At 54.2% G+C, this 57,671-nt stretch carries 53 protein-coding genes, 3 tRNA genes and 1 riboswitch (2 of these 57 running past the window's edge); of the genes, 19 read left to right on the plus strand and 37 right to left on the minus strand.

What is annotated here, in order from left to right; all coding sequences use genetic code 11:
* Positions 1-138, plus strand: the final stretch of a protein-coding gene (aroF, locus tag QYC28_RS00275; protein WP_286649754.1) for a 3-deoxy-7-phosphoheptulonate synthase. 894 nt of this gene lie to the left of the window's left edge; 138 of the gene's 1,032 nt are visible here — the last part of the coding sequence; its start codon lies beyond the left edge, outside the window; the stop codon is at positions 136-138.
* Positions 139-147: 9 nt separating this feature from the next.
* Positions 148-648 (plus strand): GNAT family N-acetyltransferase, encoded by a 501-nt coding sequence (locus tag QYC28_RS00280; protein WP_302679657.1) that lies wholly within the window; start codon positions 148-150, stop codon positions 646-648.
* On the opposite strand, the gene QYC28_RS00285 is transcribed toward QYC28_RS00280, so the two are convergent.
* Together QYC28_RS00285 and QYC28_RS00290 are read right to left on the minus strand one after the other, a co-directional pair.
* Positions 629-955, minus strand: coding sequence for a hypothetical protein (locus QYC28_RS00285; protein ID WP_149817088.1), 327 nt, complete (start codon positions 953-955; stop codon positions 629-631). The genes QYC28_RS00280 and QYC28_RS00285 overlap by 20 nt on opposite strands.
* A 3-nt stretch (positions 956-958) precedes the next feature.
* Positions 959-1,507 (minus strand): thioredoxin family protein, encoded by a 549-nt coding sequence (locus QYC28_RS00290; RefSeq protein ID WP_149817090.1) that lies wholly within the window; start codon positions 1,505-1,507, stop codon positions 959-961.
* Between the two features lie 203 nt (positions 1,508-1,710).
* On the opposite strand from QYC28_RS00290, the gene QYC28_RS00295 reads away from it, so the two are divergent.
* Positions 1,711-1,783 (plus strand) — tRNA-Val (locus tag QYC28_RS00295).
* 11 nt (positions 1,784-1,794) lie between these two features.
* On the opposite strand, the gene QYC28_RS00300 is transcribed toward QYC28_RS00295, so the two are convergent.
* Genes QYC28_RS00300 through QYC28_RS00315 form a run of 4 tightly spaced genes read right to left on the minus strand, consistent with a single transcriptional unit; the run spans position 1,795 to position 4,184 of the window.
* Positions 1,795-2,493, minus strand: a complete 699-nt coding sequence (locus QYC28_RS00300) for an OB-fold-containig protein (RefSeq protein ID WP_302679658.1) — start codon at positions 2,491-2,493, stop codon at positions 1,795-1,797.
* Between the two features lie 4 nt (positions 2,494-2,497).
* Positions 2,498-3,286, minus strand: coding sequence for a TIGR03943 family putative permease subunit (locus tag QYC28_RS00305; protein WP_149817094.1), 789 nt, complete (start codon positions 3,284-3,286; stop codon positions 2,498-2,500).
* 33 nt (positions 3,287-3,319) lie between these two features.
* Entirely contained in the window at positions 3,320-3,772 is a 453-nt protein-coding gene (locus QYC28_RS00310; protein WP_226971977.1) for a diheme cytochrome c, read from the minus strand.
* A gap of 37 nt (positions 3,773-3,809) precedes the next feature.
* Positions 3,810-4,184, minus strand: a complete 375-nt coding sequence (locus QYC28_RS00315; protein WP_149817099.1) for a DUF4346 domain-containing protein — start codon at positions 4,182-4,184, stop codon at positions 3,810-3,812.
* A gap of 119 nt (positions 4,185-4,303) precedes the next feature.
* Between QYC28_RS00315 and QYC28_RS00320 the strand changes: the two genes are divergently transcribed.
* Positions 4,304-4,376 (plus strand) — tRNA-Met (locus tag QYC28_RS00320).
* Between the two features lie 19 nt (positions 4,377-4,395).
* On the opposite strand, the gene QYC28_RS00325 is transcribed toward QYC28_RS00320, so the two are convergent.
* From QYC28_RS00325 to QYC28_RS00370, 10 genes are all read right to left on the minus strand, one after another.
* Positions 4,396-7,065: an RNA helicase gene (locus tag QYC28_RS00325; RefSeq protein WP_149817101.1), complete on the minus strand. Its 2,670-nt coding sequence runs from the start codon at positions 7,063-7,065 to the stop codon at positions 4,396-4,398.
* Positions 7,062-11,354: a response regulator gene (locus tag QYC28_RS00330; RefSeq protein WP_302679659.1), complete on the minus strand. Its 4,293-nt coding sequence runs from the start codon at positions 11,352-11,354 to the stop codon at positions 7,062-7,064. The genes QYC28_RS00325 and QYC28_RS00330 overlap by 4 nt, the downstream gene beginning before the upstream one ends.
* 18 nt (positions 11,355-11,372) lie before the next feature.
* On the minus strand, positions 11,373-14,543 hold the full coding sequence (locus QYC28_RS00335) for a methyl-accepting chemotaxis protein (protein ID WP_302679660.1): 3,171 nt from the start codon (positions 14,541-14,543) through the stop codon (positions 11,373-11,375).
* Positions 14,544-14,742: 199 nt separating this feature from the next.
* Positions 14,743-15,273, minus strand: a complete 531-nt coding sequence (locus QYC28_RS00340) for a chemotaxis protein CheW (protein ID WP_149817107.1) — start codon at positions 15,271-15,273, stop codon at positions 14,743-14,745.
* 4 nt (positions 15,274-15,277) lie between these two features.
* Positions 15,278-15,643, minus strand: coding sequence for a response regulator transcription factor (locus tag QYC28_RS00345; protein ID WP_149817109.1), 366 nt, complete (start codon positions 15,641-15,643; stop codon positions 15,278-15,280).
* An 80-nt stretch (positions 15,644-15,723) separates the two neighbouring features.
* Positions 15,724-16,914, minus strand: a complete 1,191-nt coding sequence (locus QYC28_RS00350) for a response regulator (RefSeq protein ID WP_149817111.1) — start codon at positions 16,912-16,914, stop codon at positions 15,724-15,726.
* 57 nt (positions 16,915-16,971) lie between these two features.
* Positions 16,972-17,607 (minus strand): MerR family transcriptional regulator, encoded by a 636-nt coding sequence (locus QYC28_RS00355; RefSeq protein ID WP_149817113.1) that lies wholly within the window; start codon positions 17,605-17,607, stop codon positions 16,972-16,974.
* A gap of 321 nt (positions 17,608-17,928) precedes the next feature.
* Positions 17,929-19,251 (minus strand): 3-phosphoshikimate 1-carboxyvinyltransferase, encoded by a 1,323-nt coding sequence (gene aroA / locus QYC28_RS00360; RefSeq protein WP_149817115.1) that lies wholly within the window; start codon positions 19,249-19,251, stop codon positions 17,929-17,931.
* Positions 19,252-19,299: 48 nt separating this feature from the next.
* Positions 19,300-19,842 (minus strand): TIGR04376 family protein, encoded by a 543-nt coding sequence (locus tag QYC28_RS00365; protein ID WP_149817117.1) that lies wholly within the window; start codon positions 19,840-19,842, stop codon positions 19,300-19,302.
* A gap of 14 nt (positions 19,843-19,856) precedes the next feature.
* Positions 19,857-20,708, minus strand: a complete 852-nt coding sequence (locus tag QYC28_RS00370; RefSeq protein WP_149817119.1) for a hypothetical protein — start codon at positions 20,706-20,708, stop codon at positions 19,857-19,859.
* 73 nt (positions 20,709-20,781) lie between these two features.
* Between QYC28_RS00370 and QYC28_RS00375 the strand changes: the two genes are divergently transcribed.
* Positions 20,782-21,798: a YheT family hydrolase gene (locus QYC28_RS00375; protein ID WP_302679661.1), complete on the plus strand. Its 1,017-nt coding sequence runs from the start codon at positions 20,782-20,784 to the stop codon at positions 21,796-21,798.
* A 15-nt stretch (positions 21,799-21,813) separates the two neighbouring features.
* Here QYC28_RS00375 and QYC28_RS00380 read toward each other — a convergent pair.
* The 3 genes from QYC28_RS00380 to QYC28_RS00390 all read right to left on the minus strand — a co-directional run bounded on the left by QYC28_RS00380 (position 21,814) and on the right by QYC28_RS00390 (position 24,128).
* Positions 21,814-21,885, minus strand: a tRNA-Cys gene (locus QYC28_RS00380).
* A 59-nt stretch (positions 21,886-21,944) separates the two neighbouring features.
* Positions 21,945-23,849: a sulfite reductase, ferredoxin dependent gene (gene sir, locus QYC28_RS00385; RefSeq protein ID WP_149817123.1), complete on the minus strand. Its 1,905-nt coding sequence runs from the start codon at positions 23,847-23,849 to the stop codon at positions 21,945-21,947.
* 108 nt (positions 23,850-23,957) lie between these two features.
* Positions 23,958-24,128: a hypothetical protein gene (locus QYC28_RS00390; RefSeq protein WP_190278128.1), complete on the minus strand. Its 171-nt coding sequence runs from the start codon at positions 24,126-24,128 to the stop codon at positions 23,958-23,960.
* Positions 24,129-24,286: 158 nt separating this feature from the next.
* Between QYC28_RS00390 and zds the strand changes: the two genes are divergently transcribed.
* Positions 24,287-25,726, plus strand: a complete 1,440-nt coding sequence (zds, locus tag QYC28_RS00395; RefSeq protein WP_149817127.1) for a 9,9'-di-cis-zeta-carotene desaturase — start codon at positions 24,287-24,289, stop codon at positions 25,724-25,726.
* Positions 25,723-26,172 carry an SRPBCC family protein gene (locus tag QYC28_RS00400; protein ID WP_149817129.1) on the plus strand — a complete coding sequence of 150 codons (450 nt, stop codon included), beginning with the start codon at positions 25,723-25,725 and terminating at the stop codon, positions 26,170-26,172. Before zds ends, QYC28_RS00400 begins: the two co-directional genes overlap by 4 nt.
* A 7-nt stretch (positions 26,173-26,179) precedes the next feature.
* Here QYC28_RS00400 and QYC28_RS00405 read toward each other — a convergent pair whose 3' ends face one another.
* The 3 genes from QYC28_RS00405 to QYC28_RS00415 form a co-directional block, all read right to left on the minus strand.
* Positions 26,180-27,169, minus strand: coding sequence for an inorganic phosphate transporter (locus tag QYC28_RS00405; RefSeq protein ID WP_149817131.1), 990 nt, complete (start codon positions 27,167-27,169; stop codon positions 26,180-26,182).
* A 3-nt stretch (positions 27,170-27,172) separates the two neighbouring features.
* Positions 27,173-28,555, minus strand: a complete 1,383-nt coding sequence (thiC, locus tag QYC28_RS00410) for a phosphomethylpyrimidine synthase (protein ID WP_190278284.1) — start codon at positions 28,553-28,555, stop codon at positions 27,173-27,175.
* A 10-nt stretch (positions 28,556-28,565) separates the two neighbouring features.
* Positions 28,566-28,664: riboswitch (TPP riboswitch) on the minus strand.
* A gap of 34 nt (positions 28,665-28,698) precedes the next feature.
* Positions 28,699-29,634, minus strand: a complete 936-nt coding sequence (locus QYC28_RS00415; protein WP_302679663.1) for a septal ring lytic transglycosylase RlpA family protein — start codon at positions 29,632-29,634, stop codon at positions 28,699-28,701.
* Between the two features lie 519 nt (positions 29,635-30,153).
* Between QYC28_RS00415 and QYC28_RS00420 the strand changes: the two genes are divergently transcribed.
* From QYC28_RS00420 to QYC28_RS00445, 6 genes are read left to right on the plus strand one after another with little or no spacing between them, the layout of a single operon-like run.
* A complete protein-coding gene (locus QYC28_RS00420; RefSeq protein WP_302679664.1) occupies positions 30,154-31,959 on the plus strand; it encodes a DUF2339 domain-containing protein in 1,806 nt (601 codons plus the stop codon).
* Entirely contained in the window at positions 31,956-32,591 is a 636-nt protein-coding gene (gene pdxH / locus QYC28_RS00425) for a pyridoxamine 5'-phosphate oxidase (RefSeq protein ID WP_149817140.1), read from the plus strand. The genes QYC28_RS00420 and pdxH overlap by 4 nt, the downstream gene beginning before the upstream one ends.
* Positions 32,592-32,627: 36 nt before the next feature.
* Positions 32,628-32,933 (plus strand): urease subunit beta, encoded by a 306-nt coding sequence (locus QYC28_RS00430; RefSeq protein ID WP_302680048.1) that lies wholly within the window; start codon positions 32,628-32,630, stop codon positions 32,931-32,933.
* 33 nt (positions 32,934-32,966) lie between these two features.
* Positions 32,967-33,722, plus strand: coding sequence for a HEAT repeat domain-containing protein (locus tag QYC28_RS00435; protein ID WP_149817142.1), 756 nt, complete (start codon positions 32,967-32,969; stop codon positions 33,720-33,722).
* A 12-nt stretch (positions 33,723-33,734) separates the two neighbouring features.
* On the plus strand, positions 33,735-34,532 hold the full coding sequence (locus tag QYC28_RS00440; RefSeq protein ID WP_190278129.1) for an ABC transporter ATP-binding protein: 798 nt from the start codon (positions 33,735-33,737) through the stop codon (positions 34,530-34,532).
* A gap of 29 nt (positions 34,533-34,561) precedes the next feature.
* The gene (locus tag QYC28_RS00445; protein WP_286649759.1) at positions 34,562-35,725 is read left to right on the plus strand and encodes a glycosyltransferase family 4 protein; all 1,164 of its coding nucleotides are present in this window, start codon (positions 34,562-34,564) and stop codon (positions 35,723-35,725) included.
* A gap of 6 nt (positions 35,726-35,731) precedes the next feature.
* Here QYC28_RS00445 and prmA read toward each other — a convergent pair whose 3' ends face one another.
* The 9 genes from prmA to QYC28_RS00490 form a co-directional block, all read right to left on the minus strand.
* Positions 35,732-36,631, minus strand: coding sequence for a 50S ribosomal protein L11 methyltransferase (prmA, locus tag QYC28_RS00450; RefSeq protein ID WP_302679665.1), 900 nt, complete (start codon positions 36,629-36,631; stop codon positions 35,732-35,734).
* Between the two features lie 8 nt (positions 36,632-36,639).
* Complete coding sequence (gene serA / locus QYC28_RS00455; protein ID WP_302679666.1) at positions 36,640-38,223, minus strand: phosphoglycerate dehydrogenase; 1,584 nt, start codon at positions 38,221-38,223, stop codon at positions 36,640-36,642.
* Positions 38,224-38,367: 144 nt separating this feature from the next.
* The gene (locus QYC28_RS00460; RefSeq protein WP_302679667.1) at positions 38,368-39,060 is read right to left on the minus strand and encodes a J domain-containing protein; all 693 of its coding nucleotides are present in this window, start codon (positions 39,058-39,060) and stop codon (positions 38,368-38,370) included.
* A gap of 18 nt (positions 39,061-39,078) precedes the next feature.
* Positions 39,079-40,983, minus strand: a complete 1,905-nt coding sequence (locus QYC28_RS00465) for an RAMP superfamily CRISPR-associated protein (RefSeq protein ID WP_302679668.1) — start codon at positions 40,981-40,983, stop codon at positions 39,079-39,081.
* A 12-nt stretch (positions 40,984-40,995) separates the two neighbouring features.
* A complete protein-coding gene (locus tag QYC28_RS00470; RefSeq protein WP_302679669.1) occupies positions 40,996-41,385 on the minus strand; it encodes a hypothetical protein in 390 nt (129 codons plus the stop codon).
* A 2-nt stretch (positions 41,386-41,387) separates the two neighbouring features.
* Positions 41,388-42,185: a type III-B CRISPR module RAMP protein Cmr4 gene (cmr4, locus tag QYC28_RS00475; RefSeq protein ID WP_302679670.1), complete on the minus strand. Its 798-nt coding sequence runs from the start codon at positions 42,183-42,185 to the stop codon at positions 41,388-41,390.
* A 72-nt stretch (positions 42,186-42,257) separates the two neighbouring features.
* Complete coding sequence (locus tag QYC28_RS00480) at positions 42,258-43,364, minus strand: type III-B CRISPR module-associated Cmr3 family protein (RefSeq protein WP_286626117.1); 1,107 nt, start codon at positions 43,362-43,364, stop codon at positions 42,258-42,260.
* Positions 43,365-43,426: 62 nt separating this feature from the next.
* Positions 43,427-46,477, minus strand: a complete 3,051-nt coding sequence (gene cas10 / locus QYC28_RS00485) for a type III-B CRISPR-associated protein Cas10/Cmr2 (protein WP_302679671.1) — start codon at positions 46,475-46,477, stop codon at positions 43,427-43,429.
* Between the two features lie 375 nt (positions 46,478-46,852).
* Positions 46,853-47,377, minus strand: coding sequence for a hypothetical protein (locus QYC28_RS00490; protein WP_286668830.1), 525 nt, complete (start codon positions 47,375-47,377; stop codon positions 46,853-46,855).
* A 110-nt stretch (positions 47,378-47,487) separates the two neighbouring features.
* Between QYC28_RS00490 and gshA the strand changes: the two genes are divergently transcribed.
* Positions 47,488-48,627, plus strand: a complete 1,140-nt coding sequence (gene gshA, locus QYC28_RS00495; protein WP_302680049.1) for a glutamate--cysteine ligase — start codon at positions 47,488-47,490, stop codon at positions 48,625-48,627.
* 2 nt (positions 48,628-48,629) lie between these two features.
* On the plus strand, positions 48,630-49,817 hold the full coding sequence (gene lpxB / locus QYC28_RS00500; RefSeq protein WP_302679673.1) for a lipid-A-disaccharide synthase: 1,188 nt from the start codon (positions 48,630-48,632) through the stop codon (positions 49,815-49,817).
* Positions 49,818-49,867: 50 nt separating this feature from the next.
* Here the strand turns inward: lpxB and QYC28_RS00505 are convergent, their stop codons facing one another.
* The 3 genes from QYC28_RS00505 to QYC28_RS00515 all read right to left on the minus strand — a co-directional run bounded on the left by QYC28_RS00505 (position 49,868) and on the right by QYC28_RS00515 (position 51,302).
* On the minus strand, positions 49,868-50,308 hold the full coding sequence (locus QYC28_RS00505; protein ID WP_149817170.1) for a Spy/CpxP family protein refolding chaperone: 441 nt from the start codon (positions 50,306-50,308) through the stop codon (positions 49,868-49,870).
* Positions 50,309-50,379: 71 nt separating this feature from the next.
* Positions 50,380-50,700, minus strand: coding sequence for a hypothetical protein (locus QYC28_RS00510; RefSeq protein WP_302679674.1), 321 nt, complete (start codon positions 50,698-50,700; stop codon positions 50,380-50,382).
* Complete coding sequence (locus tag QYC28_RS00515) at positions 50,697-51,302, minus strand: sigma-70 family RNA polymerase sigma factor (protein WP_149817174.1); 606 nt, start codon at positions 51,300-51,302, stop codon at positions 50,697-50,699. Before QYC28_RS00515 ends, QYC28_RS00510 begins: the two co-directional genes overlap by 4 nt.
* A gap of 158 nt (positions 51,303-51,460) precedes the next feature.
* On the opposite strand from QYC28_RS00515, the gene QYC28_RS00520 reads away from it, so the two are divergent.
* The 3 genes from QYC28_RS00520 (at position 51,461) to QYC28_RS00530 (ending at position 53,725) form a co-directional block, all read left to right on the plus strand.
* The gene (locus tag QYC28_RS00520) at positions 51,461-52,120 is read left to right on the plus strand and encodes a MotA/TolQ/ExbB proton channel family protein (protein WP_190278133.1); all 660 of its coding nucleotides are present in this window, start codon (positions 51,461-51,463) and stop codon (positions 52,118-52,120) included.
* 105 nt (positions 52,121-52,225) lie between these two features.
* Positions 52,226-52,627, plus strand: a complete 402-nt coding sequence (locus QYC28_RS00525; protein ID WP_149817176.1) for a DUF3110 domain-containing protein — start codon at positions 52,226-52,228, stop codon at positions 52,625-52,627.
* Positions 52,628-53,725 carry a glycosyltransferase family 2 protein gene (locus tag QYC28_RS00530; RefSeq protein ID WP_149817178.1) on the plus strand — a complete coding sequence of 366 codons (1,098 nt, stop codon included), beginning with the start codon at positions 52,628-52,630 and terminating at the stop codon, positions 53,723-53,725.
* 60 nt (positions 53,726-53,785) lie between these two features.
* Here the strand turns inward: QYC28_RS00530 and QYC28_RS00535 are convergent, their stop codons facing one another.
* Entirely contained in the window at positions 53,786-54,160 is a 375-nt protein-coding gene (locus tag QYC28_RS00535) for a DUF4278 domain-containing protein (RefSeq protein ID WP_302679675.1), read from the minus strand.
* Between the two features lie 173 nt (positions 54,161-54,333).
* On the opposite strand from QYC28_RS00535, the gene QYC28_RS00540 reads away from it, so the two are divergent.
* Positions 54,334-56,652: an ATP-dependent helicase gene (locus tag QYC28_RS00540; protein WP_302679676.1), complete on the plus strand. Its 2,319-nt coding sequence runs from the start codon at positions 54,334-54,336 to the stop codon at positions 56,650-56,652.
* Here the strand turns inward: QYC28_RS00540 and QYC28_RS00545 are convergent.
* On the minus strand, positions 56,633-57,271 hold the full coding sequence (locus tag QYC28_RS00545) for a hypothetical protein (RefSeq protein ID WP_149817184.1): 639 nt from the start codon (positions 57,269-57,271) through the stop codon (positions 56,633-56,635). The two genes, QYC28_RS00540 and QYC28_RS00545, sit on opposite strands and share 20 nt — an antisense overlap.
* 47 nt (positions 57,272-57,318) lie before the next feature.
* A protein-coding gene (locus tag QYC28_RS00550; protein WP_149817186.1) for an HAD family phosphatase crosses the window boundary here: on the minus strand, positions 57,319-57,671 show its 3' portion. The gene runs 340 nt beyond the window's last position; 353 of the gene's 693 nt are visible here — the last part of the coding sequence; its start codon lies off the right edge, out of view — the gene reads right to left on this strand; the stop codon is at positions 57,319-57,321.

Genomic DNA, 57,671 nt, shown 5'->3' on the forward strand with positions numbered 1-57,671 from the left:
GGCGCCGATGCCCTGATGATTGAAGTGCACCCCAACCCAGCAAAAGCCCTCTCCGATGGTGCCCAATCCCTCACGCCCGATCAGTTTGATGAGTTGATGCAGGCCCTGCAACGTCCCCTTGTGAGTCTCAGTCGATAGGCTGCCGAGATGACCGATATGCTGGTCAAGCTCTACGAGCTAGCGGTGGATTGGCCCGCCGTCATGGCGCATCAGCAGCAGGGAATTCACTACCGCCAGCCTTTGGGGTCAGAAGTAGACTGGATTGTCCAGTGGGTGGGCGATCGCTTTAGTGCCGGTTGGCGCAGTGAAGTGGCTCTTGCCTTGAGCCAGAGACCGCCCCGCGGACTGATTGCAGTTGAAAATGGCGAACTTCTAGGCTTTGCCTGCTACGATGCAGCCGCCCTGGGACTGTTTGGGCCAATGGCTGTGGCCGAACCCTATCGCGGGCGGGGGATTGGTCGCCTGCTGTTGCAGTTAACCTTGGCTCAGATGCAGGCAGCGGGCTATGCCTATGCCGTGATTGGCTGGGTTTCCTCAGAGGACTTTTACGCAAAGACCGTTGGTGCCATGCCGATTCCCAATTCGCGGCCCGGACTCTGGCAAACGGCCTTAAACCTTGGGCAGGGGTCTAACCCGTCAGGGTCTTAACCAAGATGCCAAGAACAAACCCCAAACCGGCAAAGCGCACAAACTGCCAAAAGTTTTCTTGAGCCAGAATGTCCTGCCAGCGTTCCCGTGCCGCCTCCCCCAGATGAAAAAGCAGTGTGAGGCCAAACTCCGCCTCTAGTTGCCGCAGCTCTTGGACGAGGCGATCGCGCTCTTGATCTAGGGCAGCCTGATTACGTCCTTTTAACCGTGCTTGGGTGGCTTTGATCTGCTCGTACTCACGGTAAAGCTCTGCCATCCGTGTTTGCGTCTCTTCATAAACCTGACGCACCTCATCTTGGGGTTCCACAACCTAGCCCCCATGACTGCGGGGATCATCACTGCGTTGGCGGGCGAGGGAACTCGTGAGTTGGGACATTTCACCCGTCAGTTGACCGTAGGGCAAGGGGAGGTTATTGCTGAGGGCTTCAAGATTTTTGGCCATCACTTCCTTGGGTTGGAGGCCGATCGCCACTGCTTGGGGTTCCAATTGCCGATTCAGAAAGACAAAATGGGGAATGCCATCCACATTAAATTGCTCAATTTCCGGTAGCCACTTAGTGTTGTCCACATTCAGCATGACGAAGTTCAGGCGATCGCGATATTGCGCCTTTAATTCCCCCAAATCCTTGGCCATCGAACGACAGGTGCTACACCAGTTGGCGTAAAACTCCAAAAGTGTCGGCTTGCCATTGACTTGAGCCTCCTCCCAAGGGGTGGCTTGGCGGGCTTGCTCGGCGAGGGTGAGGGGTTGATTGCTACTGCGCAGACCCGCCAATAGGGCAAGACTAATGAGAATGGCGACAACAGCAATCACAAAATTCCGTAACCGTTGACCACTGGCTGCCGTTGCTGCTCCCATAGGGCATTCCTTGCACGTCTCAACACGTTGATCCTAGCGGATTTTCTTCGCAAGAGTTGACCCATGTTGACGTACAGCGCTTTTCATGGAGATTGAAGGGGCTTGAAAGGTTCAAACTTCTGTAGCACAAGCTCCTATCCGCTTTGTGTACCGTTATTTTATAAATGGGCTATACCTTTGCTATGATAGATATTCTGGAACTTGGGCGGTTAACTCAGTTGGTAGAGTATCTCGTTTACACCGAGGCTGTCGGGGGTTCGAGTCCCTCACCGCCCATCAAGGATTCCCTAAGACTCTTCGCTATCTTTAATCTGAGATTGCCGCTGCTGGCGTAACCATGTGGCTTCATCCAAGCTGTCTTTGGCCACGACGATGTACTCATTCTCTTGGCGATCGATAATTAAAATCTCCTGACCATGCTGGGGGGTGACCGTTGCCCAAGGGGGGAGCACTGCCGGCAGAATCAGCCGATTGCGATTGGCATCCAAAACACTCACTTGGCCAATACCAGTACCACTGCGGGGAATATGGGCAGAACTGACGTGGCCACTGCACCCCAGCAGGCGATCGCGACTGGTATCTTCACTAAACTGCGCAAAAATTTGCCCCAAAGGCCGTGAACACAGCCCCCCAATTGTTAGCGCCAACAGCAGTGCCGCGATCGCAATCACCCCAGACCACACCACCCCCGGCCAACTGCCACTCAGGGTGTAAAAGAGAACATTAAAAAACCAGCCCAGCACGCCCAAAAGGCTAAAGTCTAAGGCGAGCAAGAGAATGAGGGACGCTCTCCCCACCCCCAACCAATGCAAAATTGTCAGAAATGAGATGCCCTCCTCTAGATCGACCTCCACTTCCAAGGGATCGGCATCTCCCTCTAGGTCGACCTCTTCAGCGCCCACATCGCCAAGGATCACCGTCAAAAAGAGCAAGACCCCCATGCCCAAGACAATCCAGTAGGGAGTGTGAATCAAGTGAAACAGCATTGCCTTAGTACATAAAGGGATTTTCAGGCTCAGGAATCGGCGTTATCGTCTCAGCAACCAATACCAATTGGCGGCGGTCGTTGAGGGTTTCTGTGGTCATCCGACCTTCAACGCGAAACCACTGATCCTGGGGATAGGCTTGGCGCGATCGCCCCAATTTCACGGGCAGTCCCACAGGATAGGCATCCGCTGCACAACAGGTAATGACAAAACGGGTGAGCGTGAGATAAGTCTCTGGCAGTTGGGGACTATGGACCGCAAATCCCTCAACGCGAGCGGGCAACCCCCTATAGGCATCGGGTTCGGGATAGACATCAAGGGTGCGAATCCAGTCAATGAGCGTGCGCTCCTCAGGCCGTTGATTGAGGCGAAAGGCCACTGGACTATTGCGGGTCACTGTCAAGCCATCCTCGAGACCGCGATGAATGGCCGTGGCACTATTGAAAGGACGAGGCGTAATCACCAACCCCACCACTGCCGCAACAATCAGAATACTGAGCGTCCAACGAGCCGGTAAGAGCGCAACATGCTGCACAGGTGTCACTCGCCCCCGCCACAACCGCCACCCTTGCCAACCACTCACAGTAACTAAAAGAAACCCAGCGGCGATCGCCAGTCCAAAGTAGTTGGGGTGAATCAGTAACCCCAGTCGCCCCTGCAACCAATATCGGAGAAACAACATTCCCCAGAGGAGGAGTGCCACAACCGTCCACCACTCTTGCTGTAGCCAGCGACGGCGCATCATCATGCGTTGGACACGCGGAGAATAGCGATTGGAGGCGCTAGAAAACATGGGGCGGTGGAAAATTCGCCATCCCTAAACATTCTAGGGGGAATCCTGCCACTGCGGACTTAGCTCACGAAAGTTAAAGAGGGTGGCCTTGGGATGACACTGGGCACAACCATCGAGGGTGACGGGCTGCGGCACCGCAACACGGGGATGGAGGATACGAAAGAAGGGCGATCGCCCGACGCGAAAGGGAATTTGGGCATCGTTGGGCAGGGGTCGAGAATAGGTGCGCAAATAGTTCCACAGGGGAACCAACTCTGGACGGGGAATGGGTTCGAGGGTTGCGCCGTAGTGATTGGTATCTTGAATCAGTACCTGCCATGCCTGAGTGGGCAATGTTTCCGGGGGGACTGCGAGATGACAACTGCCACAGCGCCGTAGATAGATTTGCGCTCCCAACTGGGCATTCAAGGGCAAAACATCGACGGTACCGCTCAAGTCTGGGGTGGCGATCGCTGCTAAGGCTGTACCCACTAGGGCACAGAGCATCAAAAGAACTGCCCCTACCCCCCAGCGCCAGTGTTGTCTAATCTTGGATATACTCAAGCCCTTCATCCAAACAAAACTGTGCCCGCATCAATTCACGACCGAGATAGGCCGCATGGTCAAACATCGTCACCAGTTGGCGATCCTTTTCAAAGAGTTCAATACACAACTCCTTGGCTGTTCGACCGCTGAGTACTAGATCGGGTTCCCGCGTTACTTTCCCTTTGGTGGGAATGGGTTCCCCCGTATCGGGATCCACCGCTAAGCCCTTCTCATTGATGTCATTGGGATAGTGTTTCATCCAGATCAGTTCTTGCGCAGGGTCAATGTAGATAATGAAATACCCTGCCGGATCGAGATGAATAAATCGCTGCGATAGCTTGTTGTCAAGCGCCGTGCGTTCTGCTTTGCTCAACGCCTATCTTTCCTCTAATGGATCCACCCTTTATTGTACGGCGAACTCGACTGGAATCTGCGGGCGGAGCCTTGAGTTTTGGGACATTCGCGTTATAATGAGAATTGTGCAAAAATTTCGGCTCAGTAGCTCAGTGGTTAGAGCAGGGGACTCATAAGCCCAAGGTCGCAGGTTCAAATCCCGCCTGAGCCACTCCCTATGACGATTCAAACTATACGGTTGCTGCCTCTAGCTCGACTTCTTCTAGCAAGTCATTCACGGGGAAGCGATCGAGGAGGTAGCGTGCCTGCTGGGCGCTTTGGCGGAGTTGGGGACTGGTGTGGGGCGCATGGGGAATCTGGGAAAGAAAATCGAGGGTGCGCCGCAGCAATCGCACAATATCGCCGGCATCGAGATTGGTTTCAGTGCACAATTCATTCCACGGCGTGCCCAAGGCCCACTGCTCTACCAAGCCAATGAGATCCCACTCGTACCAGAGGGGAAAGATGATGTGATGGCGACGCTGCACCTGAAACAGCCGACGGCGAATGGGGCTGAGGGCGGCCAAGCGTTCTTCCACCTCACTGGCAATGGGGTAGTTGCACCAACAGTCGGAACGGGGGGTTTCAGTCACTAGAGCTGCGATCGCTGCCGCCAAGAGATGGGGGGGCAAGTCATCGAATTCGCCAGAGGCTAAGGCTAGGGCCAACCACAGTTCATTTTCGCCCCGCAGGGCAGCGGCCATTTCCCCAAGGGGGGTGGGGGTTAGGTCGTTGAGGCCACCAAAGTCCTGCAGGGCAGCAATGAGGGCAAGAAATTGCTCCCAGTGGCGTTGGGACTGTTGCTGGAGCTTGTGCTGGCGATCGCGCAGTTCCGTTTGTAGCCGTTCTTCGCGACGAACTAAGCGCAGCAGCGAATGGACATTTTGCGGCAGACTGGCTTGGAGTTGCGTGAGTTTGGCCTCAAGGTCAGCGATTTTAGCGGCTTGGGCAGCCACTTCTGGCGCGGCTAAGACAGGTGGCAGATCCGGGAGGGTACCGAGGTAGTGATTCGCCTCATTGCAGGGATAACTTTCCCCTAGACGCAGTTTCATTGCCTCTGGGGGCGGGGGGAGATTGCTACAGGGGGGGCGATCGGGATAGACAGCCAAAATATCATCAATGTCAACGACCCGAAAGCGACCATCGGCCGCAAGACACAGCCAGTGGGGCAACTGCCCGGAACCAGCAACGGGCTGACAGAGGATGGCGGCTAAGGGGGGATGATCCCGCAGGGGGGATTTGATATGGAGCCACGTCCCCGGCGGCACTGCCATCATAAAGGGGAGGAGTTCTTGGGCACGTTCCTGCTCCGCCTGCTGTTCGAGGATTTTCAGGAGGCGTTGATCCTGCCGCAGCCGTTCCCGCAGCTTCTGATACTGTGCTAGTTGCTGCCGATCAATGCCTGTGAGGCGTTGTTGCACGGTTTGCAATTCCGTTTCCAGTTGGGCGATCGCCTGCCGCTGCGGGGTCAGTTGCAATGTGGCCAAATACTGCCCAAAACTGCACTCCACCAATTCCCGCGCTTCTTCGAGGGTGTGGCGTTGGAGCAGGTTCAAGACCATGCCATAGCTGGGGGTAAATTGGCTAATGAGGGGATCCGGGGCGGCGGTGGCCAAAAATGCCGCTTCATGGGCACCCTCAAAGGGGGTTTGCAAGGTGACCACATGACCCACCGTATCCATGCCGCGGCGGCCGGCTCGCCCTGCCATTTGCAAAAATTCCGAGGCCGTCAAGAGCCGATGACCGCTGTCGGTGCGCTTCGAGAGGGTAGAAATCACAGTGGTGCGCGCGGGCATATTGATCCCTGCGGCCAGCGTTTCCGTAGCAAAGACGAGTTTGATTAGGCCTTCTTGAAAGAGGGTTTCCACAAGGGTTTTCACCACGGGTAGCACCCCGGCATGGTGAGCGGCAATCCCTTGGTAGAGGGGGGCAATCATTTCCGGGGCAACAATGTCCTGATGTTGTGCCAAAAAGGCCTCGACCCGCGCCGCTAGTGCTTGCTGTTCTGCCTTGGTGAGGAGATTCATGCCCAGGACCTCTTGAACCGCTTGGTCACAGCCGCGCCGGCTAAAGATAAAGTAAATGGCCGGCAGCATCTCCCGCTGTTGCAGTTGGCTGACCACGTAGCGGATGTTCAAAAAGTCCCGCTTGCCGCCGCGTCGCCGCAGTTCGGGCTGGCCGTGGAGCTTCGGGTTGAGGCGTTTGCGTTGGCCGTCCAAGAGGGGGAAGAGTCCCTTGCCATTGCAAAAGTAAAAGTGCAGCGGTATCGGTCGCCAGTCGGAGTAGATCAGTTCAGCATCCCCATGGACGGATTGAATCCAGTCGGTGAGTTGCTCGCCGTTGGCGATCGTGGCGGAGAGGGCCACCAGTTGAATTTCCTTGGGGCAGTAGATGATCGATTCTTCCCAAACGGTGCCCCGCTGGCGATCGTTCATGTAGTGGCATTCATCGAGCACCACCACTTCAACCCCCGCAAGGGAGGTACCCACTTCGCCAATGGGGGTGCCGTAGAGCATATTGCGGAAAATTTCCGTCGTCATCACCAGAATCGGGGCATCGCGGTTAATCGAGACATCCCCGGTCAAGAGGCCGACCTGCTCCGCGCCAAACTGCTGCTGAAAGTCACGCCACTTCTGGTTTGAGAGTGCCTTGAGGGGGGTGGTGTAAAAAACCCGCTGCTGCCGCGTCAGGGCGCGATGAATTGCATACTCACCAATGAGGGTTTTACCTGACCCCGTAGGAGCACAGACCACCACAGAGCGACCGGCATCAAGGGCAGCGATCGCCGCTTCTTGAAAGGCATCCAGTTCAAAGGGGAGTTGGGCAAGGAAGTCTGCTAGGGCCGGCGATCGCTCACTCATGGGGTAGGTGTCGGCTCCTGCTGCACCAGAACTTCACCCCTGAGGAGCCGTGCCGCCGCATCCAGTAATTGCTCCTCGAGATAGGGCTTCGTAAAGTAGCCCCGTGCCCCCAGTTGTGCGGCCATCTTGCGGTGGCGATCGGCGCCCCGTGAGGTCAGCATGGCGATCGGCAGATGGTTGAGTTTGGGATCCTTTTGAATCCGCGAGAGCAACTCCAAGCCATCCATGCGTGGCATCTCAATGTCACAGAAGACCAAGTCACAGGGCAAGCCCGAGCGCAGTTTTTCCCACGCATCTTGACCATCCCGTGCCTGCTCGACGCGGTAGCCTGCCCGCGTAAAGGTCATTGAGAGCAACTCCCGCACCGTAATCGAGTCGTCGATAATCAGCACCAAGGGTTCGGAGGCTTCCTCGGGTTCCGCAACATCCATGGTGTGACCAAAGCCACGCCAGTCGCGATCCATGCGTCCTAGGGACAGGTCAATAATTTCCAGCACGTCGGCGATCGCCATCGCGCGACCATCCCCTTGAACTGTGACTCCCGCTACCCCCACCGGCTTCGGCACCGGTCCAGACAACTGCTTAATCACGATTTCCTGTTCGCCGATGACCTGATCCACCTCCATGGCCACGAGATCATCGCCGCTGCGCAGCACAACAATTGAGACCATGCCATCGTCTTGACTGCTCCCGCCATAGACATTGCTGCGGCTAATATTGCGGCTGTACTTGAGCAAGTCCCCAAGTTTACGCACCGGCAGCAGGCGATCGTGCCACGAGAGGACACGCTGACCATCTTCTAGATTTTGGATGCGCTCTTGGGGAATATCCAGCATATCCTCCACACCGTCAATGGGGAAGGCAATGCGGCAGTGGTTATCAATGCAGCAGAGGGCTTTGGTAATACTCAGCGTCAGCGGCAAGCGGATCGTAAAGGTGGTGCCTTTGCCCACCGTAGAGTCAATGTTAATCGTGCCGCGAATGTCCTCCAGATTTTTGCGCACCACATCCATCCCCACACCGCGACCGGCAAGGGCATCGGCTTGATCTTTGGTGCTAAATCCCGACTGGAAGAGGAAGGCATAGACCTCTTGGCGCGATAGGTTGGGGGCATCCGCCTCCTTCAGGAGACCCTTCTCGATCGCCTTGCGTTTTACCCGTTCTGGGTCAATCCCCGCCCCATCGTCACTGACGGAGATAATCGCTTGACTGCCTTGATAGAAGGCTCGCACGCGAATCAAGCCTTTTTCAGGTTTGCCCAATCGCCGCCGCTCTTCGGGGGGTTCAATACCGTGATAGACGGCGTTATTAATCAGGTGGGTCATCGGGTCAAAGAGCTTTTCGAGGATGCCCTTGTCAATGAGGGTATCTTCCCCTTCAATCTTCAGTTCCACCTGTTTGCCAATGGTACTGGCAACGCGGCGCACGGCACCCGGCAAGCGGACAGACATTTCACGGAAGGGCACCATTCGGGAGCGGCTCAACCCCTCTTGAACTTGGGTAGTGACTTGACGAAACTGCCGTGCCACCTGCTCCACTTCATCAACGACATATTGGATGTCATCGGCGGCCTCCCGCACCCGCACAATTCGCTCAATCACCTCCTGCGAGAGGGTGTGGAAGCCGGTAAAGCGATCCATTTCCAAGGCATCAAACTCGACCCCTGTGGCGTGGGTTCCCCGTTCCCCTTGGCCATTGGCTGCCCGTGCTGTCGTGACGCCCAACAGTGAACTCTCAAGGAGCGATCGCTCGTAGAGGTCTTGCATTTGTTGGCTGACATCCCCCAGTTGTTGGACTTGGTAGAGCAAGTTATCAAGAAACTGCCGCAGGCGTTCTTGGGTGTCTTCGAGGCTATTGCGGTTGACCACCAACTCCCCAACGAGGTTACTCAAGGTATCGAGGTGGCGTACAGGTACCCGCATGGTTTGCTCCACCAAGGAGCCACCTTTTGGCCCTGCCCCGGCTCGGCGAGGGGTGGCCGCCTTCGCACTACTCCCTGCGGGTTGGGGAATTAATTTCTCTAAATCGGCAAAACTATCATCAGCGGTGGCAGGGGCTGGGGTGGATTGCCCCAAGAGTTGCTCGAGATCCTCAAAGGCCGCTGTAGGTGGTGCCGCCGTCTCTAAAAGCTGATCCAATTCATTGAATGTGGCAGCCTCAGGTGGGGTTGTACTCGTTGCACTTTGCTCAATCAACCCCTCCAATTCCTCTAGGACGCTTTCGGGGCTAGCAGGCACAGTGGCATCATTCACCAGTGCTTCCAGTTCTGCCATGCTGGCTGCTTCAGGGGAGAGGATAGAGTCCTCCACCAACCCTTCAGGTTCCGTCATGCCCGCAGCTTCAGGAGAGGCGAGAGATTCCTCGGCCAAGGCTTCAGATTCAGCAACGGTCGCAGCCTCAGGAGAGGTTAGGGAGGCTTCCATGAGGGATTCTAGCTCGGCAAGGCTAGCAGTCTCAGGAGCGGGTACAATCTCCTCCACTAGTGCTTCGGGTTCAGCAATATTTGCCGCTGTGACTTCAGGCATACTTGGCTCAGCGATCGCCGGCGCCTCGGATGGCGTTTCTGCCCAAGGATCATCAGGGCTTGGCGGGGCAATAAATTCCGCGAGGGCTTCTTCCGCCGCATTATCTACGACCAAGTTTTCTAGGGCATCGTTGAGACCCGGCACCTCTTCGAGGAACTCAGCCACATCCTCAGCAACATCACTGAGAGCAGGGATCTCAAAGTCCTCTTCTAGGGGAAGCAGATCGGAAGCCTCAGTGGTTTCCACCTCACCCAAAAAGTCTTCTAGGGAAGCAACTGCCTCATCAAGAGCGGCCACCTCTGAGGGGGCTTCCTCGGTGAATTGTTCAAGGAATGCATCCAGACCAAGTTCGACGGGTTCTGTGGCTGCACTCTCCTCAAGAGGACGGTCAAGTGTCAAGGGCGCCTCAAGGGCCTCAGCCATACTTTCGGCGATCGCTGGCGGCGTGAGGTCATCGAGGGATGCTTCCTCCACCTCCGCAGAGACCAGCTCACCCGAGAGTTCTTCAATTTCATCGAGGATGGCATCAAGGCTGGGTTCTGCCTCAGGCAACTCCTCAGCAGCGGTCATGTTCAAAAAGTCGGAAATCTCCTCATCAAAGGCCGCTTCATCCCCCAGCCCTAAACTGGCCAAATCCTCCTCAAGGGTGTCCTCCAGCCAGTCCGTCGGCAGCGCTGTGGCATCACTAAAAATGTCACTCAATTCTTGGAAATCAGTCCCACTCTCCTCGCCAAAAACAGTGACACCATCGCCACCGCTGCTCATTGGCTCCATTGGCTCGGCAATCTCTTCTTCAGGCACCCTCACCTCTAGCGGAGCAACCTCAGAGGCCATTTCAAGGGGTTGCAGTGGTTCCTCAAGGGTGACGGGAGCTGATTCTAAGACCGCAGGCTCTGGCGCTTCTGGAACAACAGCCGGCGCTTCCTCAATCACAGGGGGCTGAAGCGCCACTAAACTGTCACTGGGACGAATCGCACTGCCTTGACCATTGAGCACCAAGTCGCGAGCCGCCATAATCTCTTTGATCACCACGGGTGCCAAGGCCGTGAGGGGCTGAGCTGTGTTACTCACCGCCTGTTGGGCGATCGCCAGCAATTCAACCCACTGGGGCAGCGCAAAGGTTTCCCCCAATTGACCCAAATTAGAACAGGCCGCCGCCAATTCTTGCCGCACTTGGGGCGAATCGGGCTGCTTAAAGAGTTGTAACATTGCCCGCAGGCGATCGGGCACCTCCGTTTGAAAGACTAAGCGGTAGCTGGAATCAACAACGGGTTGTACCGGCGGCTTAACGGGTTCGGCCACAGGGGGAGAAGGCGCAGCTACAGGGGGCGCCACCTCCGCTCCCTGGGTCAGGTGGCTCAAGTGGGCTTGCAGTTGATTGAAGACTGGCTCCACCCGATTCAGCGTTGCCGTTGCTGTCTCCTCCGTCAAACCAAAGGGGCCTTGCAATTCATCGAGGAGTTCCCGCAGCGCATCAAAGGCTTGCAAAAAGAGTTGCTCTAGGGTTTCATCCACCGTTACGGGGTGTTCCCGCAGAATTTTGAAGTAGTCCTCCAGCTTGTGGGCGGTGTGCTGAATGCTATGGAGTCCGAGCATAGCCGCTCCCCCTTTGACGGAGTGGGCTGCCCGAAACATTTCACTCATCGCCTCGGGGTCATTGACCACCTGCTGGAGATTCATCAAACTGTCTTCAATGGTGGTCAGGTGTTCCTGCGCCTCCTCAATGAAGTAGCCAAGAATGCGCTTTTGTTGATCGCTTTGCATAGCCCCCTCCCGGATTGCTTAGGCTTGATCTTCAGTATTTTCAACGCGGAACCGTTCCACCGATGCTTGCAAGTTGCGTGCCACACTCACTAGACCTTGCAACGAGTCAGACACCCGCTGTGCCTCCTGAGAGGTGGCCTGCGCTGTCAACTCAATGGATTGCATCACCTGAGCCATGGCTCGCGCCGATTCTGTTTGCTCGACCGTAGCGTTGGTAATCGAGCGCACAAGGGTATCAATTTGCGACGACACTTGGATGATGTCCTCAAGGGCATGCTTGGCCTGTTCTGCTCGCTTGGTGCCCTCAATCACCTGCTGTGTGCCCTCTTCCATGGCGGTCATCACCGCACCGGTCTCGCTTTGAATTTGCAACACAATCTGTTCAATTTCCTTTGAGGCCTTAGCTGACCGGTCTGCCAGTTGCCGCACCTCATCGGCGACCACCGCAAACCCCCGACCTGCTTCCCCAGCTCGTGCGGCCTCAATACTGGCGTTCAAGGCCAACAGGTTCGTGCGGTTGGCGATCGACGAGATCACACCGACAATCTTGGCAATCTCTTGGGAAGATTCCGCTAGGCGCTTCACCTTGCGGGTAGTCTCGGCCACCGTTTCCCGAATCTGCAAAATACCCGCCACTGTGCGTTCCACCGCCTCACCACCACGGAGGGCTGTTTCTGAAGCATTGCGTGCCACCTCATTAGCTTCTTGGGCACTTTCGGCCACCCGCTGAATGGCGTTGGTCATCATCTGCACCGAGTTCAGGGTGACCGCTAGCTCCTCCGCTTGCCGCAGAGCATCTGCTGAGAGACTACGGGCAAAGGTTTCGTTTTCTGCGGCACCGCGACTCACCTGCTGGGCGGCAATTTTCACCTGTTGCACAATCGTCCGCAGGTTGTGAATTGTCAGGTTAAAGGAGTCGGCCACTGCGCCGAGCACGTCCGCTGTCACTTCCGCTTGTACGGTCAGGTCACCGCGGGCGGCACCCTCCACATCATCGAGGAGTCGGATCACTTGGCGCTGTAAATCATCCCGCTGCCGTTCGTTTTCCTCTGCTTTTTTCTGGGCATCAGCAGTAATTTGCTGGATGGTATCCGTCATTTGGTTAAAGCTTTGTGCCAAGAGTCCCAGTTCATCGTTACTGGTGACCGGCACCCGCGCCGTCATATCACCAGCAATCACGGCATTACACTGTGCCTGCAAATCTGTACAGAAGCGCTTGATGCGGCTGACACTGCGCTGCCCCATGGCATAGACGGCCACCCCGGCGGTGAGACCAGCAGCAGTACCACTCACTAAAGGCGCAGGGCCGGAGGCACTAAAGCCTAAACTAACGGCACCCGCAGCCAAGGCGGAAAGGACACCGCTGGTTACGGCTGAGGTAATGTTTTGCTGGCCAAAGGAACTCGTGGCCGTTGAGGTTGCTGGGACTGTTCTAGCCACAGGACGAGGACTACGGGAAGGTGTTGGCGCAGTAGCCGCTGGTGCTGCAACGGGTACTTGCTCGGTAAAGGCTGACAGATCCTGACTTGCTGGAGGGGGTGGGGTTTCAGCGCGGCTAGCGGTGCTTTGGCTCAGGCTGAGGCTAAAATCGGCCAAGTCCTCAAGACTTTGCTGGCTGAGATCAAATTCATCCGGTAAAACTGCAAAGGTCTCGGTGCCGGCATCGGCCATCACGGTGGCATCTGAGCCAACAGCCCCCATGCCATGTACTTGAGGATTGGCAATGGTCATTTCATCATCAAATCCCGCACCGGAGAGATCTGCATTGCCAAAGGAGAGATCCTCTAGGTCAAAGTCGGCAATGGATTCAAAGGGTTCAGCACCACCAGAGCTCGCTTCCCCTTGCGCGATCGCTGGCGCCTCTGGCTCCCTAACGGTTTCACCTGCGGGAAACTCAGACATGGCGATCGTCTGCTCATCCTCAAAAGTAGCGGGGTCAAAGGCCTCAGGAGACAGGGGTTCTGCCACAATATCTGGGGCTTCAAAAGCCTCAGGGGAAGCTGAGAAGTCACCAAAGAGATCGTCTTCCTCCTCGGCCGCATCAGAAGAACTGAATTCGGGCTGCGGCAACAATTCAATGGCATCTGCCGCCTCATTGGTCAACAAATCACTGATACCAGCGGCAGAGGTAGAGACTTCAGGAACATTGGTCTCAATGGATGCCGTCAGATTTGGCAAGAGGCTCTCTTCAGGAATGCTGGCTGCTGGGGCTTCCTCAATATCGCCAAAGAGACTTTCTGCCGACATATTTGCCGCTGGGGATTCCTCAAGACCGGGAAAAAGGCTCTCTTCAGAAGCGTTGGCTTCTCCCGATTCTGTAAGCCCCCCAAAGAGACTCTCTTCAGATACGGCTACTTCAGCAGCAAAGGGATCATCAAATGTTTCAAGGGCGGGGGGCGTCATTTCTTGAAACGGAGCCGCAGTACTTTCTGATGTCTCACCATCAAAAACAGGGCTGGCGGGTTCGGACGGGGTCAAAGGAGAACTTCCCATGAGCATTGTGACATCATCATCACTGATGGACTCTGTACCTAGGGGCTGCACGGATTCGCCGATGGGAATTTCTGGAATGTCTGCGACTGGCTCCTCCAAAGAATTGGCCGAAAAGGCAAAGGGATCCTGAACCGCCGCATCTTCGTCGAAGGGATTAAAGGCACCCTGTTCTAAACTGGCGCCAAATTCTTCCTCAATGCCGCCCACCTCAAGATCGTCAAAGGGGTTACTTGTCCCTAAATCGCTACCAAAGTCATCAAAGTGATCAAGACTCAATTCCTCTGAAGGGCTTGCGGCTTGGGGTTCCACAATGGGTGGCGTGGTTTGCAAAAAGGTATTGTCCCCCTGAAGTTGGGTGTGATCTCCTTGCAGGGTGGTATGGTATTCTTCGCCCCCGTTCTTGGCAGGTTCAGCAGCGGGAATCAAATCTTTAATCTTGGCAAGGCTCTCGTTGGCCAGATTGATCAATTCTGGATCCGTTGTGGCATTGAGAACCGCATGGTACTGCTCTTGAGCCTCGCTGTAGCGTTGTTGACAGCAGTAAATGTGCCCCCGCAGCAGCCGTAGGTTGGGATCGCCCGGTCGGGTGCCCACCAATTGGTCAGTGATTTTGGCCGCCTCTTCATAGTTGCCTTGCACATAAGCGGCAACCGCTTTTTGATATTCTTGGGTGTGTTGGGTGCTGCTGGATGCCATGGGCTTACTCCCAGAATGGATGATGACAAGGGGCAAAGAATTCTCAAGGACTACATCAAGGAAGCTTTAATTACAAAGTATGCGCCAATCCTTGGGAAAGATATCACGGGGGTGTTAATTTTCCTAAAGTGACTGGTGTTGATGAGTTCCATGGTGACACTTGAGCACGAGTGTCCATTGAGATTCTACTTTTTCTAGTTTAGAGTCCCCAGCGAGCACTGCGTAAAATGGCGAGGGGATCCAAAAGCTTAACAATGTCCTGTTGCTCGGCATCAAAAACCCATTCGCCACGGACAAAGGGAGCCATCTGATCGCTGACATGGGTCGCGGGCTTAATGGTGTCATTGTTGAGCCACTCCATGCCTCGGACCTGATGAACTGCTAGCCCTACCATTAACTCATCATCTTCAATGGCAATAATCGATAGCTCAGAGCGATCGGTATTCAAGGGGGTGTCATCGCCAAGAAACTTACCGGTATCCGCGACCCAAATCACCTGCCCCCGCAAGTTCAAAATCCCCAGTAGCAGATTGGAGGTATTGGGCACTGGTGTAATGCGATCGGGAGTCACGGCCACAACTTCGCGTACCCCAATAGCCGGTAGGGCTAGGGTATCACCGCTAGGGATGGTAAAGAGGATATGCAAATCCCCCTCTGGGGTTCTGAGGTCATCGATATTGCCACTTTCGATGGGGGCATTGGTTGCGAGTAAGTCTGAGCTACTAAACATTTTTTTAGCCTCGCAAGAGTTGCTTGATGGTGCCAACCAGTTCTTTGGGGTCAAAGGGCTTCGTAATGTACGCATCAGCCCCCTGTTTCATGCCCCAATAGCGATCAAACTCCTCACCTTTGGAGCTACAGATCACCACGGGAATGGATTGGGTGCGGGGGTCGGACTTAATTTGGCGACAGACTTCATACCCATTCATGCGGGGCATGACAATGTCGAGGACAACCACATCGGGCGTGCTCTGCTGCAATTGCTCCATTGCCTCGACACCATCGGTGGCAACGGTTACTTCAAAGCCTGTTTTCGCCAGCAATTCGCTGATCATTTCCCGCTGGGGTGGACTATCTTCGACAACTAAGACTTTACTCATAGGGGGTTACACGTAGAATTAAGGGTTTGCTTTATATTGTAAAAGCCTAAGAGGTTGACAGGTTGATGATAGCTAACCTGCTAACGGGGCGTCTCAAGGCCTGATTTTGGTTCTAGCACGTCGCCAAAGGACTCGTCTGTTAAGGAGGTCACAGGTGGGGCTGCACCAATGTAATGGTGCGTAATTGTTAACAATTCTTGAGTTGAAAAGGGCTTGCTGAGGTAATCAGTGGCACCGGCCACTTTGGCGCGCAGGCGATCGCTCCAACCCACGAGGCTAGTCAGCATAATAATCGGCGTATAACGGAAGCGAGGGGTGTGCCGCAGAAGGGTGCAAAATTCGTAGCCATCCAATTCGGGCATGGCAATATCGAGGAAAATCAGGTCGGGGTTGAGTTGGAAAATGAGACTCAAGGCCGTTAAGGGGTGGGCGATCGCCGTCGCTTCATACCCTGCGGCTTGTAGGGTGGATTCAACCACTTGACGGACGGTGGCGGCATCATCCACACACACGACCCGGGGCGATCGCCGCCAAGAGAGGGGGGGAAAGGTACGGGTGTGGCCATTGGTTCCCCAAGAACTGACTTGTAAGTACCCTTGATGGAGATAGGGCAGCAGGAGTTTGCCCACCGTCACGCCATCTCGTCCCAGTTGCCGACTCAGACGGCGCAAGGTGATCCGCTCGCGCACGAAGGGTTCCAGTTGGCGAAACCACTGATCCGCTGGATCGTTGCCTGTGGGTTTAATATCCGTCAGTTCGAGGGATTGATCAAGGGAACGCAACTCTGGATGCAGTTTTTTCCATTCCCGCAGATGACTCAGGCTGTCATTGAGCAGCATTGTCAGGGAGAGATTGTGCCATTGGGGGGTGAGGGGACTCGCACTATAAAACTTGAACCAAGCGCGATTGAGGCTAACAACGTCAAAGAGACTTTCCCGCAGCAGCGCCCGCCACACGCTATGGATTTGATTGAGCTTGCAGTGATCGAGGAGCCACCACAGGCATTCGTATTCCACCCAACTGGCACCAGCTTTGCTTTCGATGAAGCTATCGGGACTCGGCCAAGGAATGCCCTGCCCATAGAGCAGATCCTGCAACCGCTCTAAACTGTGGCTGTGGCGATCGGCAATATACACTAAGTGGCCATGAGTCAAAAAGAGAAGCCACGTCTGACCGGCATCATCTTCGAGGTAGAGTTCCCCGGTGCGCTGGCCAAGGGCAAGGGTTTGGCACAGCGTGTAAATATCCGTATCGTTGAGGCATCCTTCCATGGCGCTATTATAGCGATCGCCAGCGGGCTGACCGCGACACCGGATAGTCAGTCTCAGTTAGCGCTGGGTATAGCTAGAGAGCAATTGCACCAGTTGCTTCACAAGGGCTTCCTGATCGCGATTGATCTGGGGAAAGTTAAAGTCATCGCGAATATGAACCTCAAAGCCCGGCACCACCTCAATGCGCTTCCAAGATTCCGGTTGCGGTGAATGGCTCGGGGGCGGTACCTCGCGGCGGCTGACACTGGGACTGACGCGCATGGGTTCCCCATAGCGATGCTCGGAGCGGTCTTGTACCTGTTGCAAAAAGGCCAAAGCTGGGTTGATCGGGGGTGGATTCAATTGCAGATGAACCCCTTGCTCAAGGAGTGCCCGCAGTTCTGGGGTGCTCATGCGGTACACCAGCTTGTAAATGGCACCTGCGGTATAGCCCTCCATCAACAGCCGCCGCACCACCAGCAATTGCACCAGGTGGCGATAGCCGTAGCGCCCTTCGCGGCCAATGCGAGCGGGACGGTCAATCAATTTGCAGGAGGTGTAATGGCGCACCAGACGCGGGTTGACCTCTTCCAAAACACGGTTTTTGGAATCCTCCTGGGGGAGGTGCTGGGGTAAGAGTTCGTTGGCGATTTCCACCAACTCATCTAATGACCATTGATCCTGAACGTGGATGAAATCTTGAATTGTTGCCATGATGAACAAACACAGCCTTTTTTGAACGAAAAAACAAAGAAGTCAGTTAGAGAGGAATTTCCCTGTCCCAGATAGAGCGCAAGGGCGCCCCTAGAGCAGGAGTGAAACTATATTATCGTATTTTTTTGGTTCTGTATCATTTTGGGTCTCATGTAGTCTTACAATTATCAAGGAAAGTAAACACCTGAATATTACAAGGCTACAGAGAATTCAACGCAACGCGAAGCTGCATTGTGACACCAAAACAATTTATTTGATGCTAGCATACAGCGTTTGGTGTTGAGGGAAGTTGTCCCAAAAATTACTGGGATTTTTGTGTTGTCAAGCAATTTGTTGCAGAATTGTTACAAATTCAGGATAGGAGACGGCTGCCGCACTGGCGTTGTGAATGTGGCTGGTTCCTGTGGCATTGAGGGCAGCGATCGCCAGACTCATGGCCATGCGATGATCGCCGTAGGTTTCCACATGGGTGCCTTGCAGGGGTACGCCCCCCTGAATATCGAGGCCATCACTGAGTTCAGTGACCTTAGCGCCCATTTTTTGCAATTCTGTGGCCACGGCCTTGAGGCGATCGCTCTCCTTCACCCGTAGTTCTGCTGCATCGCGAATTTCGGTGATCCCTTCAGCAAAGGCAGCAGCCACAGCCAAAATCGGAATCTCATCAATCAAGCGAGGAATCAATTCACCGCCAATACGGGTTCCCTGCAGCCTCGCCGATCGCACCCGCAGATCTGCCACTGGTTCGCCTGTGACGAGCCGCTCATTTTCAAGGGTAATCTCGGCTCCCATTGCCCAAAGCACATCGAGAATGCCGGTGCGGGTGGGGTTAACTCCCACATTGGTCAGCACTAATTCTGAATCAGGGGTAATGGAGGCTGCCACCAACCAAAAGGCGGCTGAACTGATGTCGCCGGGCACAATCACCTTCTGACCCTTTAAGACCGCAGGTCCTTCAAGACTCACCGTACAGGTGGCCTCATCCACGCTCAAACAGGCACCAAAGGCCTGAAGCATACGTTCACTGTGATCTCGTGAGCGGTGGGGTTCGCGAATAATGGTGGTGCCTTCGGTGTGGAGGGCGGCGAGCAATAGCGCTGATTTCACCTGAGCGGAGGCAATGGGACTGGAGTAGGTGATTGGCTCTAAGGGCTGCCCCAAAACGGCCAAGGGGGCACGGCTGTGGTGTTGACGCCCCCAAATCTGGGCACCCATCTGCATCAAGGGTGTGACGACCCGTGCCATGGGGCGCGATCGCAATGAGGCATCCCCAGTCATCGTAAAAAAGCGACCTGTTTGCGCTGCCAATACCCCCAACAACAACCGCATCGTTGTACCAGAATTGCCGGCATTCAGGACATCCACGGGTTCTTGGAGATGGCCAATTCCCAAGCCTTGAACCGTGACTGCTGTGGCATTGAGATCTGAAATCTCGGCACCAAGGGCACGAAAACAGGCGGCGGTACTACAGGTATCTTCACCCACGAGCAGGCCTTCAATATGGGTAGTGCCCTCTGCCATTGCCCCCAACATCAGGGCACGGTGGGAAATGGATTTATCTCCCGGTACCTGGAGGGTGCCCTGCAGGGGATGGCCATCGGCCTGAATTTGCCAAGTGTCGTCGGATGTAATCTGAATCACCGCCATGGGACATTTGGATAAAACCGCGTTCTCGATTGTCCCACGTCTGTTGCGCTATAGCTCCATTGAGCGCTTCAGTTCCTCAAGGGCAGTTTGCAGTTCCAAGCGGCGAAACTCAGCTTCAATTGGGTCATTCAGGTCACTGGTCATGCGTGGTGGCGGTGGGGGCGGTGGTGGGGGCGCACTGGCGGTAGGCACACGGTTCATGATTTCTCGCCGGCGATCGCGAATCTTTTGCAGCAGCTGCTGGGTAACGGGAATTTGATTGAGGGCATTGAGGCGCTGAGTCCACAGTTGCTCGCCGCGTCGGCGTAATTCGGCCTCCCGTTGCTGTGCCAATTCCACAAGGTCGGGGCGTTGAGCTGCCATCGCCGTTTGGATGCGATCGCGCCAGCGGCGAATCTCGGAAACAAGGCCTAAAATTTGCTGTTCGCAGGTATTGACTTCCTGTTGCAACCGCAGTAATCGCTCTTGGGTTTCCCGTTCTTGATCCTCTAGCTCAAGGAGCAGTAGATTGAGTTCAAGCTGCGGATTGGCACGAATAAAGTCCTCGAGTTTTTGCTCTAGGAATGCATTCAAGTCGCGGAAAAAGCTCATGAGTGCCCCTTTTTTTAAAAACTTTGGCCAACGGTGAGGGAGCGCACTTCCCCTTGACGCCGTAGCACCGCCCGCTGATTTTGAATCTGTACCAGTTGCCAGCCGTCGTTGCCAATTGTATCGCCCACACTCAAGCGCAGTGTTTGGCCATTGCTTTGAAAAAGAGCCACTGAGCGATCGCCCAGTTCTAAGATGCCCACCAAGGTATGCTGCGGCGGTGCGGGTGCAGGGGATGGCGGGGTGGGTGTGGGGGCAGGGCTAGGGGCTGTGACTGTAGGTAAATTGGGCAGGGTCACCGTTGGCGCGCTGGGGGCTTGGTAGACGGGAACGTAAATGCGTTCAACCGTCGGGGTGGGGGTTGAGGGGGTGGGAACCGAATTGCTGGCGATCGCCGGCGGCGAAGGGGTTGGGGTGGCGGCCTGTTGACTGAGGAGTTGAAGGGAGGTTTGCAGATACTCAGCGAAGGCCATATCGGCAGGGCTGGTGGTTGTGGTCACCGCACCCTCAGGGGCAACTGCGACCGGTTGGCGATTCAGGCTGATCCAGAGGCCAACCCCCAGTACAAAGGAGGCAATGCCAACCCCCATCAAAAAGCGATCGCCCCAAGAAAAGGCCTGCTGCGGTTGAGATCGGTGCAGCCAGCGAGAAGGTTCCGCCGGCGGTGGAGGGGGAGGAGGTGTCGTTGCTTCAAAAGGGACAAGGAGGGAAGGTTCCGGTTCTAAGACCGCTGCTAGGGATTCTGGCTCATTGAGGTCGGCCTCCACAGCGGCAAAGACTTCATCCAGCAAGCGATTGGCTTGGACATCTGTCAGACAGGTTTCCATGGTATAGGGGTCTGTCCTCTGCGGATCATCGCTCCGTGTCATCACCCATGCCTCACAATGATCACCAAAAACGCCCAACCTTGCCTATTTTGTTTACGATGGATGACTAAATTCTATGCAATCCCTATCCTATCGGCCACCACTGCCGCTGCACTCTGGCGTGATCCACACGGTCTTTACTGCCTATGTCCAACGCTGGGGGTGCCTCTACCCTTGGCAACCGCAAACCAGCCATGTTTTCCATGGGGCGGAGGGCGTGCCCCTGTACGGTGAGGGGTATCGGGTTGGCCAAGCACGCGGAACCATCATTGCCACCTACGGCATTACGGGTAATCTCAAGAATCAATGGTACTTGCATACCCTTGCCCATTGGGCGATCGCCCGCCGCTTTGATGTGGTGCTTTTCGACTGGCGTGCCCATGGCCGCAGTGCTGAACTTTCTCCGGCGTTGACCAGTGATGGGCTTTACGAAGGCCAAGACTTTGTGGCGATCGCCCAACAGTGCCAAGAACTGGGCTATACCCCTCCCTACTGGTTTGTTGGCTATTCCTTGGGGGGTCAGTTAGCCCTTTGGGGGGCGTGGTATGCCCAACAGCAAGGGACAAAAGAGATTGGGGGGGCGGCTGTGATTTGCCCCAACCTTGACTCCAACCGCTCCCTTGCCCACCTCGGCACGACTTTTTGGGGACAGCAATTTGAACGCGCCATCAGCCGTCAACTCCAACACTTGGCTCGCCACCTGCATCGTCTTCATCCTCAAATCTTTGATCTCAACACCGTTGCCCAGATTGACACCATTGCCGGTTTTGATGCCGCCCTCGTCATTGACCGCCTTGGCTTTGGCAGTGTGGCCGAGTATTACGCTGCCAGTAGTCCCTTGCCACTGTTGCCGCAACTGACAATACCCGTATGGATTCTCTATGCCGCCGATGATCCCCTATTTGATCCCTGTCTGGTGACGGAACTCCTAGCGATTGCCGAGAGCAATCCTGCCCTCACCCTGCTGATGACAGAGCAAGGGGGTCACGTGGGCTTTACCAGCGATCGCAAGTGTCAACGCCTCTGGGGCGATCCCGACTACTGCTGGGGGATTCATCGGCTCTTGGATTGGCTAGGGCAGCAACCTAGATAACCCACGAAAGTATAAAGGCGGCACCCGGATTCGAACCGGGGGATAAAGGTTTTGCAGACCTCTGCCTTACCACTTGGCTATGCCGCCCTATTTGGCGATTTCTCATTATAGCCGATAGCGCTCTTCCCATCCTTGATTGTTTTAGCTTACTGACCAGATTGCTCAAGGTAACGCTGAATCGCTTCCCGGGTCACTGCCGCCAGAGACATGCCCTTGGCTGCTGCTAATTCCTTGAGTTGCTGGTATTGATCAGCCCGCACATCCACACGATAGCGCTTCGTTGTGGCTGTGGGAACGTAATTCGCGGCAAATTCTCGCAAGGCCGCAAAACCAACCCGATGGCAAAAATCACCAAAGGATTCTCCCTGCTGTCGGCGATCGCGATAAAAAACTAGCAATGGCTCTAGGGCTGTTTCCAGTTCGGCAATCGGTAACCGCTCAATATAGACCTCCGCTAAGCGGGTTTGATCGGGACTCCCCCCCAACCAAGTCTGATAGGCGCCGGGGACAATGCCAACAAAGCCCAATTCCGCTAAGTAGGGGCGGGCACAGCCATTGGGGCACCCCGTCATCCGAATCACAAAGTGCTCCTCTTGGAGTCCCAGCCGATCCATGAGGCGACGAATCCGCTCCAGTACCCCCGGAATTGCCCGTTCCGATTCAGTAATGGCTAAGCCACAGGTAGGCAACGCCGGGCAGGCCATGCTATAGCGTTCGAGGGGATCAATGGCATTGACATCACGCACCCCGTGCTGCTCAAGGATGTGCTGAATTGCATCCTGTTGATCGGGAGAGACATCACACAGGAGCAGATTTTGGTGAGGCGTGACCCGCAGGGGGAGCTGAAAGTCCTTGACGATTTTCTTGAGGGCCGACTTGAGTTTGAAGTTCCCCTGATCAAGGATGCGGCCATTGGCAATGGAGAGGCCATAGAAGAATTTGCCATCTCCTTGGGGGTGCCAGCCCAAAAAGTCCTGATAGCGCCACGGCGGCAGCGGGCGAAAGGGTTCGAGGGGCTTGCCAAAGTATTCTTCCACCTTGGCCTTGAATTTTTCGACTCCCCAATCGTGGATCAGGTATTTCAAACGGGCGTGGCGCCGATTATAGCGATCGCCATAGTCCCGCTGGGTGGCCACGATCGCCTTCACCGCCTCATAGACATCTGCCGCGCGGACAAAGCCAATTTCATCAGCCATGCGGGCAAAGGTTTCTTCTTTGTTGTGGGTGCGCCCCAAACCACCACCAGCATAGATATTGAAGCCCTCAAGATGGCCTTGGGCATCTGTAATCACCACCAGTGTCAAATCTTGGGAGAAGAGATCTACGGAGTTATCCCCCGGCACCGTGACACAGCACTTAAATTTGCGGGGCATATAGTGATCGCCATAGATTGGCTCTTCGTTATTGGCGAAGATCGTGCCATTGCCATTGCGCTGCCGTGCCGCCTTTACATCGGGGTGCTCTTCGGCGGAGATCACCTTTTCACCATCGAGCCAAATCTCGTAGTAGGCACCGGTTTGTGGGGTCAGCAGATCGGCAATGCGGTGGGCATACTCATAGGCAAGGGCATATTCCGGGCGATCGCGAAAGGGGGCGGGTGGCGCCATGACATTGCGGTTCAAATCACCGCAGGCGCCCAATGTGGATCCCATGCTGCGGACAATGGCGGCGATCGCTGCTTTCAGATTCTTCTTGAGAATGCCGTGCAACTGGAATCCTTGCCGCGTTGTTGCCCGCAGGGTGTGGTTGCCATACTCATCCGCCAAGCGATCCAAGGTTAAATAGAGCTGCGGCGGAATATACCCTCCTGGACTGCGGGTGCGCAGCATGAACTGGTAGTCTTTTTCCTGCCCTTTGACGCGGTTATCGCGGTTGTCCTGCTGATAGGAGCCGTGGAACTTGAGGATCTGCACCCCCGCTTCGCTAAAATGATTGGTTGGTTCTAGCAGTTCTGTGGCTAGGGGTTCTCGCAGATGTTGGCTCCGTTCCTTGAGAGCCTCAATTTTTGAGCGTTTCAGGGCAGCATCAGCAGAGGGGGGCGAAGCAACCATAGTGTTCTTTTTTCCAGCAGGTGAAAGTAACTAAAATGACGACAGCCAAAAGTCCCTAATCTTGATCGGGAAAGTGAGCTATCTCATTTTAGCGAACCTGTGGAACGATTAACAGGAGGGTTCTTCCTTGGAGGCACAGTCCTTTTGCCAGCAGCGTTCGAGGTAAGCATCGTAATACTGCCGCCAGAACCGTTTGGGATTGAGGGTAAAGCCCGGACTAAATAGCCGTTGGTTCAAATACTGCCACAGGGGAAAGGCGAGGACACGACGCGTAGCCATAAGCACACCGTGAGCGTGAGCGATTCAAAAACTTCAACTTACCTTGATCATAGACGAGGGTTCTGGGGGGCAAGGGTCTCTGCCAAGTTTCTTAACGCGCGAGAAACCGTCCGAGGGGCGAAAAATGTTAAAATCTGTAAAGTTTTCTGGGATCACTGATGCGGGTTGTCATTGTTGGTGCAGGGTTAGCCGGCTTAGCCGCCGCAGTGGATTTGGTGGATGCCGGTCACAGTGTTGAAATCTATGAATCCCGTCCCTTTGTGGGGGGCAAAGTCAGCAGTTGGCAAGATGCCGATGGAAACCACATTGAGATGGGGCTGCATGTTTTCTTTTACAACTACGCCAATCTCTTTGAACTGATGACCAAGGTGGGGGCGATCGCCAACCTACTGCCCAAGGAACATACCCACACCTTTATTAATCGCGGTGGTCAGGTGGGAGAACTGGATTTTCGCTTTCCCTTGGGTGCCCCCTTCAACGGTCTCAAGGCCTTCTTCACCACCAGTCAACTCTCTGCTGCCGATAAATTCTTTAATGCCATTGCCCTTGGCACGAGTCCTGTGGTGCGGGGTCTGGTGGACTACGAGGGGGCAATGCGCCAAATCCGCGCCTTAGATCAGGTCAGTTTTGCGGAGTGGTTTCGGCGGCAGGGCGGTTCAGAAAATAGCCTCAAGCGCCTTTGGAATCCCATTTCCTACGCCTTGGGCTTTATTGATACCGAGCACATGTCCGCTCGCTGTATGCTGACGATCTTTATGATGTTTGCCGCCAAAACAACTGCCTCACGGCTCAATATGCTCAAGGGATCACCGGCAGAATACCTGCTCAAACCCTTGGTGAACTACATTGAAGCACGGGGGGCTAAGATTCATCTGCGGCGACGGGTGAAGGAAATTCTCTTTCGCGGCGAGGATCCTAGCACTTGGCAGGTGGAAGGGTTGGTGATTCCCCTAGGCGAAGAACTAGAAACAGTTACAGCGGATGCCTATCTATGTGCCTGTGATGTGCCGGGGATTCAACGCCTGATTCCAAAAGCATGGCGATCGCACCCGACCTTTGACAACATCTTTAAGCTCGAGGCCGTGCCTGTGGCCACGGTACAACTGCGATTTGATGGCTGGGTTACGGAACTGCAAGACCCCAGTAAGCAAAAACAGGTGGCGGCAACGGGTATTGATAACCTGCTCTACACTGCCGATGCTGACTTTTCCTGCTTTGCGGATCTGGCCCTCACTAGTCCAGCGGACTACTATCGCGAAGGTCAAGGCTCCTTACTGCAAGTGGTGCTTACTCCCGGTGATCCCTTCATCAAAGCCAGCAATGAAGAAATTGCCCAACATGTGCTGCGCCAAGTCCATGAACTTTTCCCCTCGTCGCGCCATCTGAACATGACATGGTACAGTGTCGTCAAATTAGCGCAGTCCCTCTATCGCGAAGCCCCCGGCATGGATCCCTATCGTCCGCCCCAAAAAACACCCGTTCCTAACTTTTACTTGGCGGGCAGCTATACGCAACAGGACTACATTGACAGCATGGAGGGCGCGACAATGTCCGGACGACAAGCCGCCCAAGCGATTTTGGCAGGAGGTCATGGATGAGTTGGTTAGAGCATACGGTTCAGATTGAAGTGGCAGCCGATGTCGATCGCGTCTGGGCACTGTGGTCGGATCTGGAGAAAATGCCCCTGTGGATGAAGTGGATTGAATCTGTGGTCATCACTGAAGAAGACCCTACCCTATCGCGCTGGACATTGGCCACGGGCAACTGGCACTTTAGCTGGCGATCGCGCATTTGCCGCCAAGTGAAGCACCAAATGATTCAGTGGGAGTCCGTGGATGGGCTGCCTAATCGGGGTGCAATTCGCTTTTACGATCGCCAAGACAGCACCATTGTCAAGCTGTCGGTCTCCTATGCCATTCCGGGAATTTTGGGACAAATGATGGATCGCCTTTTCCTTGGCCGCGTAGTTGAAAGTACATTGCAAGCAGATCTCGAACGCTTTCGTGAATATGCCCAACAGATGCAGCCCACACAGGTTTCCTGAGGTTGACTCAAAGTTGGGATAGACCAAAAGAGATCGCGATCGCCAGCAGGGCTGCACCGGGAAACGTGAGTACCCATGCCATGAAAATTTGCGCCCACACTTGCCAGTTCACTTCCCCTTGATGGCGATAGCCAGCACCCGTAATCGCACCCACCACGACTTGTGTCGTACTGACGGGAAAGCCCACCAGACTTGCGGCTCCCACGGTCAAGGCGGCACTGAGATTCGCTAAGCAGCCACTCACAGGGTCAAGGGGTGTAATTTTCTCCCCCGTGGTGCGGATAATGCGTTCGCCGCCGCCATAGGTACCGATCGCGATCGCCAGGGCACAGGCAGCCATCACCCAGAAGGGCACACCCGCATCCGGTGACAGTTGTCCCCAACTCACAAGGGCAAGGGTGATCACCCCCATTGTTTTCTGGGCATCGTTGGCACCGTGGGCAACGGCCATCAATGTTCCGGAGAGAATCTGCAACCGTTGCCAGTGCTCTGGGGGAATGTCTTGGGATTGCCGCCATTTCTCGACAAGCGTCATGAAACTCAGGCCAATGGCGATCGCCACCAAGGGGGACACGACCATGGGAATCACCACCGCCTCAACAATCCCCTGCCAATAGATGATTTGGGGTGACACTTGAAAGAGGGCTGCCCCCACCAAGCCACCAATGAGGGCATGGGAAGAACTACTGGGTAAACCCCAATACCAAGTGAGCAAATTCCAGCCCATCGCGCCGAGGAGTGCGGCACTAATGACGCCAAACCAATGGGCACCCAAGGCACTGCTGTTGAGAATGCCGGCTTCAATTGTTAGCGCCACCCGCGTACTCAAGAAGGCACCACCAAAATTAGCGACAGCAGCAAAGATGAGCGCCGAGCGCAGGGAAAGGGCACGGGTGGCCACCACCGTTGCAATGGCATTGGCGGCATCATGGAAGCCATTGGTGACATCAAAAAGGAGGGCGATCGCAATCAACCCCCCCTTGAAATCAATGGCCATGCCCTAGGCAGAGGCACTCACTTGATCTTTGTCCTTGGCGAGGAATTTCTCCAGTTCGGCAAGGGCGTCGGCATCGACCTTCGTTTGCATGGGGCAGAACTTCGGCCCGCACATGGAGCAAAACTCAGCCGTTTTATAGATATCTGCCGGTAGGGTTTCGTCGTGGTATTCCCGTGCCCGATCCGGATCGAGAGCCAGTTCAAATTGGCGGTTCCAGTCAAAGTTATACCGTGCCCGCGACAGTTCATCATCGCGATCGCGCGCCCCCGGACGATGACGGGCAATATCCGCTGCGTGAGCCGCAATTTTGTAGGCAATCAAGCCATTGCGCACATCTTCAGCATTGGGTAAGCCAAGGTGCTCTTTGGGGGTCACATAGCAAAGCATGGCCGTGCCATACCAACCCGCCATCGCCGCGCCAATGGCACTGGTAATGTGGTCATAGCCGGGGGCAATATCCGTGACCAAGGGCCCAAGGACATAGAAAGGAGCTTCAGAGCATTCTTCCATCTGCTTGCGCACATTGAATTCAATTTGATCCATGGGCACGTGGCCGGGGCCTTCCACCATCACTTGGACATCGTGTTCCCAAGCCTTGCGGGTGAGTTGACCGAGGGTTTTCAATTCCGCCAATTGAGCTTCATCAGAGGCATCATGGAGACACCCCGGCCGCAGCGAGTCCCCTAAGGAGAAGGAAACATCGTATTTTTTGAAGATCTCAATAATGTCGCGGAAGTGGGTGTAGAGGGGATTTTGCTTGTGGTGATACAGCATCCACTTGGCGAGAATGCCGCCGCCGCGCGACACAATTCCCGTGATGCGGTTTTTCACCAAGGGCAGATATTCAATGAGAATCCCCGCATGGATCGTCATGTAGTCCACCCCCTGCTGGGCGTGCTTTTCAATGACATGGAGAAAGTCATCGGGGGTAAGCCGCTCAACGCTACCGTGGACGCTTTCAAGGGCTTGATAGACGGGCACCGTTCCAATGGGCACGGGTGAGGCATTAATAATGGCAGTGCGAATGGCATCAAGGTCACCCCCCCCGGTGGAGAGATCCATCACCGTATCGGCACCATACTTCACTGCGAGACGCAGTTTGGCCAATTCTTCCTCGAGGTTTGAGGAGTTAGGAGAGGCACCAATGTTGGCATTGACTTTGCACTTGGCAGCAATCCCGATCGCCATCGGCTCGAGGTTGGGGTGATTGATATTGGCGGGAATAATCATCCGCCCACGGGCGACCTCATCGCGAATCAATTCCGCAGGTAGGTTTTCCCGCCGTGCCACATAGTGCATTTCTTCGGTGATAATCCCTTGGCGGGCATAATGCATTTGGGTGACATTGTCGTGCCCCTTACGGGCAGCAATCCATTCGCTACGCACCATTGATAGAATCCTCTCTAGACAGCTTCCCTGCGCCAGCATGATCTGGTTCAGGTTCTAAGGGTTTGCTCTCAGCCTGCTCTGACCGCAGACACCCCTAGCATGTCGTTCATTCTACCACTTTGCCCTTGGGGGGGTGGGGATCAGTCTAAAACGTCAATGCGTACAGGCCCGACACCGGCACCAATGAGGCCAATGGCAGCCGCAGCGCCCCGCGAGAGGTCAATTTCCCGTCCCCCCGTAAAAGGCCCGCGATCGTTAATGCGCACCACTACTGAGCGGCCATTCTGGAGATTTGTCACCCGTACCCGTGTCCCAAAGGGCAGTGTGCGATGAGCCGCCGTCAGGGCATCCTGATCAAATCGCTCGCCATTGGCAGTGCGGGCACCATGGAAGCCGGGGCCATACCACGAGGCAATACCCGTCAACTGCATCCGAATTGGTCCCATGGCCACAACGGTATTTGGGCTACCCTCTACGCTGGTTAGGGCAGGGGCATTCCCCAGTTGGCGGCGGATCAGGTTAGTAATGCGCAGGGCGTTTTCATCATTGCGTTGTGAACTATTGGGAAGCGTGACTTGATTGTTCAGAGTCAGGAGAGGTTCTTTGTCAGCGTAGATGCGATAGTTCTGTTGTTGGGCATCCCAACCCACGCGCACAAGGTTGGCATCAAAGCCCTGTTCGTGGAGCTGATTGAGGCGAGCGGTAAGAATGGTTGCCTGTTGGGCTGCTTCTGAGAGGGTGGTTTGCTCTGGCATTGCGGCGCCGTTGGCGGCAGCGACTTTGACGCCCTCTGTGGCTGCTACCCGTTGACCCAAGAAGGTGAGTACGGGAATCCCCCGCAAATAGACGGTTACGGCTTCGCGGCCTTGCTGTTGGTGACGATGGAGACTGGCGATCGCCCGTGTGGTGGTGGGGGCGGTGGATTGGCGTTCCCCAACTTTTGTGGCAACGACGGGGGAAGAGGGGGCTGAACCTGACTCTATGGCTGGTGTGGTTGTGGTTGCACGGCTACTGGAAAGGATTCCCAACACAGCCAAGGTGGTTGTTGTCAGACCCACATAAAGCGTTTTTTTCATAGGCGTCCGTTAAAAAGGGCATCCATACGGCTGGACAGTAGGGCACCAACATCACACAGGGGTTACCCCTACTGGTGCCGCGTTCGCTCTCATCGCGGAACTGTTTCAACCTACCACGAAGGCCTAGAATCAAGCATCAGGAGCATTTTGTTCATTACAAACATTTTGAAAAAGAATAAAAAAGCGCTGAAGGCGGTGAAACCTACGCAGACTGGCATATTAACGGAATTTACGGTTGGCGAAAGAAAATAAGAAGATTTTATAAACTTTTAACAAATCGTTTTTAATTTCTGAAGATTTCTGTGACTCAGATCACCGAAAATAAAAATTTATCTAAAAGAGAAAATTTGCTTTTTGCGACCTTTTCTGTGTGCCATAGGACGATTTCTCACCCAATTTTGTTTCCCGTTTTACCCCTGTTGGGATGCGCCTCTAGCCACTTCATAAAGTGCATTGCCCAAGGAATGGCTCTCTCCTCTAGCGCATAAAACGGGGATATAGTCCGTAGGGAGCCGAACCATGGAAGACAGGGATGACTTGCGGCGTCGTCTTGAAAACTTAGAAGCCGCTGTGGCTGCCCTGCAGCGATCGCTCGAGATTCTGCAAAGAGCCATTCTCCGTGAAGACCTCTCCTCTTCTGGCGTCCCAGAACCTGCAACACCATCAACGCCACCTGAGGAACCGACGGCGATCGCTCCTGCCCCTGCTGCTGAACCGCAACCCCCAGCGTCTGAATCTCCAGCGGTGCCACCGTTACGCCCAGTGAGGCCTTCCCAAGCTGACTGGCTACAAAATTGGGAACTGTGGCTCAACCGTCTCGGCATCGGCCTGCTGCTGTTGGGGATTGGCTTCCTCTTTCGGTACGCCGTTGAATTGGGCTGGATTACCGATGCAGTTCTTGTGGCCATGGGCTTTGTCATTGGTACGGGGCTGATGGGGTTGGGCTGGCGGTTGCAGCGGCGAGCCATCTTTAGCCAGTTTTTGCAGGGGGGCGGCCTTGCGACCTATTACCTGACGATCTTTGCGGCCTATCAGTTTTTGTCCGTCATGCCTTGGGGTGTGGCCTTCCCGGTGATGGTGTTAGTGACCCTAGGGGCATTTTTCATCTCGTTGCGCCAAAATCGAGCCATTTTTGCAGTGATTGGCGTGGTTGGCGGCTTAGCAACCCCTTTGCTGCTCTACAACACAGAGATGAGTCGTCCTTTGGCCTTGGCCAGTTATACCTTTTTAATTCTCTTGGGCAGTTGGGCAATTTACGCAGTGAAGGGCTGGCGATCGCTGCTGCTGTCAGCTTTTTGGTTGGGATGGCTGATGTTAACGGTGTCTATTACTGCTCAACGGCTTGATCGGGTCGTGGCATTACAGACCATTCTGGCGTTGACTTGGCTGGGCTTTACGGTATTACCCCCTTGGTATCAGGGGCGCAATCACGACAGGGCAGGGGAGCTGTATCGCCCTCAGGAGACTTCCCCACCGTCCTATGGTCAGACGATCGCCCTCTTTAATCCGCTGATTGCTTTGGGCTTAAGTGCCTTCCTCTGGGATTGGTCGGCAACGCTAACGGGTCGGGTCTTGATCCTATTTGGCGGCCTTTACCTAGTGACTAGTGTACTGTGGCGACGCATTCCCCAGCCTTGGCGTTGGGTCTATAGCTTGACGGGGTTAGTGCTAATTGCCTTTGGAATCGTTGTGCGTTACGACAGCAATCGCTTTATCCTCGCACCGCTGGCGATCGAGGGGTTGATTTTGCATTATCTGAGCCAACACTATGCCTCGCGTACCCTGCGGGTTATTGCCCATCTTTGGTGGGGACTACTCGGCCTTGGTTTTGTTGGGCAACTGCTCTTTACCGCTGCCGATCGCCCCCCGCTGTTGAATGTCGCTTTTTTCTCCCATTTGGTGGTGCTTGGCGCCGCAACAGTCAGTATCCGTTTTTTGCCCCCACCCACCCGCCCCCTTTACTGGATATTGGGCTATGGGGTGACGATGATCTGGATGCAGCACGAACTGGCGCCCTTTGGCACCGGGGCAGCCACCCTTGTCTGGGGACTCTTTGGCGTCGGACTGCTGATCTATGGGTTGCGACGGGACACCTCAGCGGTGCGCACGGTGGCTTTAATCACGTTGATCATTACTTTGGTGCGGCTTTTCTTCGTTGATCTCATCCATCTTGCGCCGGTGTGGCGAGTGCTCCTATTTATGGGGTTTGGTTTGATTTTTTTGCTGCTGAGCTATTTTTTCCGCGCCCTGTGGCGGCGATCGCCCGTGGAATCCTCTAGGATCAGTGAAGAAACCCCAAGCAACGAGTCCGAAGAAAACCCATGACCCGCATTGCTGATCTGCGCCGTGATTACCGTCGTCAACGTCTCCTCGAAAGTGAGGCGGCTGAGGATGCGATCGAACAGTTTCGCCTCTGGTTTACGGATGCGGTCAACGCTGAATTACCGGAACCCAATGCGATGACACTGGCCACCATTGGCTTAGATGGGATGCCCGCTGCGCGAGTGGTGTTGCTCAAAGATGTGGACGATCGCGGGTTTGTCTTTTTCACGAACTATCGCAGTCGCAAAGGTCTAGAATTAGCCGCCCATCCCAAGGCCGCCCTTGTCTTTTGGTGGGCAGAGCTAGAACGGCAGGTGCGCATTGAAGGCACTGTTGAGCAAATTAGTGCAGCGGAGTCCGATGCCTACTTCCAGAGTCGTCCTTTGGGTAGCCGTTGGGGGGCATGGGCATCCCAGCAGAGTGAGGTTTTAGAATCCTACGCCGATTTGGAAGCCCGCCTTGCCGAAGTGGAAGCCCGCTACGGTGAAAATGTTCCCCGGCCAGAGCATTGGGGGGGCTATCGTGTCCTGCCGACGCTGATTGAATTTTGGCAAGGGCGACCCAATCGCCTCCACGATCGCCTGTGCTATCGGCGCCAAGGAGACCACTGGCAGCGGGTGCGCCTCTACCCCTAGGATTAGGGATACCTTTAGAGATTGGCTGAGATGCCCATGATTCCCGGTGAACTTATCCCCGCAGAGGGAACCATTGAACTCAATGCTGGCCGGCCAACGGTGACGTTAACGGTGGCCAATACGGGCGATCGCCCAATTCAGGTGGGATCTCACTACCACTTTTACGAAGTCAATCCAGCCCTCCAATTTGATCATGAACAGGCACGAGGAATGCGCTTAGATATTCCCGCTGGCACCGCCATTCGTTTTGAGCCGGGGGATGAGCGGGTGGTGCAACTGGTGGCCTTTGGTGGCAGTCGCCAAATCTATGGCTTTCGCGGCGAAGTCAACGGTGCGCTCTAGTCGGGATTCCAAGCATCCTGTAGATTAAACAGTATGGATGACAATGATTTCCCCCTTCTCGACACTTCAGAAGATGCACTAGCGGCGCTGCCGAGTGAGGAGAGCGATCGCCCCGATCCCGAAGCCATGTTGCCCCTGCTGACCTCCGCCGATGTGACGGAGCGGATGTTGGCGGCTCGCGCCTTTTGCGAATTGCAGGATGAACGCGCCACACCCTATCTCATCAATCTCCTGCAAGAACCCTGTCCCCTTGTCCGTGTCAGTGCCGCCTATGCCCTTGGCCGTAACCCCAGTTTGGCAGCGGTGGATGCCCTCATTCAGCAATTGGAGCAGGACTGGAATGGCTATGTCCGCAAAGGCATTGTTTGGGCCTTGGGTAACTGTGGCGTCCGCTTTCCCTTGCCAGAAATTTATCGGCGCACCCTTGATCCCTTGATTCGTGCCCTGCAAACGGATATTTCTGCCGTGCGTCTATGGGCAGCGAGTTCCTTGGGTCAGGTGGCAGAAGCTAGTGAAGAGGCGGCGACGGTTGCCATTCCTGCCCTTGCCCTTGCCTTGGCTCAGGACGCGATCGCCGCTGTGCGTAGTAACTGTGCTTGGGCCTTAGGTCATGCCTGTCGCAAAATTCCCCTTGGGCCTCTTTACACCCAAGCCATTGATCAACTCATTGCTGCCCTGCGGGACAGTGATATGGGTGTCCAAGAAGATGCCAAAGCAGCGCTGTTCAAGCTGGGGGATGCACGGGGACTGCAAGCGATCGAAGACCTGCAACTAGAAGCCTTTGGCTAGGGGATGCCTCAGATGGCCAAACCACTGGTAGAGCTGCGCGGTGTCTGCAAATCCTTTGGCAATAAGCATGTCCTCAATGATGTGGATTTAGTCATCTATCCCCAAGATGCCCTTGTGATTCTCGGCCCCTCTGGCACGGGCAAGTCAACAATTCTGCGCATTATTGCTGGGTTACTCGCTCCCGATAAAGGCGAAGTTTATGTGGCCGGTGAACGGCGTCAAGGGTTGCGCCAAGATGGCCTGTGCCGGTTGCGGATGAGCATGGTCTTTCAGCAATCTGCCCTCTTTGACTCCCTCACGGTTGCTGAGAATGTCGGCTTTTATTTATACCAGCACACCCGTTTGCCCGAAGCCCGCATTCGCGAAATTGTCAGTGAAAAACTGGCGATGGTCGGCCTCTCTGGCATGGAAGACCTCTACCCAGCCCAGTTGTCTGGGGGGATGCGCAAGCGAGTCAGCTTTGCCCGCGCCATTGTGGATAATCCCGAAGACCCCGATGATGATCCCTATCTCCTGCTTTACGATGAGCCAACGGCAGGGCTAGATCCCATTGCCTCAACAGTGATTGAGGATTTGATTCGCGAATTACGGGAAAAGACGGGTCATGCTTACGTTGTTGTGACTCATCAAAACAGCACAATTGAGCGCACGGGCGATCGCCTGATTCTCCTCTACCAAGGCCGCATTTGTTGGCAGGGCACCCATGCCGAAGCCCGCACGACCGATAATCCCTACCTGCGGCAGTTTCTCAGCGGTGATGTCAACGGTCCGATTCGGATCATTGATCAAGTGGGTACCGCTGCTCTATAAATAACGTAATAAATAAGGAATCAATAATCGTGGCTTTACACATCGCATGGCTTGGCAAAAAATCTCCCCCCTGCGGCAATGTCACCTATAGTCGTGAAATTACCAATGGGCTATTGGATCGCGGGTACCAAGTGAGCTTTCTGCATTTTGCCCAAGAGGATGAACAGGACGCTGAGAACGAAGGGGAGATGCCAGATGTGACGCTCCCTTGCCTCTATAAATCGCAAGTCTATACCCTGCCCTCCCTGCGAGCCAACAAAGTTCTGGTTGAATCCCTCAAGAAGCTCAAACCCGATATTGTCCACGCCTCATTGACTCTGTCTCCCCTCGATTTCTTTCTGCCGGACATCTGCGAAGAGTTAAACATCCCCCTAGTCGCCACATTTCATCCTGCCTACAGCGAAAAGTATCGTACCCTAACGACGGGCACCGCCTTGATGACTTACCAACTGTATGCCCCCTTTTTGGCTCGCTATGACCGCGTGATTGTCTTTTCCCAATCGCAAAAGGAACTACTAATTCGTCTTGGGGTCGGTGCTGAGACGCTGCGAGTGATTCCCAATGGCGTCGATACGCGCAAATATACACCGGGACCTTCTACGGCCAAAGAGGACTTTAAGGCACGCTACCTCTATATCTATCAAGGCCGGATGGCCATTGAGAAGAATGTTGAAGCGCTGCTGCGCTCTTGGTGTGCAGCGGAAATGCCGGCGGATTGTAAGTTGCTAATGGTGGGTGGCGGTGCCCTGATGCCCTCCTTGATGGCCAATTATGGTCCGGATCAAAATATTCTCTGGCTGGGCTCAATCGTTAATGATCAAGAGCGGCTGCAAATTTTACGGGGCTGTGATGTGTTCATTTTGCCCTCGCAAATTGAGGGGTTATCCCTGTCGCTCCTAGAGGCAATGGCCTGTGGCTTGGCCTGCTTGGCCACCGATGTCGGTGCTGATGGTGAAGTGCTCACTGGAGCAGGGATTGTCTTGAATCCCCAGTATGTGAAAACCCAGTTGCAAACGCTCTTGCCTATTTTTTATCAGCATCCGGAAATGATTCGCCTGCTGGGGGACAAAGCCCGCAAACGGGTGCTTGAGCACTATAGCCTCAGTCACAACTTGGATCGCCTCGAAGCCTGCTACCAAGAACTAATGGCTTCGTATTCTTTGGCGCGCCCGGCGGCTAAGGTGAAAAGCTAGCTCTCTCTAATCTGGCAAACGCTCAAAGCGAGCATTGAGACAACACCACTCCTGCCGTCGCCAGACACTGCCTAGGCTCCAGCCCTGTTGTTCCAGTTGCGCCGCTACGCGATCCGCTTGATCCAAAAGAATGCCACTAAAGATGCCCCAACCTTTGGGTTTCACAATTGCCGGCAAGTGGGGCAGAATCTCGATAATCACCGGTGCCAAAATGTTGCAGACAAGGCCATCCACCAGTTCGAGGACTTGCTCCCAACTCCCTTGCTTGACAATCAACTGGTCGGCTCTGATGCCATTGAGTTCTGCATTGCGTTGGGTGGCAGTGACCGCAAGATCCGAGGTATCCACAGCATAGGCTTTTTGTGCCCCTAGCAAGAGGCTGGCGATCGCCAGAATGCCGCTACCACAGCCAATATCAGCCATCACCGTGGGCGGCAGCGGCTCAAAGGTTTGATCCAATTGCATTTCCAAGGCCTCAAGGCAAAGCTGGGTGGTTTCATGGGTGCCGGTGCCAAAGGCCATGCCAGGATCCAGTTTGATCACCAAGCGCGTGTTGCCGAGGGGTGGGGTTTCCCAAGCCGGACAAATCAGCAGGCGATCGCCCACCGGTATTGGATGCCAATAGGCTTGCCAACTATGGGCCCAATCCTGTTCATTCACCAACTGCCAGTGGAGTTTTGGCGAGAGGTAGCCCTGCGCCACCACATCTTGCTCAATCCAAACCCCTAGGGCAGCAATGTCCAGTAGTGTCACCTGTTGTTGAGGCACATACCCCTGAATCAAGACCCGCCCCTGCTGTTGCTGGGTTGCTGTTCCTTGACAGCCAAAGGATTGGAGACGCCAATAGACAATTTCCTCCGCCTCCACTTCGCAGGTGACCGTAATTTCCCACCACCGCTGCACCACAACTGTGCCTAAAGATTCACAATATAAGCATCACGAATTCCAGGAATTTTTAGAATTTCCTCCAACAAACCCTCAGGCAGTGGATCATCCAAGCTAAGAACCATCACCGCATTGCCGCGCACCATCTTGCGTCCCACCTGCATACTGGCAATGTTGACATTAAAGCTCCCTAACTGGGTGCCAATCTTACCAATAATGCCGGGCATATCGCGGTGTAGCGTCAGCAACATATAACGGGTTGGCGCCACACTAATGGGAAAGTCATCAATACTGGTGATGCGCAATTCCCTGTGAGCCAGCAACGCACCAGACACCGAGCGGGTTTCCGAGGGGCTTTTAGCAATCAACGCTAGGGAGCCCGCATAATCCCGTTGCGATTCATCGCGGGTTTCGACAACGCGAATTCCCCGTTCTTTGGCCTCTAACCCAGCATTTACATAGTTGACCCGCTCCCGCAGCGCTGGCGAGAGTAGCCCCTTCAAAGCGGCAATCACAATCGGTTGACTGTCATTGGTGGCCAATTCCCCTTGCAAACGGACTTCCAGAGACTCGACCCGACCGCCCGCCAATTGCCCCACAAGATTACCCAAGGTTTCTGCCAACTGCATGTAGGGCGCCAGTTTCTCAAGAACCTCCGGACGCAGACCCGGAATATTTACCGCCGATCGCGCCGGCAACCCTAGGAGCACATCCCGAATCTGTTCGGCAACGTCAATGGCCACATTTACCTGTGCTTCTTCCGTGGAAGCCCCCAAGTGGGGAGTCAAGATGGCTTCCATCCCCAAGGCACGCAGCGGAGACTCCGCCTCAAGGGGTTCAGTTTCAAAGACATCGAGGGCAGCTCCCGCCAACTTACCTGTCTTGAGCGCCTCCACAAGCGCTGCCTCATCAATAATGCCCCCCCGCGCACAGTTAATGATGCGGGCTGTGGGCTTCATCTTGGCAATGGTTTTGGCGTTAATCAGATGCTGGGTTTCCGGAGTTTTTGGCAGGTGCAGTGTAATAAAGTCGGATTCAGCAAAGAGAACATCCAACTCCACGAGGCGGCAGCCCAGTTGTTCGGCGCGTTCCGTAGATAGATAGGGATCGTAAGCAAGAAGCTTCATGCCCATAGCACGGGCAACGGTGGCCACGTGGGAGCCGATTTTTCCTAGGCCAATAATGCCCAAGGTTTTCTTATAAATCTCTACGCCCGTAAAGCGTTTGCGATCCCATTGACCTGCTTTCACCGCAGCATTCGCATCCGGAATATGCCGAGCAAGGGAAAGCATCATCGCCAAGGTGTGCTCCGCAGCAGCAATGGTGTTGCCCTCTGGGGAGTTGACCACCATGATCCCTTTACGGGTGGCCGCAGGCACATCGATGTTATCTACACCAACCCCCGCCCGGCCAATAATCTTCAGTTGGTTGGCGGCCTCAATGACCGCCTTTGTGACCTTGGTTCCCGATCGAATCATCAGGGCATCGTACTCGGGAATGATTTTGATCAGTTCTGCCTCTGAGAGGCCAAGTTTGACATCGACTTGTGCCACTTGGGCAAGTAAATCAAGCCCCACCTGTTCAATGGGATCGGAAACCAGCACTTTGGGCATAGGTAAACACTAGGTATAATGCCAAGTTAGGCATTCTATCACATTTTATTTCGCTAAGGGTAGGGGTAGAATGCGTTTCAGCAAAACTCCTGCGAGAGGGGGGCGATCGTTCCTCCCTTCCTGTTTTTCTTGGTTGCGCTCAGATTAGAATGGCTCACCCAGAAAGAGTTGCGACAGCAGTAGAACCACACCCGCTGCTGCAGCAATCTCTACACCGGCTGCAACTGTGCGCGCCCACTGCTTATCATCCTCTTTTTCTTTGATGGCCAAGAGCAGGAAAAACTGATCTTCATCACTTAAATTTTGAACAAAGGATTCTGAAAGCATTTCCAAGGGTAGAGTTTTGAAATAGTCAATGTGACGATGAATGTAACTAGATTGCTCCTGTAATCGTCGTTCTTTTTTCTGCGCAGCAGCGGCCTTTGCTGCTTCGGTTTCCTTATCGTTAATCTTGAGGCCGTGGCAAGCTAGCTTTTGCCGCTGTTGTTGGTCAATAGCATTGATTGATTGCTGATACTGCCGTTGAATGGTCTGCCGCTCTGTCTCCAGTTTCCGAGCTACGGCTTCCATACGAGCGGGATCGAAAATGGAGCGGGCAGTTCTAACATCTGTTGCTGGTTGGGTAGGTGGGGGCGGGCGATCGCCCTGCTCCATGAGGTAGGCATAGGCTTCGTTGATTTGCTTGAAGTGCTCCTCGACGATTTGCCGCGCCTTTTTGGGGGTCTCAGGAGGCAGTTTATCAGGGTGGCACTCTTGGCAGAGGCGGCGATAGGCTGCTTTGATCTGCTCTTTGGAAGCACCCGGCTGCAAGCCAAGAATGTCGTAGTAGTCGGTCATGGTTTCTTAGGTATTTATTCAAGGAAATAGTTGCAAACATCCTCCAGACGTATTCAAGTGGTTCAGAAACTTGAGTCGTGGATTTTGGGTGACCCCAAAAATCGTAATAACTTGATAGTTCCCTAAGTCAGCCACCCAAACTGGCGAGGGTTTGCCAGTGGAACCACAGAGGTTTTTGTCGTAGTTACCATTCACCTTAAGGCTAGGGTCATGAAGAAGGGCAAGGCCGTAGGGCTTTTCTTCTTTGGGATCACCACTGCAAACGACGATACGGCAGTTTCGATCAATTGCTTCTGCCCACTGCCCAGGGGTGACGGTGCCAACGGATAATAGTTGAGTCGGGTTGATTGAGCAATTACCAAGCTGCCCTAAAGCTGTGTAAAAGTTTTGAAGTCGCTGTTGAAAAATTTTTTTGAATTCCTTGGCACTGCTGGGGAGTTCCCAAAAGGGATCATCGTTTTCAGGAATCAGATTAGAACCACGCCACCAGGGTGCTTGGTTACGGGTTTTACGAGAGTAGCAAGGGCGACGTGCCCCTTGACCAATGCCACCCAAGTGAAACATGAGCCACGTCAGGTTTCTTGCCAACTCTGCTAGGGTTTTTTGGTGGGCATCAGGAACTTCAGAAGAAAAGTCTAATACCAGTGTCCCCTGTTCTTTTCCACAGGGATCGTTTTTACCTTGCTGATTAGGGCGTGCCTCAGGTTGGGTTACCTCCCCATTAATCACCCGTACCCGCAGGTAGCCATGTTTGGGTTGCGGCTGAATTGCGCCAAAAATCACTCCTTCAAGGCGTTGGACTTCTGCTGTGGGCAACACCCCCCGCGCAAAGGCACGAAACCAGTATCGCAGCAGGGACTTAAAGGCTGTGGCTCGCACCTCGGCCTCTGGTTGCCCGCGCATTTGCCACGCTTGATTTCTAGCGTTCCATTGCCATGACGTAGACGTACACTTTTGGCAACCGTGGATGAGTTGGCCTTGAACGGTAAAATCAACGCTAAAGAAACCACGCCCCACCTGTTTTAGGGATTCGACTAAAACCCCATAGCCTGCATTCACTTGCGAACCAATTCCTTGGGTCAGGCCGCGAATCAACCAGTTCTTGACCTGTTTAAGCATTTGAGGAGAGCAATGATTGGTAGGTTTAATACCAATAAGAAATGAAGCTTCTCGCAGGGAAAAGAACACGTTTGGGTTGGCAGCATACTTGAGGTTGCCATTATTCCATGACCAGAGATTATTGGCCATGTCCACTGCTAGTCCCCCGTTCTCTTTTTCAGGCAAGGGGTAGGCATCGAGGAAAATAATTTTGCCAGCTTTTTCGCTAGAGTCCCTGCTGTCGGGATAACCAAAGTAACGCTGGCCGACGAGTTTGTCTGCTTCAGCCCAAGGTACACCTTCGTTTGCCATCACCTCCCGAATGGCTTGGGCACGAGCAACACCTCGTAAGGTACTGGAGGGAATATAGGGAATGCCTAGATTATCAAAGGCAGGCAGAAGGATACTTTCAGGACCACGGTGGCCACCAACACGGATGCGCCATGGGCAGGTGACTTTAAAACAATTGCCTTTGCCGGCAATTTGGCGAGTGCGCTCTGTTAAAACCTGCAAACGTTGGCTGTAGTTACCCTGCTCTGCCATTGTCACTAGTTCCACTTTCGTACCATCTTTGGCGGGGCTATCGGGCGATCGCATCCAGCGCAGATACTCGACAAACCCTGCAGTTTGATCGGGCTTGGGATTTGGATCAAGGGGATGTTCGAGCCATGGGGAAGGACGGGGTGGAGTGTTCCCGCCCTTTTGGGAACCACCACTATTGCCTCTGCCACCTTTACCACTACTGCCATGGCCAGCGTTTCCTGAGTTGGGGCGCTGTGTTGCTTTATGCGTTTGAGGTCGCTGTAATGCAGGGTTATTTGTCATGTTGTACTCCTCCTAGTCTGCATTGCCGATATCAACGTACAGGGCAGTTGTCCAGAAGCTAAATTCACGGGCAATTTGTAACCCTAAGCCGGTTAAGCCAAGGTAGGATTCTGTGTCAAGGTTCTTGAGGGTCTCCAAGCCTTTGTCATCCGCCAAATTCTTAACATGCGCTGTTTCTTCAAGGGCACGGAAAAAGGCTTTGACAACCTCCTTCTTCCCCTCTTGACTGAGAGCAGCTTCTTCCGCTTTTAGGCGCATCAGTCCCCAAGTGGCCAAGTAGGTGTAGAGTTCAACGGCTTGGCTTTTTTGCTCCCGCAGCCGAGTGTCGTCTTTTGTGTCATTCCGCAGTTGACTCAAGGCTTCATAGACTGGCTGTGCCATTGTGCGTGGATCAAAGGCCATAACTAACTCCCAAGAGTAACAAGTTGGACAAAGCCGCGACCAAGGCTTTCTTGACCACCAATTTGGAGAATTGGGTGGCTATCGAAAACATCCCGCAGATCGCTTTCCACTTTTTCTGCAGCGCCATTGAGTTGGGCAACCGTCCCCCACGGGAAGTACATCAATGTATCGGGGGGAATGGCTTCCTCGTAGCGAAAACCGCCTTCAACGGTTTTGTGTTGATCGAGTTTCACCTTCACCTGTCGCCACAGGCTGGTTTCAATGAGGGTTTTGCAGTGCTGATCGGGCAGAACCAAGACCTGTTGAATTTGGGTTTGCTCGCGGATCGGAATCCACTCTTGCCATTTCTCCCAAAGTTTGAGCTGATCGCCTTTGAGAATCGCGTCCTTGAGATAAACAGGTTTCTTGTTACCTAAATTGGTGCTGTAGGCAGCGACTGTTTCTAAGGACTGACCAGTGAGGCGTTGCCAACGATGCAGCAGCATGGGGCAGCTAATCCAGATCACGCCATGGCTGAGGGAGGGAACCGGTACCCACAGGAGTGAACCATCGCCGACCCACACTTGCCCTTGGGTAAGGTTGGTGTTTTCGCCGCCCATGACATCTTCAATGGTGTTGCCCCAAAGGCGGTTGCGGTTTTTGTGGGGGGTACTGGCACGCAAGCGACCCCGAATCGTGCTGGAGGGAATGTAGGGCAACTCTGTGTGGGACTCCCGCGCAATGCCGAGAAGGTTGCCCTCTTGGGTGGTGCCACCCGTGTGCAGGGGGGAGAGAAGGTAGAGGTAGGCAAGGTTAAACATTGTTGATCATCCAGTCTCTTTGAGGTCAACGTGTATCGGTGCTCACCTATTTATCCATTCGTATTCGGGTGGTTATGCAGTGCCCCAGAGCAATTGGCCGTAGTGAAGTTTTTCAAACGTGGTGCGAGCTTTGGGGGCTACACCGCCGAGGAGTTGTTGGGGCTGGGGAGAGGGAGGCTGAGCAAAGCGATAGATAGTTCCCGGCCTGACATAGGCACGCTGTGCGGAATAGCCCAATTGGAGCTGCCCGTTGCGACGGGTGAAGGTACTGAGGCCACCGGCTAGGAGGGGGCGATCGCCCACCACACCAATCAGATGCTCTTGCCAATCATGGGGATACAGTCCATAAACAGGTACGTCAGCCACCACGGGCGCCAAGCCGGGAGTCAGTACATAGGCTAGGGTTTCTTGACCGGTGCCCTGAAACCGCTCTAGGTCTGCAAAGAGATGTTTCTTTAGGGCATGCACCTGGGCCTGATGCCCCTCCCCCCCAATGCGCACGACTCCCTCTCGATTGGCAACACTGATGCCGGCCACAAAGCCCCAGCCCGGATGCAATCGGTTGGCCACCTCGGTAAAGTAGCCAGCCTCCTCTTCCACTGTGCGACTCGTCGTTTGCATTTTGATGTGGGGGAGGACTTGGGTTGACCACGGCAAATCATGGAAGTGCTCTTTGGCGTTGAGCTGATCCAGCTTTCCTTGGAGATAGAGGACAAGAGCATCCAAGCGCATCAGGGGAGCCGGTCGGCCTTGGGTTTGCTCATTCTCCCTGAGGGTCGGTTCCACAATAGGGCGTAACTTTCCCGGCAACGGATGGCGGACATCTTTCCAAGCAGGGTCGTCGGTGGCAGCGGGTTGAGTGCGGGCAAAGCCCTTGACTTTACTGAGGTCGGCACGATCGTTGATGTCGGCTTCCTCGTTGCTTTTGTTGCCAATGCATACCAAATCCTTGGGCGTGTCTACCCAGACTTGGTTTTTGGCATCAATGAGGAAAGGCCCAAGAAACTCCAGATTTTGTGTGTAGGGATCACACAGGGAGCGTAAGGCTTGAAAGACCGTAATCGGCAAGGGCGGAAAGAGACTTTTTGCCCAAGAGCCTTCTCCAGGTTGAAAGGGTCGGGAGTCACGAAAAAGGAGGACATCTAGGGGATCTAGACGATACCAACTTAATTCAGTCATGATAATCAACCTCATGTGTCTTTCGTTATCCTTGAAGCAGAATAGTTTTGCCCAAATGAGTTTTAGAACCCTCTGCTTTCATCGATGCCATCCTGATTACTCCCTGGGGGTACAAACCGTTTATCAATGAAGAAGGCCATGAGCCGCAACAGGTTGAGCAGGTCTTGCAGATCTGTTCCTAGCTGACCTTCATGCTGGAGCGCCCAGTCTTCCCATTGATTGCAACACTGACAAAGCTGCTCAATCAGTTCTGAAGGGATGTCTTTTTCACGGCGATTGGCAATGCTGGCGATCGCCTTCTCAATGACCCGCTCTTTGGTCAACCAACAGTGTTGGGGCAACTCTGTCACGAGTCGGTACAGCAGCGGACTCACCTCTTCATTTGCTTGCTCAAGTAATCTGCCCCAGGCCGCTAGCAGTTCACCTTTCAACACTGCTTCGAGGACATTGCCGGAGCCGTAGAGCACCCGGAAACAGAGGCCATCTTTGCCGGGGAGTTTTTTCGCCCGTTCCTTTTCGGCTTGCCAGAGGTTTTCTAGAACCGTGGGCAGAGGAACACTCCTGTAGGCAATGACCACACCCATACTCATTGTTGCCCCTTTGCCCATCGTAAACAGGCGACGCATGCCCAAGACCTCAGCCGCTGTACTGTCCTGAACGGTTTGCCAGTAGTCCCCGTGGGGTTCAAACTCCCCGGCTGGATCCGTACCGCCGCACCATGCTTGGCGTAGGAGATGAATCACCGAGAGGGCATCCTCCAGAGGCAAGACGGCCATGACATCATCGCCACCGCTATAGACCACACGGCCACAGTGACGTTGCTCCACCAAGTAGGGCACCAGACGATTCGAGAAATCTAGCAGGGCACGGTTAAGTCCCACATGGGTGGCAGGTCCCATGCGTTTGGGGGTCTGATTAATCAATGTTTTCCAAGGTTGCAAGTTAGGATTCTGATTGATCTGGCTCGCAATATTAGTGGCAAGATACTCACGGTATTTCTCCAATTTATGGCCGCGCACATAGTTGCCCATACCATCGCCATCGGCCAAGAGGATACACCACCAGTCAGCAGGGGAGCGATCGCCCCAACCCACTCGTTTTTGTGTCTGATTCACCGCCCTCCGAAGTTCGGCCAACTCCTGTTTACTGTCAAGACCTAAGGCTTCTGCCAACCACTTGGCCGAGAACATCACACCGTTGTAATCCCTTAAATTGGTATCTACTTGGGGAATCTGGGTTGGGCGGCGAGTGGTGCTGTTAAAGCGATCGCGATAGGGCTGTAAATCCAGATCGGCAGTAAATTCATGGTTCAATTCTCGCCAATACCGCTTGACCTGACCGGGATACTTCACCATAATGCGAGCGGCAGCGATACTGCTGGCATTGGGAAAGCGCACCAAGTTTTCATAGTCCTCCTCAGGGCACGCAACCCCCAAGAACTCAGCGACACCGCCATGCTTCCACGCCATTCGCTTGGTGACCTCAATCGCATTCAAGCGCTCACTACCATTAAATAGCCCCGGAAAGGCTTGGCTCATCACATACCAAAACAGGCGCAGGGAACTCGCCGGCAGGCCATGCCCCTCGCGAAAGGGATCGCGGTACAGCAAATTCGGGTGCAGGGCACTGTAGGCCCCAGAAATCGAGGAGCGCTCACCCGGTGAAGCGGGAAACTGCCAGTTGCGAGTGTTTTTGACAGCGGAGAGAGCCGCACCAAGGCGTTGTTGCAGCAATGGCCACCATGTACCCACGTTAATCGTGGCATACACGTTTTCCTCAACCTGAGTGGGCAGGGGAGCCTCGGCTTTTGCTAACGTGGTTTGGGCGGTTTTCCAAGTTGGGTAGGTGGATGCTCCACGCTGGCAGGTTAGAGGTTGGGTTGGCTCCCCAAGGGGCAGAGCGATCCAGTAGCTTTCCCAAAAATTCTCTAATTGGGCTTGCCAAAGGGCATTCCACTCCCAGCGTCCTCCCTGCTGCCAACTGAGAAACTCTTTCTTTAGCTCCTCTTGCTCTGCCGCAGGAAACTGTGTATCAATCCACGCTTCAATGTGAGCAATCCAGTGACAATCTTCATAGCCACTCCGTACCTTGGTTTTGATGGCTTCGCGCACATTTTTGCCAAGGTTGAGCCATGTTTCCCGCAAATGGTCTTGAAGCTCTTTGCCAATCATGTCTTTGTCTTGTTCAGGAATGAGTGCCGTAATCACGTTGGGAAAACCCGCTGTCACCAAGCTGGAGGACGGCTGCCCTTGTGCCTCAACTGGTTTGGGGATACCAAATTCCTCAAAGTAGGGTTCAAAGTCTGGGTATTTTTGCAGCAGAAACGCATCAATGATCGTTTGGTTGTAGAGATTGGGGGTAATCACAACATCAGGGCCATAGCGTTCGGCAAGGAACCAGCAGGCCTTGGCACTTAGGTAATGGAGTAGATAGGAGCCTGACCAAAAGTCCAGCAGCTTGCGTGAAGATTTAATGAATTCCTGCACGGGGGAAAAGGAAAACATCAACAGCCATGGGTGCTGCGGTTTATCCCCATTGCTGGCGTTTCGGGGAAAGAGGGTGCCGGCAAGGGCAGCGGTAATCGAGGTGTGGGCTTCGAGGGGGCAGTCGGGAATGCGTGTGTCTGAGGGTAACAGCAAGATATCTTTGGCATACACCGCTTGACCTTTGATGCCGCGATCGCCAGCAATGGCTTCGCCATAAAATCGCCAAAACCACCAGAAGACCTTTTCAGCATCGGTTTCTTGGCGAATCTCGCTCCAGATGGACTGCGCCTCAATATCAGCTAAATTCTCATCGCTGAGACTCCCTGCAAAGGCAAAGTTCAAATTACTTTTGGCACCAGTAATCGGGTGGCGAATTTCCACTTGGGTGATATTTGCAGTGGTTGTTGGGGGGGTGCTCATGCCGCGCTGAAAGCTCAGGCGATCGCTGGCCGAGGCAATATGGTCTGCCGTAACACCGCCGTGATGATTCCACCAATTTTGCAAATCCTGGGCATGTTGATTCAGGCAAGACACCTGTTGCCATGGGCCTTTGAGAGCTTTGTTGCGGTACAACGCCTTGAGGTAGGGGTCGTGGAGGAGGGCAAAGAGTTTGCGTTCGTAGTACATAGATGGCCTTCCTAGAACAATTGACTCCACTGCGAACACCTAGCAATGCGCCTTGGGCGATCGCAGCTAATGTTTTATCCAGTGTCGTGAGTTGGGATATGCAGTGGAAGCAAAATAAAAATTCTTTTGTAATATTTAACAGTTTTTTGTACTAGCTATAAGAATTGAAACATTTGGGTCTTGCTTCCGAGAGATCTGCCAAGTTGCCTCCAACCCTGATGCTTTCGTTGAATCCCTTAGCGTTTCTCAGGAAGCGGGTTTGAGCATTTTCTAGTATTTCAGAGGCAAATGAGAATCCCTACCTAGGGGCGGGGCATTCAGAAGCTCCCCACTGGCCTCAAGCCCTGATTTTAAGGGGACTCACTGCAAACTAACCTAGAAGCGATCGCCCGCCTCAAGAACTTTTTCAAGTTCGTCTGCCACCTCAAGAACCACGCGGATACTGGTGTAAAGGGCTTCGGGGTCACAGTCAGCAGCAACCTTCGTACAAAATACAGCGATATACCTATTGTCAGCAAGGGGACGCAACTCCCAAGCGCCAATTTTCTTATTGGCATTTTCAATTAACAGATAATTGGCTATCTCTTGGTCAAGAAAGCCCTCGCAACTGTAGCCCACAGACCAGACATCCCGAATTTCATAGCTTCCTAGCTGCTGGGTTTTGGAGTCAATAAAGGCCTGTTGCGTTCGACCGTTAGATAGCTCAAAGACAACGCGGTAATCACCATCCTCATCCACTTGATAGCGGATTCCCAGGCGATCCAAAATGCGACTGACACGGACATCTGCTTCGACTCGCCGCTGACCAAACATCTTGAGATTCTCACTATAGGGGTGATTTGTGTAATTGATAATACAGGTTAACTGATCGAGTTTTGATTGCCACAGGAAGGGTTTCACGAATGTTCATATGTGCAGCAGGGACGCGGGCATGGTATTGTGGCTAAGTAGCTAAAAACTCCCACTTTCTGCGAGGGGGCTTGCTGACCCAAGTTAGCCAAAGGGATGCCATGTTGTCAAAGGGCTTTGAGGTTGAACTCTACACGGGTAAGCCCACGGGCGAGATTGTGGGACTGTCGGATCGCATTGTGAGGGACTTGCCGGGGTTTGTGCGCGAACCCGATAGTCGCAATGTTGAATTCACAACGCCCCCTGTCTATCTCTATGATCAAGCCTTCTGTGACCTGCTGCGCCCCCGCTTTCGGCTGCGCGCTTATTTGCAATCCCTAGGGGATTTAACCCTTGTCCCCGGTAGCACCCTGAGTCTAGGGGACAGTCAACGCTTTTATCGCTCTGACCCCCAGAACCCCTATCACACCTACATTGAGCAAACCTATGGTACAAGGGTTGTCACCGCTAGTGTCCACATCAACATTGGCCTGCGGGATCCAGAAGAGTTGATCCGTGCCTGTCGGCTAGTGCGGCTAGAGGCGTCCCTGTTTCTGGCTCTCAGTGCTGCGTCGCCGTTTCTCGATGGCAAGGTAACGGGCTATCACTCCACCCGTTGGGCAATCTTTCCGAAGACCCCACCCCAAGTGCCCCTATTTACCAGCCATGCCCACTTCATTGAGTGGACAGAGGCACAACTTCAACTGGGCACGATGCAAAATGTGCGGCACTTGTGGAGTTCTGTGCGCCCCAATGGCGATCGCCGACCCTACGATCTCAATCGTCTTGAATTGCGGATTTGTGACCTAGTTACGGATGCCATTGCCCTACTGGCAATTACGGCTCTCTTGGAAGCGCGACTCCTACAATTGCTCGACACCCCTGACCTTGACCCGCTCCGCTGGGGCGATGGCGAGATGCTGGCACAACTAGCCGATGAAAACGAGCAGATTGCTGCAAAAAACAGCCTAGAGGCCGTGCTGACCCATTGGCGCGATCGCCGGCAACTAACGGCAGCCGCTTGGATAGCCGAACTCTACGAAGAGGTTTGGCCGATCGCCAAAGCACAGGGCTTTAGCTGCTTTCTGGCACCGATTAAGAAAATCCTGCGCCAGGGAAACACCGCCCAGCAATGGCTGGCTCAATATGCAGCGGGGCAATCGATCCCTGAGATTATGGCCACCGCCGTACAGGAAATGGCCGCTAGCGAACAGGAATTTGCCGATCAACTCTGTCAACCAGTGGCGGCAGTGCGGGGCTAGGCATGGCGCATTTGTTCATTAGCACGGGGGAAGTCTCCGGAGATTTGCAGGGTGCCCTATTAGTCAAGGCACTCTATCGCTTGGCGGCAGAGCGGAGGATTCCCCTAGAAATTTCTGCCCTTGGGGGCGATCGCATGGCTGCTGCGGGAGCAAAGCTACTCTTTAACACCGGAGGAATTGGCTCCGTGGGGCTACTAGAAGCCCTGCCATTGATCAAGCCAACGATCGCGCTCCAACTCAAGGCTCGCCGCTATTTACGGCAGCATCCCCCTGATTTAGTGGTTTTAATTGACTACATTGGTGGCAATGTCGCCATGGGGCGGTTTATCCGCAAACATTTTTCTATTCCCATGGTTTACTACATCGCTCCCCAAGAGTGGGTCTGGTCCCATAGTTTGAAGGCCACTCGGCAAATTGTTGCCCTCAGCGATCGCCTGCTTGCCATTTTTCCAGAAGAAGCCACCTATTACCGCCGTCATGGTGCCAATGTCGTTTGGGTGGGACATCCCCTGTTGGATCGCATTGCTGCCGCTCCCAGTCGTGAAGTGGCACGCCAAAGTTTAGGCATTGCTGCCGATGAGCTGGCGATTGCCCTGTTGCCCTTGTCCCGCAAACAGGAAATCAAGTCCCTCTTGCCTCTAATTTTGGGGGCTGCCACAAATATCGCCAAAGCCTATCCCCATGCCCGCTTTTGGTTACCCCTTTCGCTGCGGCAGTATCGCCCAGCCATTGAAGCAGTTCTCAAGGAATATCCCATTCGCGTCACATTGGCGGAAGACTCCCTGCAAGTTCTAGCGGCCGCAGATCTGGCGATCGCCAAATCCGGCACGGTGAATTTAGAAACCGCGCTGTTGAATGTGCCTCAAGTCGTGATCTACCGCGTTCATCCCCTGAGTTTGTGGCTTTATCGGCGTTTCCTGAAGTTTGACCTCAAATTTGTCTCTCCCCCCAATTTACTCGTGAATAGAGACATCGTCCCCGAACTCCTGCAGGAACGAGCCACTGTTGCCAACATTACCGCTGCTGCCCTTGCGCTATTGGATCATCCTGAAAAACGCCTAGCCATGCAGGCAGGCTATGCCAAAATGCGAGCTGCGATGGGGACTCCCGGCGTGGTCGATCGCGCCGCCACAGAGATTTTAGATCTGCTGAGCAACAAAAAAGTGCAGGATCCGCTGTCCCACACTTAGGGAAGTCATGAACTCCTTTAGAGCTTTAGAGCGTTGCCAAGTTTAATGGGTTACTGCTGGGGTTTCATGGGGCGATTGCCCGGCCGCCGCTGCTGCATTTGGGCGGCCAAGGCTTGCCGTTGTTGCGGTGTGAGAATGCCCCGCATGGCCAGCATGCTTTCAAAGCGCAGGGAAGCCAGTTGATTTTCCAGTTGACGCACTTGCTGATACTTGCTGCGGATTTGATCCTCCGAGGCATTGCCACTCATCATCTGCCGCAGTTCTGTCTTGGCGGTGCGCAGTTGGTTGCGGGTTTGCTCCATTTGGCCTTGGTATTGTTGCTGCACGGCTTGTAAACGTTGCCGCTGTTCAGGTGTGAGGTTTAGATTGTCCAGATTGGCTCCCCAGCGAGGTCCGCCATAACCGGGGTCAGCGACGCTCGGGGGAGCGATCGCCAGTAGGGGGCTGAGGCTACCACATATAAGAAGCGTGGCTAAAGATTTTTTCAACATAGCTGTGTTCTCCTTTGTCAAAACTTAACTTGTCAAAACTCAACAAAGAGTAAAAGTAGGGTGGACAGAATTTAGTCGAAGATGGTGGGTTCTGCGTCCTGAAACATTGCTTGCCAATTGGTGGTGATGAAGATAGCCACTGCATCCGGGGACGTCTGCTTTGCCACTTGAGTTGAAGGTTTGAGGAACCACACACTGGTGGCGGTGGCGATCGCGCCAGCCCCCAAAAGAGACACGACTTGCCAGCGTCGCTTACTCAGTTGGTGTTGATGCAGAGCCGCTTGGACAATGCGCTGCTCCAAATGGGGGTGGGGGGGCGGGGGCGTCCCCGCATAGGTTTGTAAAAACTTAACCAAATTTGTATCCTCCACAGGTGGGGGTTCACGTTTCATAAAGTGATTCCAGCCTCCGTAAAGTAAGTCCGCAATGTGCCTCGGGCACGAAAGAGGCGGGATTTCACTGTACCCACAGGAATCCGCAGAATTTCAGCAATTTCCTTTTGGGGCAAGCCCTGCAGATCATGCAGGACCAAAACACTGCGGTACTCCAAGGGCAGGGTGGCTAAACCGCGCTGAACTAAATCTTCGTAATGCAATTGCCGTAGATCCAGTCCAGGGGTGAGTGGCTCACTTTGAGACAGGTATTGCTGATGTCGCGATTTGCGCGTTGCCAGTTGACGGCGATAGTCGCAAGCCACATTCCAGGCAATCCGATAGAGCCATGTTGAAAACTTTGCCTCATGTTTGAGACCTTTTAGCCCCTTCCATGCCCGCAAGAAAACCTCCTGCACCAAATCGTCAAGGGCAACCGCACCGCACAACTGAAACAGGAGCGATCGCACCCGTTGCTGATGCCGTTGATAGAGTTCCCGAAACCCATTTGGATGTCCGGAAAGGCACTGCTCAATAATCCGCCGATCGGGATCGATCACTTGGGGTCGGGTCACGATAGCCGTTGATGCCGTTGCCGCTGATAGGGGTAAAGATACACTCATGCGAGGTATCACTCCATTAACGTAATCATCTATTTAGACGGGGCATCGAAAAGAGCGGTTCAAGACCCTTGGCACCACGGTTCGCTAGAATTTGGTAAACAATTGCGGCTACTGGCTGGACTATACTAAACGTCGGATGCTCTGACAGGGAACTGATCGTGAATATCGCTGAAATTTTTAACCGTGGTGGCTTGGCCATGTGGCCACTACTGATTCTCTCGATCTTGACCTTAGGCACCATTTTTGAGCGGCTTTGGTTTTGGAGCATTGTTCTCCAAGGAGAGACGAAACTGGCCGAGCAGATTCTGGATGCCGCTCGCCACGATTGGCAAGAAGCCATTGAATTAGCAGCCAATGCCTGTGACCAACCGATTGGTCGCTTCCTTTATACCCCTTTACAATTGATTGACACCAACCCAGAAATCTTTCGCCTAGCCCTAGAAGCTGCGGCTGATGAGGAGCTGAGTGCCATGCGGCGGGGAGAAAAGGTCTTAGAGGCAACGATTACGATGGCACCTCTACTGGGTTTGTTGGGAACGGTGTTAGGTCTGATTAGTGCCCTCAGTTCTATTCGCTTGGGGGATATTGGCACACCGGCCACCATGGGCGTGGGTCTCGGGATTAGTGAGGCCTTGATTAGTACTGCCTCTGGTCTGGTGGTGGCGATCATTGCCCTTGCCTTTCAGCGGCTCTTTCAAGCGTTTCTCTTGCAGCAGGCACAAATTTTTCGCCGCACTGGCAATGAATTAGAACTCACCTATCGTCAAGCATGGCTAGAGCAGCGGATCAAAGGGGAACCTGAAAAAACATTGTTCTAACTCAAGCTATTTTTGCCCCTTTGACAGTTTTGAAGGAGAAAATCCTACGGGTAGGGGGAACCAAAATCGTTATAATCGCTGTTGAGATTTCATTAGCGAGGCATCATGCGCGTTTACGTGTTGCTCTACAACCCGGGGACTGAAAATGAGGGCATTCATTCTCTGCAACTGGGCGATCGCAACCTGATTCTGATGTTTGAAAGCGAAGACGATGCCAGTCGCTACGCCATGCTCCTAGAGGCACAGGATTTTCATCCCCCCAGCGTTGTCCCCATTGATGCCAAGGAAATCGAAGAATTCTGCGAATCCTCAGGCTACACCTGTCACTTGGTGCCCGAAGGATTTGTGCCGACAAACGATGCTGAGCGTCTCTTCTTGGCGCCTCCCGAACGCAATGTCGAAGAAACCGACTGGGAACTAGAAAATCGCGTGCCCCCCGCTGCTGAGAGTGAGTTCTCCGAAAGTGAACTGAATCAGTTGCGCCAACAATTTGAAAAGCTGCTGTAGATGGTGCGGGTCTGTGCCTGTCTAATTGTCAAAAATGAGGCAGCCCATTTGGCACGCTGTCTGGGCAGTGTTCAGCCTTGGGTAGATGAGATCGTTGTGGTAGATACCGGGTCAACGGATGAGACGATCGCGATCGCCCGCCAGTTTACAGAGCGCATCTTTACCTTCCCTTGGCAGGATGATTTTGCCGCTGCCCGCAATTACTCCCTAGAGCAGGCCACGGGCGATTGGATTTTGGTGATTGATGCTGATGAGGTGCTCGTGACCTTGCGGGAGCCACCTGTGCCCCTCGGACAACAACTGGAGGGCAGCACCCTCACTGCCTACCAACTCCTACGGCGGGAAATCGGCACGGGGCAGCAATTTTCTGACTTTGCCATTGTGCGACTCTTTCGCAACCTGCCGACGCTGCGCTATCAGGGACGCTTCCATGAGCAGTTGGTTTCGACAGCCGCAGAACCGCTGACCATTGGTACTCTGGAAACGCTGCGCATTGACCACTATGGCTATCAACCCGCACAAATTCAAGCCAAGATGCGCGATCGCAACATCCCGATTTTGGAACGTATCCGCGCCAGTGAAGGTCTGCCTTTGAATCTCCTTTTTGCCTTGGCGGATATGTACCACGCTGTGAATAACCCCACGGCTGCGGATGACTGCTACCAAGAACTTTTTGAGCGGCTCTTGCCCCATCTCCTCACCGGCCAACTGCCTGAGAATGCCCCTGGCGCCCTGCCCGAAATTCTGAATCAACTGGGGCGGCGTCTGCTGGCTATGGGGGATCACGAAACATTGCAACTCCTCTGTCAGCAAAGTCTGGTGTGGTTTCCCACCTATCCTCCCCTCAATGATTTGGCCGGGCGCTGGCTGATGGCTTTGGGATTCCCCTTGGGAGCAACGGCTTACTTTGAGTATTGCCTTGAACTGGGGCGCACCAATGGCTACAGTAAACAGATGATTTTTCCCTTGGGCTATGTGCGGGAGATTGCCGCCGAACAACTAGGGCGTGCCTATGAAACCTTGGGCGATCGCGAGCGGGCGGCGGCGGCCTTTGCCCAAGCAACAGCTTTTCGCCAAGAAAGGGGCAATCACCAATAGAAAATAAAAAAGTGCCGCTGTTAGCAACGGCACCGCAGTTTGGGTTTCGGTGATCCAACCTTAGGCAAATTGCTGCCACTCTTCTTCCAGCAGACTAATGAGGTCTTCGTTGCCCTGACTCCGAGCCACTTGCAGCCGCCGCTCAAGAGTTTTCAGAATTGCATGGCGATGGGCTTCGGCCAAGGAGTCGCGCTTACGGTGGGGAAGTACTGAAGGGGCAGTACTCGTCGTCGGAGCGGTTGTGGTAACTGGTGTACCGTTGGTTTGGTAGGTTACCCCCCGCCAGCAGAGGACATGATTGGGTTGAGGAACTGGTTCAGCCGCTTTGTGCCCTACCCATTGCGTCCCCCGGTAGAGACCCTTGGCACCCGATTCAACAAGGGGAATGTGCTGCTCAGAAGTTTCGTATTTAACGCCGCGATAGATTAGTTGCATAATTAAATCAAGGCTCCTAGGTGAATACTATTGACTCGTTATCAAGCTTTAGGTGGTCTGCGCTAGGAAACAACTTGCCTCTAAATTTCTGTATTCTATTATACGATTTTTCGATCTTCATTGGGTAGAAGCCGGTTTTTTTAACAAATCTTTAGCCCTCCCACAGTCCTCCTATGAACGTGTTGTCACTCCCTGCCAATGCCAGTCACCTTTTAAGGACGTTGCGTCCGGGTCAACGGGAAATCAGTGAATGGCAAGGGGGTCTCTTGGCGGTATCGGCAGTGCCCGGAGCAGGCAAATCCCATGGCATGGCCGTAGGAGCAGCGAGCGCCATCGCTCGCGAAAAACTCCATCAACAGCGGCAACTGGTCGTAGTCACCTATAGTCGTTCGGCAGCGGCCAATATCAAGGTGCGGATTCGCCAGTACCTGCGGGAAATGGGCTTGCCCCGCAATGGTTTTAGTGTGCAGACGCTCCACAGTTTGGCCTTGAAAATTGCCACCAGTCACCCCACAGCGGGTCTGCGTTGGAGTGGCGAGAATTTAATGAGTGAGCATGAGCAGCGACGCCTGTGTGTCACCTGTGTTAAGGAATGGGCGCGATCGCACCCCGATATTCTCGAGCAACTGATCCAAGGCTGCGATACCAGTCCCCTGAGTGACGTTGAACACGATGGTCGCAGAAGTGCGCTTTTGACTGACATCTTGGTGAAGTTGGCACAAACCGTTATTAGCAGTGCCCGCAGTATGGCATTGACGCCCCATGATCTGCGGCAGTTGTCCCAGCAGTTGCGCTCCCAAAGTGCAGCCGCAGCAGAACCCTACCCCTTTTTAGAAATTGGTGCCGACCTTTTGGCACTGTACCAGCACCATTTAGCGCAGCGAGAGCAAATTGACTATGATGAGATGATTTTGGCAGCGGTACAACTCCTAGAGGGCGATCGCCAGTGTCGCCAAGAATGGCAACAGCGGGTGTATGCCGTCTTTGAGGATGAGGCGCAGGACTCGACCCCCTTGCAATCGCGGTTACTGCGACTTCTCGCCGAGGACAACACCACAGGGCAAGTGAATTTTGTGCGGGTGGGGGATCCCAATCAAGCCATTAACTCCACATTTACGGCGGCAGACCCGCTCTTTTTTAATGAATTCTGTGACGAATGTGCCCAGCAGCAGGCCTTCTATAAAATGACCCAAGCGGGGCGATCCACCCCATTGGTCATTCGATCGGCCAACTTTTTAGTGAACTGGGTCAATCATGCCCTCAAAGGCCAAGAACTGCCCTTTCGATCCCAAGCAATTCAGCCCGTCTCACCGACAGATCCGCAACCGGGGGCGAACCCACCCCCCTGGGGAGAAGGGGTAGAAATTGCCCGACCAGCAACCGTTTTCGAGACCGTGCGCGAGCTAGCAGCACGTATTTCTGAGGTTTTAGCAGAGTATCCTGAGGCCTCAATTGCGGTACTGGTGCGTACCAACCGCCAAGGGGAATTTGTCGCGGATCTGTTGCGATCGCCCGCTAGCTTCAGCATTGATACCGACCTTGCCGCTCAGGGGATTCCGATTCTCGATGTATCGGGCATTGAACGGCGATCGCAGGTGCCCAAAGAATTGCTGGACATTCTTTATTTTCTCCACTGTCCCTATTCTCCCGAAGCGGTCAAAGCAGCCCTGACTGTTCTTCAGGAGCGCAAACGCATTTCTGTCCAAAATTTGGATCGCTTAGCCGCCCAGCCAGAGGTGTTTCTCTACCCTAGTCCTTTAGACCCCCCTGCCGAAGAACCGGTACTCAAGGCACGGCACTACTGTCAACGTCTCCTCAAAGCCCGCCTAGAGCTGTCTCTATTTCCTTTGATCGCGTACTGCGCTCAGGAATTGGGCTATGATGCCGCTGAATTGGCCACCAGCGATCGCCTGATCTGCCACTTGGCACAGCAGGAACCAACGCAACTGTGGGAGCGTATCCATCCCCGTTGGCAGGAGTTGGTGGCAGCGGATCGCTTTGACGCTGTTGAGATGGAAGACCTCCATAGCCGTTTAGTGCGATCGGGGCAGGTAACGATTATGACGATGCATCGCGCCAAGGGTCTGGATTGGGATGCCGTCTTTGTCCCCTTTTTAGAGGCAAGAACCCTCCCCGGTGAGAGCTGGGTGGGGGCCAATGCCAAGTTCCTCAGTCCAGAGGTGGATTTTACGGATGTGGTGCGATCGCAACTGCGGGCCTACGGCCATCAGCAACCCCTTCCTGACTGGCAAACCGCCTATCAAAAAGCCAAAGAGGCCAAAGTTGCTGAGGAATACCGCCTGCTTTACGTGGCCATGACCCGTGCTAAGCGTTTACTGTGGCTCGCCGCCGCCCACCAAGCCCCCTTTAACTGGCAGAGCTTTGACTGGCGAGGGTTTTATCAACTCCAAGACAGTCCCCCTTGTCCTTTCTTAGCTGCCCTAGAGCAGAAGCTAAAGAAATATGCCAAAGCTACTCGCGGCGATCGCTAAGGCTATCACGCCCCGGCAAGCGTTCCATGGCTGCCAAGACGGCCCGTTCTGCTGCCAGAATATCCCGCTCCGCGCCCCCCAAAAAGAGTCGGCCAAAACTGCCCACGGCTGAAATCTGCAAGATATTAATGAGTGCTGCCTTTTCCGCTTCATTGGCGGCCAGTGCAGCATAGGCGGCAGGTTCTACTTCAAACACATAGAGGGTTTGCCCCGCCAAAATCATATTGCCCCGCCGCGAGCGGTTAATTAGTTGGGTGTGGTGGGCATCAATATTGCGAATCACCTGACTCGAAATCACCCGTGGCCGCAAGCAATCCTGTACCCGAGCGCCAATGGCATCTAAAATTGCTTGCCCTGCTGCGCGTACTTCCCCCTGATTGCCCGAATGCACCTCCAATAGTCCGTAGAGTCGCTCGATAAACAAAACTCCCGGCCGCACCACCGCAGACTTCAAGGCAATATCCAAAAGGCGATTGACATCAATCCCCGGTGAAATCTCCACCCAGAGGGAGCAATCCCCCGGCAAAGGCAAAAACCCTTGAGCCACGGTTCCCAAGTAGGCCGCGTGTTGCGGTTGAATCGAGTCGAGATAGACATAACTGCGCAGATCAACGCCCAAGGTGGTGGATTCCTAACGCGCCAGTACCCATGATCGCCGAAAATGCCCTAGGACAATAGCCATTGCAGGCGCGGATCCGTAAAGTCCTCAATGCAGACCTCTGCTCCTGCGGCTTGCAGTGCCGTTTCCGATTGCGTTGTTAACACTCCCCAGCAGAGCATCCCTGCCCGCACCGCTGCCATCACCCCTGCCACGGCATCCTCAAAGACAAGACAATGCTGCGGCAACACCTGCAACCGCTCCGCCACTAGGAGATAGCATTCTGGATCGGGCTTGCCCCGCTGCACATCCTGCTCCATCACCACCGTATCGAAAAAGTTGCCCACCCCCTCACAGGAGAGCACCAATTCCACATTGGCAGCACAGGCCGAGGTGCCTAGGCCCAAGCGATAGCCCTTTT

The sequence above is a fragment of the Thermosynechococcus sp. HY596 genome (assembly GCF_030518715.1).
Taxonomy (GTDB): domain Bacteria; phylum Cyanobacteriota; class Cyanobacteriia; order Thermosynechococcales; family Thermosynechococcaceae; genus Thermosynechococcus.

Coding starts and splice junctions, on each gene's coding strand:
- QYC28_RS00280 (WP_302679657.1), top strand. CDS start 148: ATGACCGATATGCTGGTCAAGCTCTACGAGCTAGCGGTGGATTGGCCC.
- QYC28_RS00290 (WP_149817090.1), bottom strand. CDS start 1,507: ATGGGAGCAGCAACGGCAGCCAGTGGTCAACGGTTACGGAATTTTGTG.
- QYC28_RS00300 (WP_302679658.1), bottom strand. CDS start 2,493: ATGCTGTTTCACTTGATTCACACTCCCTACTGGATTGTCTTGGGCATG.
- QYC28_RS00305 (WP_149817094.1), bottom strand. CDS start 3,286: ATGTTTTCTAGCGCCTCCAATCGCTATTCTCCGCGTGTCCAACGCATG.
- QYC28_RS00310 (WP_226971977.1), bottom strand. CDS start 3,772: ATGCTCTGTGCCCTAGTGGGTACAGCCTTAGCAGCGATCGCCACCCCA.
- QYC28_RS00325 (WP_149817101.1), bottom strand. CDS start 7,065: ATGAGTGAGCGATCGCCGGCCCTAGCAGACTTCCTTGCCCAACTCCCC.
- QYC28_RS00330 (WP_302679659.1), bottom strand. CDS start 11,354: ATGCAAAGCGATCAACAAAAGCGCATTCTTGGCTACTTCATTGAGGAG.
- QYC28_RS00335 (WP_302679660.1), bottom strand. CDS start 14,543: ATGGCATCCAGCAGCACCCAACACACCCAAGAATATCAAAAAGCGGTT.
- QYC28_RS00340 (WP_149817107.1), bottom strand. CDS start 15,273: ATGTTTAGTAGCTCAGACTTACTCGCAACCAATGCCCCCATCGAAAGT.
- QYC28_RS00345 (WP_149817109.1), bottom strand. CDS start 15,643: ATGAGTAAAGTCTTAGTTGTCGAAGATAGTCCACCCCAGCGGGAAATG.
- QYC28_RS00350 (WP_149817111.1), bottom strand. CDS start 16,914: ATGGAAGGATGCCTCAACGATACGGATATTTACACGCTGTGCCAAACC.
- QYC28_RS00355 (WP_149817113.1), bottom strand. CDS start 17,607: ATGGCAACAATTCAAGATTTCATCCACGTTCAGGATCAATGGTCATTA.
- aroA (WP_149817115.1), bottom strand. CDS start 19,251: ATGGCGGTGATTCAGATTACATCCGACGACACTTGGCAAATTCAGGCC.
- QYC28_RS00365 (WP_149817117.1), bottom strand. CDS start 19,842: ATGAGCTTTTTCCGCGACTTGAATGCATTCCTAGAGCAAAAACTCGAG.
- QYC28_RS00370 (WP_149817119.1), bottom strand. CDS start 20,708: ATGACACGGAGCGATGATCCGCAGAGGACAGACCCCTATACCATGGAA.
- QYC28_RS00375 (WP_302679661.1), top strand. CDS start 20,782: ATGCAATCCCTATCCTATCGGCCACCACTGCCGCTGCACTCTGGCGTG.
- sir (WP_149817123.1), bottom strand. CDS start 23,849: ATGGTTGCTTCGCCCCCCTCTGCTGATGCTGCCCTGAAACGCTCAAAA.
- QYC28_RS00390 (WP_190278128.1), bottom strand. CDS start 24,128: ATGGCTACGCGTCGTGTCCTCGCCTTTCCCCTGTGGCAGTATTTGAAC.
- zds (WP_149817127.1), top strand. CDS start 24,287: ATGCGGGTTGTCATTGTTGGTGCAGGGTTAGCCGGCTTAGCCGCCGCA.
- QYC28_RS00400 (WP_149817129.1), top strand. CDS start 25,723: ATGAGTTGGTTAGAGCATACGGTTCAGATTGAAGTGGCAGCCGATGTC.
- QYC28_RS00405 (WP_149817131.1), bottom strand. CDS start 27,169: ATGGCCATTGATTTCAAGGGGGGGTTGATTGCGATCGCCCTCCTTTTT.
- QYC28_RS00415 (WP_302679663.1), bottom strand. CDS start 29,634: ATGAAAAAAACGCTTTATGTGGGTCTGACAACAACCACCTTGGCTGTG.
- QYC28_RS00420 (WP_302679664.1), top strand. CDS start 30,154: ATGGAAGACAGGGATGACTTGCGGCGTCGTCTTGAAAACTTAGAAGCC.
- pdxH (WP_149817140.1), top strand. CDS start 31,956: ATGACCCGCATTGCTGATCTGCGCCGTGATTACCGTCGTCAACGTCTC.
- QYC28_RS00430 (WP_302680048.1), top strand. CDS start 32,628: ATGATTCCCGGTGAACTTATCCCCGCAGAGGGAACCATTGAACTCAAT.
- QYC28_RS00435 (WP_149817142.1), top strand. CDS start 32,967: ATGGATGACAATGATTTCCCCCTTCTCGACACTTCAGAAGATGCACTA.
- QYC28_RS00440 (WP_190278129.1), top strand. CDS start 33,735: ATGGCCAAACCACTGGTAGAGCTGCGCGGTGTCTGCAAATCCTTTGGC.
- serA (WP_302679666.1), bottom strand. CDS start 38,223: ATGCCCAAAGTGCTGGTTTCCGATCCCATTGAACAGGTGGGGCTTGAT.
- QYC28_RS00460 (WP_302679667.1), bottom strand. CDS start 39,060: ATGACCGACTACTACGACATTCTTGGCTTGCAGCCGGGTGCTTCCAAA.
- QYC28_RS00465 (WP_302679668.1), bottom strand. CDS start 40,983: ATGACAAATAACCCTGCATTACAGCGACCTCAAACGCATAAAGCAACA.
- QYC28_RS00470 (WP_302679669.1), bottom strand. CDS start 41,385: ATGGCCTTTGATCCACGCACAATGGCACAGCCAGTCTATGAAGCCTTG.
- cmr4 (WP_302679670.1), bottom strand. CDS start 42,185: ATGTTTAACCTTGCCTACCTCTACCTTCTCTCCCCCCTGCACACGGGT.
- QYC28_RS00480 (WP_286626117.1), bottom strand. CDS start 43,364: ATGACTGAATTAAGTTGGTATCGTCTAGATCCCCTAGATGTCCTCCTT.
- cas10 (WP_302679671.1), bottom strand. CDS start 46,477: ATGTACTACGAACGCAAACTCTTTGCCCTCCTCCACGACCCCTACCTC.
- gshA (WP_302680049.1), top strand. CDS start 47,488: ATGTTGTCAAAGGGCTTTGAGGTTGAACTCTACACGGGTAAGCCCACG.
- lpxB (WP_302679673.1), top strand. CDS start 48,630: ATGGCGCATTTGTTCATTAGCACGGGGGAAGTCTCCGGAGATTTGCAG.
- QYC28_RS00505 (WP_149817170.1), bottom strand. CDS start 50,308: ATGTTGAAAAAATCTTTAGCCACGCTTCTTATATGTGGTAGCCTCAGC.
- QYC28_RS00510 (WP_302679674.1), bottom strand. CDS start 50,700: ATGAAACGTGAACCCCCACCTGTGGAGGATACAAATTTGGTTAAGTTT.
- QYC28_RS00515 (WP_149817174.1), bottom strand. CDS start 51,302: ATGAGTGTATCTTTACCCCTATCAGCGGCAACGGCATCAACGGCTATC.
- QYC28_RS00525 (WP_149817176.1), top strand. CDS start 52,226: ATGCGCGTTTACGTGTTGCTCTACAACCCGGGGACTGAAAATGAGGGC.
- QYC28_RS00530 (WP_149817178.1), top strand. CDS start 52,628: ATGGTGCGGGTCTGTGCCTGTCTAATTGTCAAAAATGAGGCAGCCCAT.
- QYC28_RS00535 (WP_302679675.1), bottom strand. CDS start 54,160: ATGCAACTAATCTATCGCGGCGTTAAATACGAAACTTCTGAGCAGCAC.
- QYC28_RS00540 (WP_302679676.1), top strand. CDS start 54,334: ATGAACGTGTTGTCACTCCCTGCCAATGCCAGTCACCTTTTAAGGACG.